Origin of the sequence: Neohoeflea coraliihabitans (genome assembly GCF_019334345.1) — a bacterium.
GTDB classification, from domain to species: Bacteria; Pseudomonadota; Alphaproteobacteria; order Rhizobiales; family Rhizobiaceae; genus Pseudohoeflea; species Pseudohoeflea coraliihabitans.
Map to the genome: position 1 here is coordinate 284816 of NZ_JAHWQX010000004.1, position 56904 is coordinate 341719.

The following is a 56904-nucleotide window of genomic DNA, read 5'->3' on the forward strand; positions in this document are numbered from 1 at the left end:
GTTGGTGGCGATCTCGACGGTGGCAGCGGCAACCGTGGCAAAGCTCAATGGCCGGCGGTCGGCGGGATCCAGCGTTTCCGCCAGCCGCGACATGGTCCACAGCGCAAGGCCAGCCGAAATGACACCGAGGAAGGTGAAGATGAAATGCCACTCGGCAAGCGTCATGATCATCTGGCCGACTGCCGGAGCGAAGATCGGCACGATCATGAAGGTGGTGAAGATGTAGCTCATCACGCGCGCCATGTCGCGGCCGAGAAAACAGTCGCGGATCACCGCCGACGTCGTCACCCGCACCCCGGCCGCGCCGATCGCCTGACCCATGCGTGCCGCCAGCAGCATTTCGAAACTCGGCGCAAAACTGGCGGCCAGGGAGGCACCGGCGTAAAACAGCAGGCTGCCGACCATCAGCGCCTTGCGGCCGTAGCGGTCGGCCAGCGGGCCGAACAGCAATTGCACCAGCCCGAACGTGATCGTGAACACAACGATCACCAGCTGCTGATCATTGGCATCCGCCAGACGGTAGTCTGTGCCGATCTCCGGCAGGGCCGGCAGGATGATGTCGATCGAGAAAGCCACGATCGAGGTCAGCATCGCCATGATTGCGATGAACTCACCGAATCCGCTGATCCGGCCCGGATAGGGCGTTGCGGCCGAACCCGGCGCCTGCGCCGCCATTGCAGAGGAGGCAGCGGGGGAAGACCGCCCGGCCGGAGGATGCGCTTTGCTCATTCGATGTCCTTTTGAAACCCGCACCAACACACGGCTGCCGGTGCCCCTGCGAGCACACCGCGGCGACGACCCGTCGGGCGGCATTTACTAGCATCATACATCTAAATTCACAACGCCGTTCGGCGCCGTCCGGTTGGAGCAATGTACCAAAACGGCCGCGGATTCCGGCAGAACGAAAAAGAGGCGGAAAATCCGCCTCTTATCGGACAAACTTGACTCAGTTTCAGGCGGCGCCCTTCACCGGCACGCCCTTTTCCGAAAGGTGCTGCTGCAACTCATTGGCCTGGAACATTTCCCGAATAATATCGCAACCGCCGACAAATTCGCCTTTGACATACAGCTGCGGAATGGTCGGCCAGTTGGAATAGTCCTTGATGCCCTGGCGCAGATCGTCGTCGGCCAAAACGTTGACGCCCTTATAGGGGACGCCGAGATAGTCAAGGATCTGGACAACCTGGCCGGAGAAGCCGCATTGCGGGAATTGCGGCGTGCCCTTCATGAAGACAACGACATCGTTGGTCTTCACTTCATTGTCGATGAAATCGTTAATCGCGGTCATGAAAAACTCCTGGTCCTCGGACGCGTTTGCGGGGGACGGTTCTGCCCCTAGATAGGGGATCGCCAGGGCGATGTCGAGATGCGGCCCGCCGCGGCAAGCCGGCGCTGATGCGGGCTCGTTGCCGCAGGCAGGCCGTTACTTTTCAGGCACGCTGGTCTGCAGCGCCAGCGCGTGCAGCACGCCGCCCATATTGCCCTGCAGCGCTTCATAGACCATCTGATGCTGCTGCACGCGGGTTTTGCCGCGAAAGCTCTCGGCGATGACTTCGGCGGCGTAGTGGTCGCCATCGCCGGCCAGGTCACGAATATGCACCTCGGCGTCGGGAATACCTTTCCTGATCAGCTTTTCGATGTCGCCCGCATTCATTGGCATATGCCGTCTCCTTACCGTGCCGATGGGAATTGATGTCGACTGTCCGGCATGGTCATGCCGCGTCAGTGGCCTCGCTTCCGACCGTCTCCATGTAGTCAGGGAACCATGATTCATGTGCCGTGCGCAATTGCGCGATCGGCAGGCTGAACACGCCGGCAACCGAAAGCGCCGTGCCGCCGACGCGGCCAAGCTTGCGGAACGGCACCCCGGCGCCTTCGGCATTGGCCATGATGAAGTTGCCCATGTCCGGGGCAACGGTGATCACGTAGCGCGCCTGATCTTCCCCGAACAACAGCGCATGCAGCGGGGATGCGCCGCCGGTCAGGTCGATCTCCATGCCCTTGTCGCTCGCCAGCACCATCTCGCTGAGCGCCAGCGCCAGCCCGCCCGAGGAGATGTCGTGGCAGGCGGTCGCCTGGCCGTTGCGGATGACGGCGCGAATGAAATCGCCGTTGCGCTTTTCATCGATGAGATGCACTTCCGGCGGCGGTCCTTCGGTGATCCCGAGACAGTCGCGCATGTACACCGACTGTCCGAGATGGCTGCCATCGCCCCCGATCAAGAGCACGATATCACCCTCATTGGCGCTGCCGATGCGCGCCATCTGGGCCGAATCGGCGATCAGCCCGACGCCGGCAATGGTCGGGGTCGGCAAGATCGCCTCGCCATGCGTTTCGTTGTAGAGTGAGACATTGCCAGACACGATCGGGAAGCCGAGCGCCCGGCAGGCGGCCCCGATACCCTCGATGGCCTGCACGAACTGCCCCATGATCTCGGGACGCTCCGGATTGCCGAAATTGAGATTGTCGGTGCAGGCCAGCGGATCGGCGCCGGTCGCCGTCAGATTGCGCCAGCATTCGGCCACCGCCTGCTTGCCGCCCTCAAACGCATCCGCCTCGACATAGCGCGGCGTCACGTCGGACGAAAAGGCCAGCGCCTTCGTCGGATGCCCCTCGACGCGCACCACGCCGGCATCGCCGCCGGGCAATTGCAGGGAATTGCCCTGGATCAGCGTGTCGTATTGCTCCCACACCCAGCGCCGCGAGGCATTGTTGGGCGAACCCACCAGCGACAGCATCGCCGCGGCGTAATCCTCCGGCTCGGCCACATCGCTGGCATTCAGCGGCGAGTAGCGACCCGGCTCGCGCCAGGGCCGGTCATATTCCGGCGCCTGATCGCCCAGCTCCTTGATCGGCAGGTCGGCCACTTCCTCGCCCTGGTGGCGAATGCGGAAGCGCAGATCATCCGTGGTCTGCCCGACAATCGCGAAGTCGAGGCCCCATTTGACGAAGATCGCCTTCGCCTCCTCCTCCTGCTCGGGGCGCAGAACCATCAGCATGCGTTCCTGGCTCTCCGAGAGCATCATCTCATAGGCGCTCATATTCTCTTCGCGGACCGGCACCCGGTCGAGATCGAGTTCGATGCCGAGATCGCCCTTGGCGCCCATCTCGACGGCCGAGCAGGTCAGCCCGGCTGCGCCCATGTCCTGAATGGCGATCACCGCGCCGGTCTGCATCAGTTCAAGACAGGCCTCGAGCAGGCATTTCTCGGTAAACGGATCGCCAACCTGTACCGTCGGGCGCTTTTCCTCGATGCTGTCATCGAATTCCGCCGAAGCCATGGTGGCGCCGCCCACCCCGTCACGCCCGGTCTTGGCGCCGAGATAGACCACCGGCAGGCCGACGCCCTCGGCTTTCGACAGAAAGATCGCATCGGTCTTCGCCAGGCCGGCGGCAAAGGCGTTGACCAGGCAATTGCCGTTGTACCGCGCGTCAAATTCCACTTCTCCGCCAACCGTCGGCACACCGAACGAGTTGCCATAGCCGCCGACGCCGGAGACGACGCCATCAACCAGATGCCGCGTTTTCGGGTGGTCAGGCGCGCCGAAACGCAAGGCGTTCATCGCCGCGATCGGCCGTGCCCCCATGGTGAAGACATCGCGCAGGATGCCGCCGACACCGGTCGCCGCGCCCTGATAGGGCTCGATATAGGAGGGATGGTTGTGGCTCTCCATCTTGAAGACGACGCAGTCGCCATCGCCGATATCGACGACACCGGCATTTTCGCCGGGGCCGTGAATGACCTGCGGGCCCTCTGTCGGCAGGGTGCGCAGCCATTTCTTCGAAGACTTGTACGAGCAATGTTCGTTCCACATCGCCGAAAAGATGCCGAGCTCGGTAAAGCTCGGTTCGCGGCCGATCAATTCGAGGATGCGCGCATATTCATCGGGGCTCAGACCGTGAGCGGCAATCAGCTCGTCGGTAATCTGGATCGTGTTGGCAAGTGTCATGAAGTCATCCGGTGGTTCTGGCTGATGGATCTGCGTTGCGGCTGAATCGATCCGCCACAACGACAAGCGCGCCGATGACGACAAACAGGCCGAAAATCGCCAGCATCGACAGGGCGACATGCAGCCAGCCATGGGCCGCATAATCGAGGAAGGGGTAGGGCACTTCGCCCGCCAGCGGCGCGCGTGCAAGAGCGTAGAGCGCATAGATGGCCGGCCAGGCAAGCCAGATCAGAATGTGGCGCACCGACAGCGTGCCATCGCGGCCCGAAAGCAGCCACCAGCAAAGATAAAGAACCGGCGTGACGTAATGCAGCAGAACGTCCGCCAGATGCCACAGACCTTCCGGCTGCCACGTTTGCGCGAGCACCAGAGCGTAGACAATGCCGACCACCGCAATCGCGACCGCCACGCCGCCGCGCACCGGCGCGGTGCGCAGCGGTGCAAGCAACCGCCCGCCAAAATTGAGAGTGGCCGCATGGGTCAGCACAACGCCAATATTGGTCAGGACCGTGAAAAAGGACAGGAAAAACACAATCGAACCGGCAAGGCTGCGTCCCGCATCCAGCGACGCGGGCAGGGTGAGAAACAATTGCAGACCGAGCGCCGCAACGCCCACCACCAGCCCGGCCCAGGGCAGGGATCTGGCTATCCTGGAATTGCTCATGCGCAGCCCTCGCCACCCTTTACCCAGCGTTCGACATCGGCGCGCACGCGGGGTCCCAGACTTGATTCGCTCAATGGCCCGTACAGACTGACATCGCTGCCGGTCGCGGCAATCACCAGCTTCGGCAGAGCCTGAGGCTTGCCGCGCGGTGTGACGAGCAGCCGCGGCGTGCCGGTGGTATCGAGTTCGGGCACGATGCCATAGGGCTTGAACGCAGCGTCCTTCAGCCAGCACTGGTGCGCGCGCGCATTGACGCGCTGCAAGGTGCTGACGGCAAGCGCGTGAGCCCCGGCGGAGGATGGCGTCCTTGAGGCCGGCATGCAGGCTGTCACCAGGAGGCCGGAACTCAACAGGATGATCGCTCGGGCAAGCTTCATCTTTCTCTTTCTGCAAAGAGGCACGGGATGGCGGAAAACTTTGCGCTGCCAATAGCATGAATTCCGCTCGCGTACATGCCATTGTTGCGCTTTCCACGGCGCGCCCGGTTTGACTTCCCCCGACCCCTGCGCGAAAATCCACCCGCCCGTGCACCCCTTCTCCATGATCGTGCGGATCACCATAGATGTCTCATTATCGCGTTTGTATCGTCGGCGCCGGCCCGACAGGGCTGACAACGGTCAAGAATCTGGCCGAGGCCGGCATCACCGACATGGTCTGCCACGAGGCTCAGTCCGAGACCGGCGGCATCTGGGTGTACAGCGACGATCCGGACCGGCCGAGCGTCTACGAAACGGCGCACACGATCAGTTCCCGGAAATTGTCGCAGTTTCCGGACTTTCCGATGCCCGATTCCTATCCGGAATATCCGTCGAACCGGCAGATCCTCGCCTATTTTCGCGCCTATGAGGAGCATTTCGGCCTCAGCCCCTACATAAGGCTCAGCTCCCGCGTCGTCGATGTCGGTCAGCGTCCCGAGGGCGGCTGGCAGATCACCATCGAGGATGCGGCCGGCCGGCACGTTCAAACGAGTGACTATCTCGTGGTCTGTTCAGGTCATCATCGCGAGCCGTTCGTGCCCGATCTGCCGGGAGACTTTACCGGAGAGCAGCTGCATTCCGGCCGCTACAAGAAAGCCGACCGATTCGCCGGCCAGCGCGTGCTGGTCGTGGGAGGCGGCAACTCGGCCTGCGACATCGCCTCGACCCTGAGCCGGGTATGCGACCATGTCAGTCTGAGCATCCGCGGCCCCCAGACGATCATTCCCAAGACGATTGCCGGGCGTCCGGTCGACGTGCAATTTGCCAAGCTGCAAAAGCCCTATCTGCGCTTCATGCGCGATCTTTTGGCGCGCTGGGTCATCGGGCTGGCGGTCGGCCCCTATGAGCGCTACGGTCTGCAACAGCCACGCGGGCGGTTGCTGAACCACCATCCAACCCTCAACACTGAGGTGCTCGATCGCATACGCCACGGCCGGGTGACACCGAGGCCGGCGATCTCGGCCTGTGCCGGGCGCACCGTGCAATTTGCCAACGGCAAGGAAGGCGAATTCGACGCCATCATCTGGGCAACGGGCTACCATCTCGGCTCGGATTTTCTCCACGACGTCAGCCTCGGCGACACCGAAACGGCGCAGGTCCCGCTCTATCTCAAGATGATGGCGCCCGGCAGGCCCGATCTTTTCTTTGTCGGGCTGATCCAGCCGATGGGCTGCATCTGGGTCCTGGCCGATCTGCAGGCCAGGATTGTTGCCAGGCAGATCAAGGGCGAATGGTCACGCCCCGCCGATATGCCGGCGCGCATCGAACGCGCGCTCCGCCGCGACCGCAAACGCTACCGACAGAGCCCGCGCCATGCCGTACAGGTGGATACCCACGAATACAGCCGGGAACTGGCGGCGATCCTGCGTCAACCGCCGGCCTCGGGCGAGGGCGAGACTAGCGCGCCGCGCGTCTGACCTGCTTCAGGATTTCCGACTGGATCACCTTGTTGTGCGTCACTGACCAGTGATTGTCGCCAGCGCCGACAACGTCATCACGCACCCGCATGTCGATATTGCGGACCCGCGAGCGCGGCATTCTCGCCGAGGCCTTCAGCGAAGCCCCCAGTCCGCCGCCGTCGAAGTAGTAGTTTACATAGCGCGCAACATTGTTCGCCACCGGGCCACCGCGCGTCGGATCGACGGTGACGACCAGCTTGACGGGGATATTGTCGCGGCTGAGCTGATGCGCGACCGCAAGGGCAGCATTGCCGCCGAAGGAGTGGCCGACGAGAACGATTGGCTTGCGCGCTCGCCGATTGGCAGCCTTGTATTGCCTGGCGATCCTCGCGCGAACCGCCCCGGCGCTGAGATGGCTGTAGACCCGCGCCTCGATCCCCTTTGTCCGCAGTTCCTTGGCCATCTGGTCAAAGCCTGTTGAAAAGACCCCGAGAAAACCGCGGAAGAAGTAGATCTGCGTGTAGGCGCCGTCGGACGATTTCTTCTCGCTGGCCTGGCCCGGCGCGGGGACGGCGAGGGCGGCAATGAACGCCATGATCGCCAGCATTCCGATCCAGTGGCGCCAGCGCCGCGCATCGATTTTGTTTGCAAAAGTCAGCCGCGGCCCCCGCGCGGCATTCAGGATACGTCCACTCTCACCCACAGGCTTTCTCCGGCTAGGCAGCAGCGAGCCCCAGCGCCGCCTCGAACAATTTGCGGCCATCTTCGCCGCCATGTGCATTTTCAATCAGGTTTTCCGGATGCGGCATCATGCCGAGCACGTTGCCCTCGGCATTGATGATGCCGGCGATATCGTTGATCGAACCATTTGGATTGGTGCCCTCGGCGTAGCGAAACACCACCTGGTCATTGTCTTCGAGCGCCTTCAGCGTGGCCGCGTCCGCGACGTAGTTGCCGTCATGGTGCGCCACCGGGCAGCGGATGATCTGGCCGGCCTCGTAGCCCGAGGTGAACAGCGTCGCCGCGTTGCTGACCTGCAGCTTGACCTCACGGCACACGAATTTCAGCGAGGCGTTGCGCATCAGCGCCCCCGGCAGCAGCCCGCTTTCGACCAGGATCTGGAACCCGTTGCACACGCCGAGAACGCGCACCCCGCGCGCCGCCTTCTCGCGCACTGCCTGCAGCACCGGCATGCGCGCCGCGATCGCGCCGCACCGCAGATAGTCGCCATAGGAAAACCCGCCGGGCACGACGATCAGGTCGACATCCTCGGGGATGGTCGTCTCGGTCTGCCATATGGTGAGCGGCGGCTGGCCCGTGATCTTGGTCAGCGCCGCGATCATGTCGCGATCGCGATTGAGACCGGGGAGCAGGATGACAGCGGCTTGCATGAGCGTCTCGTTAAAAGGTGAGTGCCGGGACGGTGGAGGGTGATCCTCGCGGAAACCGGACCGCGGCTGGTTTGCGCTATAAAAGTGCGATCGAGTAATCCTCGATCACGGTATTGGCCAACAGCTTGTCGCACATCGCCTTCAGTTCGCTCTCGGCAGCCGTCCTGTCGCTGCCCTCCAGTTCGATATCGAACACCTTTCCCTGGCGCACCGAACGCAGGCCATTAAAGCCCAGACCGGACAGCGCTCCGCCGATCGCCTTGCCCTGCGGGTCGAGAACGCCGTTCTTCAGCGTCACCGTGACACGTGCCTTGATCATCGTTGCGTCCGCCATCGCTACTTGACGAGCACCGGCCCGGTCGGGCGCAGCGGTTCGTTCTCGTTCATGATGCCCAGCCGGCGCGCGACCTCCTGATAGGCTTCGACCAGGTTGCCGAGGTCGCGCCGATAGACATCCTTGTCGAGCTTTTCGTTGGTCGTCGTGTCCCACAGCCGGCACGAATCGGGTGAAATCTCGTCGGCAACGATGATGCGCATCATCTCGCCCTCGAACAATCGTCCGCACTCGATCTTGAAGTCGATCAGTTGGATGCCGACCCCGAGAAACAGGCCGGTAAGGAAATCATTGACCCGGATGGCGAGCGCCATGATGTCGTCGATTTCCTGCGGGCTGGCCCAGCCAAAGGCCGTGACGTGCTCTTCCGAGACCATCGGATCGTCGAGCGCATCCGCCTTATAGTAGAATTCGATGATCGAGCGCGGCAGCACGGTGCCTTCCTCGATGCCAAGGCGCTTCGACAGCGAACCGGCGGCGACATTGCGCACCACGACTTCCAGCGGGATGATCTCGACTTCCTTGATCAGCTGCTCGCGCATGTTCACCCGGCGGATGAAGTGCGTCGGAATGCCGATGCGGTTGAGATGCGTGAAGATATACTCGGAGATCCGGTTGTTCAGCACGCCCTTGCCATCGACCACGTCGTGCTTCTTCTTGTTGAAGGCAGTGGCATCGTCCTTGAAGAACTGGATGAGAGTGCCCGGCTCGGGACCTTCATAGAGGATCTTGCCCTTGCCCTCGTAAATGCGGCGGCGACGATTCATTGGGATAATCTCTGGTTCTCTCCGGCCGGCGCAGGCGGATTTCCGGATGGCGCCGGGCAGGATTGGGGGTTTCGGGGGCGTCTTAACCGAATAGCCGCGTTTCCACAACGCTGTTGCACCCTCCGTCCCCCAGAAATACGGGTCCATTCATAAACGGGCGAACGCGCGCCGGCCAGCGCTCATCCAATTGCCGCTGCGAAACCTTGGGCGTGCATTGCACTTTTGCCAAGCTTTTGTTTTATGGCGGGGAACCCCATATGAAGGGAAAGCCCCTTTTCGGGCGATGGTGCAATTCAGACAGGCGGAGAAGGCCATGACCAGCTTGAGTGATCGCGAAAAAGCGTTCGAGAACATGTTCGCGCACGACCAGGAGATGAAGTTCAAGGCCGAAGCGCGCGCCAACAAGCTGCTCGGCCTCTGGGCGGCGGAGAAGATGGGCCTGTCGGCCGATGAGGCCAATTCCTATGCCAAGGAAGTGGTCGCCGCCGATTTTGAAGAAGCCGGGCACGAAGACGTCTTCCGCAAGGTGCGGCGTGATTTCGACGCCAGGAATGTCTCGGTCAGCGACGAGGAATTGCGCACCCAGATGCTCGAGCTTGCCGCCATCGCCATCGAGCAGGTCAAGAGCGAATAGCGGCAACGCCGCCGCTACGGCGCCGCGCACCCGCCGATCTCCCCTGTGAGCGGCGATCGGGCATGTGTGGGCGCGCTGTTTCGCGAAGATGTCGGCTGGCCGCAATGCCGGGGCGATCCTTCCTTCGCATGGGAGATGCGCATGGACCTGTTCGAACGCCTGAAAAGCGAAGAGCCGTTTTTCGTCGCCTGGTCGACCCACCCCTCGCCATTGCTAGCCGCCGCCTTGGGCCGGACGCCGTTTGAAGGCATTGTCCTTGATCTGCAGCACGGCATGCATGACGAGGCGTCGGCCTTTGCGTCCATCGCCGGCATCTCGACTGAAGGCAAGCCGGCACTGCTGCGCATTCCGGTGGGTCGCAACGATCTTGCCAGCCGGGCGCTCGATGCGGGATGTTCCGCCGTCATCGCCCCGATGATCAACTCGCTCGCCGAGGCCGAGGCCTTTGCCGCCGCGATGAAATATCCGCCCCTCGGCGAACGCTCCTTCGGTCCCTCCCAGGCCCTGCGTCTCGACCACGCGCACACGGTCGGCAGCTATTTCAAGGCCGCCAATTCCGAGACCCTGGCGCTGGCCATGATCGAGACCCGCGCCGCCGTTGAAATCTGCGACGACATTCTGGCGCTTGACGGCATCGATGGTGTCTTTGTCGGCCCCGCCGACCTGTCGATCTCCTGGACAGAGGGCGCCAAGGTCGATCCCGATCTGCCGGCCACCCAGCCGGTGCTGGCCGACATTGCCGACAAGGCGCTGGCCGCCGGCAAGATCCCGGCGATCTATGCCACTTCGCCGGAAGCGGCGGTCCGCTATGCCGATCTCGGCTACCGTCTGATTTCGGCGGCATCGGATGAACAGATCCTGCGCACCGGCGCCGCCGCGATCCTCGGGCGCGCCCGCCTCGATTGACGATCAGGTCTCAGCTTTCAACCGCGACAGGAAACGGGCGAACACCATCGTGCCTTCCGGCCAGGGGCCGTGTCCCGATTCGACATCGATATGGCCCGACTGACCGGCATCGATGAACAGCGACCCCCAGGCGTTGGCGATTTCACCGGCATGCTCGAAGCTGCCGAACGGGTCGTTGCGGCTGGCGATGACGATCGAAGGGCAGGGCAGCGGATCTTCCGGATAGGGGCCGAAGGTCATCAGGTGCCGCGGCCGGATGTCGGGATTGTCGACCTCGGGCGGCGCCACCAGAAAGGCGCCGGCCACCGGACGGGCAAAGCGCTGCGCCGCCTGCACGAACGTCGCCACGCCAAGCGAATGCGCCACGATCACCACCGGGCGCCGCGCCGCATCGACGGTCTCGACGAGCTTCGCGGTCCAGTCCTCGCAGACCGGCTTTGACCATTCCGCCTGCTCGACGCGGCGCGCAGTCGAAATCTTGTCCTGCCAGCGGCTTTGCCAGTGGCCCGGGCCGGAATTCTTGTAGCCGGGGACGATAAGGATATCTGCGTCAGCAACTTTCATGCTGCGGATTTGGTCTGCGCGCCGCCGCTTGTCAACAGGGTCGGCTGCAAGCGCTGTCAGACTGCCATGTGCCGCCAGCAAAAGAAAAAGCCGCCACCCCCGCAAGGATGGCGGCCTTGTCCGTGCCACCGGGCACAGGCATGCCTGGATCAACGGCAGTGCTGAGTGGAAGCGTCAGTTGTCGCTTGTGGCAGATGCGTCGGGGAGGGGCGCCGATGCCGCGATGGGATTGAAGCCCTTCACGATCACCGCCGGCGACGCGCTCAGCGGCGCCGAGCCGGTCACGGCGTTGATCCGCTGTTGGTCCAGCCCGGTGCTGCGCGCCAGAAAATAGGTGCCGGCGATGACGATCACCGCCGCCATGCCGACCAGCACGAGCAAGCTGGCGCCGTCATCTTGGTTTTTGTTTGCGAACCGGTTGCGAGATGCAACAAAGCGATCGCCGCCGGTCTGTCTCAAGTCCGTCACACATGGTCTCCCTGGCTGTGATGGGAGCAATCCATGACGAACAATCGGGGCTGAATCGCGGCAGCGATGGTCACATAAAATTAACAAGCCGTCACTCGGGGCGGCGCAGGGTTCAGGAGGGCCGCGGCCGGGTCAGATTCGGCAGTGCCAGGTCAGCCAAACACCCGCGCGAAGATCATCTCGACATGCTTGGTATGATAGCCAAGGTCGAATTTCTCGCGGATCTCGGCCTCGCTCAACGCCGCCGTCACTTCGGCGTCGGCAAGCAGCTCCTCGAGGAAATCCTTGCCTTGTTCCCAGACCTTCATCGCATTGCGCTGAACGAGGCGATAGGCATCCTCGCGCGACACCCCGGCCTGGGTCAGCGCCAGCAGCACCCGCTGCGAATGCACCAGTCCGCGGAACTTGTTGAGATTGGCTTCCATCGTTTCCGGGTAGACCACGAGGTTCTCGATGACGCCGGCCAGCCGGTGCAGCGCGAAGTCAAGCGTCACCGTCGCGTCGGGGCCGATCATCCGCTCGACCGAGGAGTGCGAAATGTCGCGCTCGTGCCACAGCGCCACATTCTCCATCGCCGGCATGGCATAGCTGCGCACCATCCGCGCCAGCCCGGTGAGATTTTCCGTCAGCACCGGATTGCGCTTGTGCGGCATGGCCGACGAGCCCTTCTGCCCGGGTGAGAAATACTCTTCCGCCTCAAGCACTTCGGTGCGCTGCAGATGCCGGATCTCGGTGGCCAGCCGTTCGATCGACGAGGCGATGACGCCGAGGGTTGCGAAATACATCGCATGCCGGTCGCGCGGGATGACCTGCGTCGAAACCGGCTCGGCTTGCAGGCCCATCGCCTCGGCCACATGCGCTTCCACCTGCGGGTCGATATTGGCGAAGGTGCCGATCGCCCCCGAAATGGCGCAGGTGGCAATCTCGGCGCGCGCCGCAACGAGGCGCGCCCGGCAGCGGTCGAACTCCGCATAGGCGTAGGCCAGTTTGACGCCGAAGGTCGTCGGCTCGGCGTGGATGCCGTGGCTGCGCCCGATGGTGATCGTCTCCCGGTGTTCGAAAGCCCGCTTTTTCAAGGCGGCGAGCAAACGGTCGAGGCCAGACAGCAGAAGATCGGTGGCGCGCGTCAGCTGCACCGAAAAACACGTATCGAGCACATCCGAAGAGGTCATCCCCTGGTGCACGAAGCGCGCCTCGTCGCCGACGATTTCCGCCAGATGCGTGAGAAAGGCGATGACATCATGCTTGGTGACACGCTCGATCTCGTCAATGCGCGCCACGTCGAAGGTGGCATTGCCGCCCTTGTCCCAGATGGTCTGCGCCGCCTGCTTGGGGATGATGCCGAGCTCGGCCAGGGCATCGCACGCATGCGCCTCGATTTCGAACCAGATGCGAAACCGGGTTTCGGGGGACCAGATGGCGACCATTTCCGGCCGCGAATAACGAGGGATCATGACACCATCCACTGTCTGTCTGCGAAAGCATGGGAGGAAGCCCGGGTCCTAGCCCATTCTGCCGCAAAAGGGAAACCGGCGGGCCGGCTCAATCGGTGGATAACCGTCTCCGGATGCCAGTTTCGCGGCGCCCGGCTGCACCCGGCCGCCAGCTCAGCCAAAGGGCCGCCGCCATGAGAAACAGCGCACCGAACGGCAGATACAGCCGCAGCCCCATCACCGCAAACTGGTAGAGCGCGGCGACGAATGTGAAAATGAACTGGATCAGCCACAGCCGGCCAAATGCTGCGCCATGCCATTGCGCGTAAAACAGCCGGTAGTGCAGCGCGAAAACGCAAGCGGTCACGACAATGGTCGCCACTGTCAGAAACAACAGGCTGGCGGCAAGCCGCGGCTCAAAGCCGCGCGCCAAGCTCGTAAGGCGGATCAGATATAGCGCCACCGGCCAGGCTAGAAAAGCGCCGGAAAAATACAGCAGCGACAGCGACCAGAAATGATCGGTCACCCCCGCCGTGCGCAGCCACAGGCTCGCCTGCGCCGAGACCATCATGGCCAGCCCCCAGCCGAGGCTGCCAATGAGCGCCACGCGCCAGCCGCGCAGAGCGGCCCGCAGGCGGCTTCGCAGCTTGGCGTGCCCTACGGCGGCGGGGGAGGAGCGCTGCGCCAAGATCTAGTCGAGCCGCGCGGTGACAACGAGATAGCGGCCGTCCGGTCCCTCGAAACCGTGGGTGCGCATCAAGACGATAACCGCGTGGGTTCGTGTGCCGTCACGGTTGGCATGCGTCATGGCCCCTGCCAGCGCGTAGGCCAGCGGACATTTGCGGCTTGTCGGCACCCGCGCATCGGCATGCAGGGTGTCGTTGACCGGGCGCCCGTCCCGTTCCGTCATTACCAGCCGGAAGCCCTTCACCGTGTCGACGACACCGGTGCACAGCGCCGGGCCGTCCAGCACCAGTTCGCTCAACCGCACCGTGTTGGCATAGGCGTCTGGGGAAAAGGCGCTGACGCCCCAGCTGTCATAGCGCAGCCGATGCGGTGAGCTGCCGCGCTCATTGGCTGGCGCGAATTCCGCCAGGATGCCGGGTTCGAGATCGCGCAGATATGTCTCTTCGATGCCGGCGGCCTGCTCCGCCGCGGCGTCGCGCGCCTCTTGCACGCTCGCCCCGTCCTGCCTCAGCCGGACCCGCACCGGGGTTCCGGACACGAACCGATCCTCGCGCGTGTCGATATAGTAGCGCTCCGCATAGGCAAAACCCGAACCGTCTTCGATGCCGAACTGCTCGAAGGCGAAAATCGTGCCATCGGCGGAGAATCCGATCGGACGGAATTCGGCCAGGTCACCGGCCCTCACTTGCATGTTCTGGGCCGCAAGTGCCGGCAGGGTGACCAACACCAATGCACCCAGCAAACGAAGACATCTCATTAAGGGCATCGGGAAAACCTCATAGCTGCATCAGGAGCGTGCGCATCATTTGATTCTCGACCCCGCTTCAGGCGCTGTCGCGCCAGGCGGGCAACAGATCGCCCGGTGCCGCCGTTGCCTCGTAGATCGCCCGCGCGATGGCGCGCGACATCGTGGCCGCGGCCAGGGCCATCAGATCGATCATGACATCGCCTTCCGGCACGATCCCGCTGCCGCCGGTGGCAAGGCCGAACACCAGATCGCCGTCAAGCGGGGTGTGGCTCGGCCATATGGCGCGGGCATAGCCGGCATGCGCGGAAATGGCCAGTCGCTTGGCGCCAGCCTTGTCGAGCCGCGCGTCCGTGGCAATCACACCGATTGTCGTGTGGCCGCCCTCGCGCAGCATGTCGCGAAATTTCAGGCGCAGGTCCGAGGCGTCGTTCGGGTAGGGGTTAGGCAGTCCAAGCCCCCCGTATTCTCCGGCGATTTCGAACGGCGCTGCCCAGAAATGCCGCGTTGTGCCGATCGTCACCGCGCCGACCGGATTGGCCGCCACCAGGGCGCCGATCGTAATGCCGCTGTCGGTGACCACGGACGCTGATCCAAGCCCGCCCTTGCAGGTGGCCGTCAAGGCTCCGGCGCCGGCGCCGACCGATCCGAGGTCAAAATCTGCAGCTGCCGCCGCCGCTGCCGCATGCCCCATCTCGCGATAGGGCGGATAGCGTCCCCAATCCTTGTCGCCGCCATTGATCAGATCAAACAGGATCGCCGCCGGCACGATCGGGATTACATGCGGGCCGAGGGTGAATCCCTTGCCGCTCTCCTTCAGAAAGGCCTGCACGCCCGAGGCCGCATCGAGCCCGAAGGCCGAGCCGCCGCTCAGGGCCAGGCCATGGATTTCCTGAACCGAATTATGCGCCTCGAGAAGGTCGGTTTCGCGTGTTCCCGGCGCGCCGCCAAGCACCTGGCAGCCGGCTGTGACCGGCGCATCGCAGATCAGGGCCGTCACGCCCGATTTCAGGGTTGCATCCGCAACATTGCCGACCCGCAGCCCGGCGACATCGGTGATCAGATTGCGCGGACCCGGTTTCATTGCGCCACCATCATCGCTCATCGCCGCGTTGCAGCACCGCGGCCGGCGTTGTTGCTTCGAATCCGTCGCTGCGCCAGACGGCCAGGGCGAAACCCGGACTGCGCCGATCGCCGCCCGGGGTAAAGCGCACCGGTCCCATCGCCGTTTGAAACCGGCGTCCGGTCAGACGTTCGGCGAGCGGAAGCGGCGCCGCTGCATCCGCCCCTGCCTCCTCTGGCAAGGCGAGGGCCGCGCAAATCTCGGCGGCGGCATAGGCAATCAGCCGCAGCCCGTCGAGCGCGAGGCCGGCCTCATCGAAAAGCCGCACCGCTTCGAGCGTTGCCGTACCGGGCAGGGCGGCTGAAGCGATGATCGCCAGCGTGCCTTCGGGGAGCGGAATTTCGCCGTGCGGCGCGTTGAGCGCATCGCCGCCCATCACCTGCAGATCAAGCCCTTCTTCAGAGGCGTCGCGCGCGATCACCGCCACATCCCGGCGATCGCCGCCGACAAACACCGCTGTCACGCCGGCGGCCTTCAGGCGCCGGGCGAGGCTCGGCTGACGATCCTGGCCGGGCCGGAAATTGTCATTGAAATGCGGCTTCAGCCCGCGCTCGGACAACCCGACGCGAATCGCCTCGACCAGTTCGCGGCCGAGAATGGTGCCGTCTTCGATCAAGGCGAATGGCCGGTCGGCCCACAGCGCCACGATCGTCTCGGTGGCGACCTCCGCCTCGCGGCTGGCCGGCGGCGCAAGGCGGAAGAACTGCCAGTCATGCCGGCGTGCCTCTTCGCCGATAATATCGGCGCGCACCGAAAGGGTCAGGGTCGGGATGCCGGCCTCGGACAGGATCGGAAGGGCGGCAGCCAGGCTTTCGGCGCACAGGTACCCGACGACGATATCGACGCCCGCCTCGATGAATGAATTGGCCGAATCGGCGCCGCTCTCCTCATCGCAGCCATCCTCGCCGACCACGACATCGGCGAACGAGGTGTCATGCGCTTCCTGAAAGAGGGTAAAGGCCTCCTCGACATGCGCACCGAGCGGCGCGAAGGCGCCCTCAACGGGCACAGCCAGCCCGATCGCGAGGGGGCGGGCCGCCGCAGGCAAGCCCGGGGCGGACAGCCAGAGGGCGAGCGCAACGCAGAAAAGGGATGTCAGCTTCATGGCGGCGACACTAGCTTCTGGTTTGACCGCATCCAAGGAAAAATCTAGAGACGGGGCGGCGCTGCTTGCGCCGCAATAGCGCACCCGGTGCCGGTGCTCTCCACCGCGCTGGGCGCATAGGCGTCAATTGCCGCAAATTTGCCGGCGGTCAGCAGCATGGCGGCCCGCTTGTTCTGACCATCGGCGAAACATCATTCACTGCGTCCTGCCACGAGGCTCTTTTGACCCCATCCCCCATCGATCCGGACCGCTACCGCGACGCCATGTCCCGCTATGCCGGTCACGTGCAGATCCTGACCGCAACGCATGCGGGAACGACGCGCGGCGTCACCATCACCGCAGCCTGCTCGGTCTCCGACAATCCGGGCACCGTGCTGGCCTGTGTCGCCAGGGAGAATCCGCTCAACGCGCCGTTCGTGCAAGCCGGCGCTTTCGCGCTGAACACCCTTGCCGCCCGGCATCAGCCGCTCGCCGACGTCTTTTCCGGCCTCGCCGGAATCGACGCCGACCAGCGTTTTGCGCATGGCGACTGGGACACGATGGTGACCGGCGCGCCCTGCCTCGTTGATGCCCCGGCGGTCTATGACTGCCGCCTGATCGAGGCGAGGGAAGTGGCTACGCATCTGGTTCTGATCGGGCGCGTCGAAGGCCTGCGGCTCGGCGAGCCCGGTCGCGCGCTTCTTTACTTGGATCGCGCCTACCACCAAATATAGCATCTCCGCCGCGCCGGCTGCACGGTCGACGCAAGTTGAGATCCGACGTCGGGTCGCGCAAGCAAGGACATGAGCATGAGCAGCGATTCACCGGACCATGCGTCCCCCCGTGCCACCGCATCGAACCTGCCGCCCAGCATTGACGCTGTCTCGGAGATGCTGGCGCGCCACGATTACGTCGCCGGACGCGCTCTGGCGACGGTCCTGTTTCTCAGCCTGCGCATGGGACGTCCGCTGTTCCTTGAAGGTGAGGCCGGGGTGGGCAAGACCGAGATTGCCAAGGTGCTGGCAGCCGCGCTCGACCGACCGCTGATCCGTCTGCAATGCTACGAGGGGCTCGATCTCGCCTCGGCGGTCTATGAGTGGAATTATCCAGCCCAGATGCTCGAGATCCGCCTCGCCGAGGCCACCGGGGAGGGCGATCGCTCGGCCATTGAGAGCAACATTTTCGACACCCGTCATCTGATTCGCCGGCCGGTTCTGCAGGCGCTCGAGGGCGTTCCGGGGCGCGCGCCGGTGTTCCTGATCGACGAACTCGACCGCGCCGACGAGGCCTTCGAAGCGTTCTTGCTGGAGATCCTTTCCGACTTCCAGGTAACCATTCCCGAACTCGGCACCATCAAGGCCGCCGAGCCGCCGATCGTCATCATAACCACCAACCGCACGCGCGAGATCCACGACGCGCTCAAGCGCCGCTGCCTGTACCATTGGGTCGACTATCCGGATGCCGACACCGAGCTGGAGATCGTGCGCCGCAAGGTGCCCGGCTGCAATGCCGCCCTGTCGCAACAGGTGGTCGCCTATGTGCAGCGCCTGCGCGACATGGATCTGTTCAAGAACCCCGGTGTCGCCGAGACCATCGACTGGGCCACGGCCCTGACCGAGCTCGACCGTCTGGCGCTTGATCCGCAGACGGTCTCCGACACCCTCGGCACGCTGCTCAAATACCAGGATGACATCGCGCGCATCGAGGGCAGCGCCGGGCGGCAGATGCTCGAGGAGTTGAAGGCCGACCTGTCCCAGAGCGGCGCATGAGCGCGGCCTCCGGCACAGCCGCCCGCGTCGATGATCCCGGGCGATTCGCCGATAATGTCACGCATTTTGCGCGCACCCTGCGCAAGGCCGGCATGCGCGTCGGTCCGGCCAGCGCCCGCGATGCGGTTGCCGCCCTGTGTCTCGCCGGTATCGGCGATCGTGATGATTTCTACTGGATGCTGCATGCGATCTTCGTGCAGCGCCGCGAGGACCACGCGGTCTTCGACCAGGCTTTTCGTCTGTTCTGGCGCAACCGCGATCTGGTCGAAAAGATGATCGCCATGTTCTCGCCGGTGGCGCCCGACACGCGCCCGAAAGAGCGTCCCAAAGCCGGCGAAACCCGCGTCAACGATGCCTTGTTCGCCGATCAGGACAGCCGCCGCGAAATGCGCGAGAAACCACAGATCGAGGTTGATGCCCGGCTGACCGCCTCCGGCGATGAAGTGTTGCGCAGCCGCGATTTCGCGCAGATGAGCGCTGCCGAACTGGCCGCCGCGCGCCAGGCCATCGCCCGCCTGCATCTGCCGTTCGATCAGGTGGCAAGCCGGCGCTTCAGCCCATCGCCGCATCCCGGCCGCGTCGATCCGCGGGCCACGATGCGCGCCGCATTGCGCACCGGCGGCGATCTCATCGTGCCGCGCTATCACAAGCGGCGAACGGTGCAGCCGCCGCTGGTCGTTCTCGCAGATATTTCCGGCTCGATGAGCCAGTATACGCGCATTTTCCTGCACTTCATGCATCTGCTCGCCGAGCGTCGCCGCCGCGTCCACACCTTCCTGTTCGGCACCCGCCTGACCAATGTCACGCGGCAGATGCGGTTTCGCGACCCCGACGAGGCCGTCGACGAATGTGTCGGAACGGTCTCCGACTGGTCGGGCGGCACCCGCATCGGCGAAGCAATCAGCGAGTTCAACCGTCACTGGTCGCGCCGAGTGCTGGGGCAGGGGGCGACGGTGATTCTCGTCACTGACGGACTTGAGCGCGAGGCGGTCGAGGAGCTTGACGCGGCCATGGACCGCCTGCAGCGCTCCTGCCGGCGGCTGATCTGGCTCAACCCGCTCCTGCGCTTCGAGGGGTTCGAGGCGCGCGCCCGCGGTGTCCGCACGATCATGCGTCATGTCGATGAAATCCGCGCCATCCACAGCCTTGATGCGATGAGTGATCTTGTCGCAGCCCTGGGGGATGATCGGCATGGACAATGGGATCCCCGCCTGATTCCCGCCTGAGCCCGCATGATACGGGCCCGATACTGGCCTGCCCTTGCCAAGCCACTAGCCGGATTGCCATATGGGAGAGGTAGCCGGGAGCACATCATGACCGCACAAAGTCCTGTTGAACCAACCGATCCCCTCGCCAGTGATCCTCTTGCTGGTGATCCCCTTGCCGCTGATCCCTTGGCCGGTGATCCCCTTGCCGGTGATCCCTTGGCCATTGCCGAGAGCTGGATGCGCGATGGCCGTGAAGTCGCGCTGGCCACCGTCATCGAAACCTGGGGCTCGGCACCGCGCCCGGTCGGCAGTCATCTGGTGATCGATGCCGACGGCAATTTTCATGGTTCGGTCTCCGGCGGCTGCGTCGAAGGGGCGGTGATCGCCGAGGCCGGCGACGTCATTGCCTCCGGCACAGCGCAAATGCTGGAATTCGGCGTTGCCGACGAGACAGCCTGGCAGGTCGGCCTGTCCTGCGGTGGTCGCATCCGTGTACGCGTCGAACGGCTCGGCTGATGGATCCGCATCTTCTCAAAAAGCTCAATCAGGCCCGGCGGCAGCGCCGTGCCGCGGCGTTGATCACCGATCTTGGCGACGGGCGGGACCGCCTCGTGTCGCCGGGTGACCCGGTCGCCGGTCCGCTCGGCGAAGCGATCGCCAAGGCCTTCCGCTCCGGCAAGTCGACCCTCGCTTCCGCCGAGGGCCGCGAGTTCTTCATCAATGTGCATCTGCCGCCGCCGCGCCTGGTCATCATCGGCGCCGTTCACATCAGCCAGGTGCTGGCGCCGCTGGCCGCCATGGCCGGCTTTGACGTGCGCATCATCGATCCACGCACCGCTTTTGCCACGCCGGAGCGCTTCGCCGGCCTCGATTTGACTGCGGAATGGCCGGAAGAGGCGCTCGCCGCCCGGCCGCTCGATGCCTTCACGGCCCTGGTCGCCGTCACCCATGATCCCAAGATCGATGATCAGCCATTGATCGCAGCTCTGCGGTCCAATTGTTTTTACATCGGCGCGCTCGGCTCGCGCAAAACCCATGCCCGCCGCGTTGAACGGCTCACCGAAGCGGGGATCAGCGAGACCGAGCTCGGGCGCATCGCCGCGCCCATCGGCCTGCCGATCGGTGCCGCGACACCCTCCGAGATCGCCGTGGCGATCATGGCGCAGATCATCGAGGCGCTGCGCAAGCGCCCGCTTGCCGATGAGCAAGGCGAGGCAAAAGCGCAGTCTGACGGCGCGAGCCCCGGCCTGCGCTTCGGCCCGGTGCCGCTCGATGCGGCCGAGGGCGCCATTCTGGCGCATTCGCTGCAGGCGGGAAAAACGCGTCTGAAGAAGGGCTTGCGGCTCGAAGCGGACTCACTTTCGCAACTGCGCGCCGAGGGTATAGAGACGGTGATTGCCGCGCGTCCGGGGCCCGGCGACATCGCCGAGAACGAGGCTGCCGAGACGATCGCCGCCGCATTCTCCGATGCCGGACTTCGGATTGGCGAAGCCGCCACCGGTAGGGTCAATCTGTTTGCCGCCCATGATGGATTGCTGCGCATCGATGCGGCGCTCGTGGATCAACTCAACGCCATTGATCCGGCGATCACCTTTGCCTGTCTGCCCGATCACTGCACCGTGCGCAGCGGCGATCTCCTGGCCACCGTCAAGATCATCCCGCTTGCCGTATCGAGTCGATCCCTTGATGCAGCGCGGGCAATTGCCACGCATCCGGATTTCGCGGCGGTACGGCCATTCCGCCCGCATGATGTGGGCATGATCGCCACCCGGCTGCCGACGCTGAAGGACACGGTGATCGCCAAGACGAAAGCGCGCACCGAGGAGCGTCTGCGCGCCTATGGCTCGCATCTTTCGGACCACCGCACGATCGCGCATGACGAAGAGATCCTTGCAGAAACCCTGCGCGACATGGCCGGCGCGCACGACATGCTGCTGATTTTCGGCGCCTCGGCCGTGGTCGATCGCGACGATGTCATCCCGGCGGCCATTCGCCGTGCCGGCGGCCATGTCGAGCGCGTCGGCATGCCGGTCGATCCGGGCAATCTGCTGGTTTTGGGCACGATCGACGACATTCCGGTCATAGGCGCGCCCGGTTGCGCCCGCTCGCCGAAGGAAAACGGTTTCGACTGGCTGCTGGCGCGTCTGCATGCCGGCGAGACACCGCGCAGCGCCGATATTGCGCGCATGGGCGTCGGTGGTCTGCTCACCGAGATCCCGAGCCGGCCACAGCCGCGCGCCGAAGCTTCGCCCGGGCCGGCGACATCGCGGGCAGATCTGGCCGGTCAGCCTTCGGTCGCCGTGCTGCTGCTCGCCGCCGGCAGCGCCCGCCGCATGGGCGAGTCCGCCGGGCACAAGCTTCTTGCCCGCTTTGACGGTGAACCACTGGTGCGGCGCAGCGCCCGCAACGCCCTCGCCAGCCGGGCCGAACAGGTCATCATTGTCACCGGCCACCGCCAGGACGAGATCGTCGCCGCGTTAGATGGCCTCGATGTGACTTTTGCCGGCAACCCCGATCATGCCGAGGGCATCGCCTCGTCGCTCAAGGCCGGTGCCGGCGCGATTGACGGTGATCCGGCCGGAGTGATGATTGTCCTCGCCGACATGCCCGCCGTCACCGCCGCCCATCTCGATCGGCTGATCGACGCCTTCGTCGCAGAGGGTGGGCAAAGCATCATCCGCGCCAGCGATGCGGACAGGCGCGGCAACCCGGTGATCCTGCCCGCACGCATGGCTGCCGAATTCAGGAATTTGCAGGGCGATGTCGGGGCGCGCGCCTTGATCGAGACCTCCGGCTATCCGGTGGTCGACATCGATATCGGCGCGGCGGCGCGGCTCGATGTCGATACGCCCGAGGCCGTAAAGGCCGCCGGCGGCGTGCTCGAGAGCGGCGGCGACTGATTAGCGCCCATCCAGACGCAAAAAAGCCGCGACCTGACGGCGCGGCTCTGTCTGCCCGGATGCGGCGTGGGATGCTTAGCTCTTGGCGCCGATCATCATGAATGCCGGGATCTCGTCGCCGAAGCCGACGGGAGCGTTGCTGTCCTGATCGCGGTTCTTGCGGCCGCGACGGCGGTCGTCATTGGCAGGCCGCTGACGCTCGCGCCTCGATCCCCGGTCTTGCTGAGCAGAGACCTCGGCATCGCTGCTGCGGCCCGGCTGGCCGCCGGGGCAGGGGTCTTCATTGCTGTCCGAAGTCATCGTGTCGGCGGTCTCGTAGCTCACCGTCTCGTGCTCCTGCGGCTTGGAATGCACCGGCTCCGGCTTGCGCGCCTTGCGGCGGCCGCGATCGGGGTTCGGCACCTCTTCACCCTGCGGTGTCGGCACTTCATTGCTGTCCGAGGCCAGCTCCGCCGGCGTCTCGTAGCTCACATCCTCATGCGCACGGGCTTTCGAGCGTCCGCCGGACGACCGGCGCGGCTTGCGTCCCTTGCCGCTCTCCTCGCCCGTTTCCGATGCCGGCTCGGACCGCTCGGCCTTGGCCGTGTCAGGGGCATTGTCCTCGGCGGATTTGCGACCGCGACCGCGGCCGCGGCGCGGTGTCGCCGCCTCGCTGTCATCGCTGCCGGCAGCCGGAGTCTCGCCGTCCAGCCATTCGATCTCGCGGTTGATCAGCTTTTCGATCGCCTCGACATATTTGCCGTCACGCCGACCGACCAGCGTGAACGCCGCTCCCGAGCGACCGGCACGCCCGGTCCTGCCGATGCGGTGGACATAGTCTTCCGCATGGATCGGCACATCGAAGTTGAAGACATGGCTGACCGCCGGAATGTCGAGCCCGCGTGCCGCCACATCCGAGGCGACCAGCAGGGTGATCTCATCGTCCTTGAACTGCTGCAGCGTTGCCATGCGCGAGCGTTGATCCATGTCGCCATGCAGGGCGCCGACCGAAAAGCCGTGCCGCTGCAGCGACCGGCTGAGATCGGCGACGTCGCGCTTGCGGTTGCAGAAGATGATCGCGTTGGTCAGCTCGTCCTGGGCCCGGATGAGATCGCGCAGCGTGGCGCGCTTTTCAAAATCCTTGCCGCTGCACGAGACGAGATGCTGCGAGATGTTCGAGACGGTCGAGGAGGGCGGGGCCACTTCGACGCGCACCGGATTTTGCAGGAACTGGTCGGCCAGCTTCTGGATTTCCGGCGGCATGGTTGCCGAGAAGAACAGGGTCTGGCGCGTAAACGGGATCATCTTGACGATGCGCTCGATGTCGGGGATGAACCCCATATCGAGCATCCGGTCTGCCTCATCGATGACGAGGAGATCGACGCCGTTCATCAAAAGCCGGCCGCGCTCGACATGGTCGAGGAGCCGGCCCGGCGTCGCGATCAAGACGTCAGCGCCGCGTTCCAGCTTGCGGTTCTGCTCCTCGAACGATACGCCGCCAATCAAAAGGGCGACGGTCAGCCGGTGGTTCTTGCCGTATTTCTCGAAGTTCTCGGCCACCTGAGCCGCCAGTTCGCGCGTTGGCTCGAGGATCAGCGTGCGCGGCATCCGCGCCCGGGCGCGCCCCTGTTCCAGCAGCGTCAGCATCGGCAAGACAAAGCCGGCGGTCTTGCCGGTTCCGGTCTGCGCGATGCCGAGCACGTCGCGGCGTTGCAGCGCCGGCGGGATCGCTCCCGTCTGGATGGGTGTGGGAACCGTGTATCCGGCATCGGATACGGCGGACTGGACTTTTTGGCTCAGGCCAAGATCAGCAAATGTGGTCAATGAGAAACTTTTTCCGTTTCGGCGTGAAAGAATATGTTCGGCGTCGTGTGAGGAGATTGTCTGCACGTTCGAGGCACGTGTGGCACTTCGCTCCGGCTTTTTGCAGCCGGAATATGTGGTCCGGCAAGCAACTTTGCCAGACACCTACGCCGAATTAGGGCTTCTTGCCGGGAGAGTCAAGGAAAACCGGGCGTTAGCGCGATGCGCAGCCTGCATTGCCGCCACTTGTCGTCGCCCGCGGCAGATAGGGCGATGCAAAGGGCGAAGCAACAGCCGCGCACGCTATGCCGCAGGGGTCAGCCGTCGCTGAGCAGCGGCCTGAGTTTCTTGGCGACGCTGAGGAACCGGCTCGGGTCGAGCGCACGCCCGTTGCGGCGGATCTCGTAGTGCAGATGCGGCCCGGTCGAACGGCCGGTGGAGCCCGATTTGCCGATCGTATCGCCGGTCGAAACCCGTTGGCCGGGCGAGACCAGTATCCGCGAGAGATGCGCATAGCGGCTCGTCAATCCGTTGCCGTGATCGATCTCCACCAGCTTGCCATAGCCGCCACTGCGGCCCGCGCGTATGACGGTCCCGGCTCCGGTCGCCAGGATCGGCGTGCCGGTGCGGACCCGGAAGTCGACGCCGGAATGCAGCGCCATGCGTTTGAGGAACGGATCCTGCCGCTTGCCATAGCGGCTGGTGATCGCGGCGCCGGGAGCCGGCAGCGAGATCGGCGCCATCAACGCGCTGCGCCGCACGGCCTCCAACTGGCTCAGCGCGGCGTCGAGCCCTTCCAGCGTCTCGTCGAAATTGGTTTCGGCACCGGCACCGATATATGGACCGCCCACAGCCGTATCTGCGACATCGGCGCCCGGCAGGCCAAGGCTCTCCACCATGCTGTTGATCTTGAACGCCGTCTCGTAGGCGCTGGCGGCCAGCGTCTGAATGCGCTCGACCTGATCGCGTTCGATGGATTTGAGCGACAGCGAGACCTTCGAGAAGATCCGGTCGGCGCGATCCGCAACGCTGTCGAGGGGTTGCGCATAGGCCATGCGCGAGGAAGAAGCCATGTTGATGGGCGCAGCCGGGTCCGGCACCACGGTCACTGCGGCAAGCCGCGCGGTCGGCGCGGTGCGATCGGCGGCTTCGGCGCGCCGTTCCGGGCGCCGCGTCGGAACCGGCACCGGCCCCTTCAGGCCGCTGGCGCCGCTGACGCGATCGAGCAGGGGGCTGATCTGACCGTGCCGTGAGGTCAGAGCCTCCTGGCGCAGCATCAGTTCTGCGACCTTGTCCTCCATAAGTTGCTGGTCGATCAGCTGCCGGCTGGTGACGCGGTCGACCTGCGAGCGCAGCGCCGCAATGCGATCCTCATAGGCATGCTGCATGCGCGCCTGCCGCGCCATCGCCGCACCGATCAGATCGTCGCGCAACACGAGATAGGACGTCGCTGCCAGATAGCCGAAGGCGGCCATGCCGAGGAACGACAGCGCCAGGCCTGCGACCCAGGGGCGCACCGTCACGTGCCGCACCTTCTCGCCGCTGGCGAAAATGATCGTGTGGCTGTGCTTGCGCCTGCCGAATACCCGTTGCTGCGACACCACTGTCCTCGCTTGTCCCACCTGGTCGGACGACTGGGTTACAAAGCGCAATTACACCCGGTTAAGGTTAACAAAGATTTTCCGGCGTGCGGAAATACCACCTCACCACCGGTGCGGCGCGTCTCAGGACGCGCTCTGCGGCGCCAGTGCGCGGTAGAAGGAGGGGGTGAGACCGGCCGCAGCGCGCGCCAGATCGTTGAAGGGCGGCTTGGTGCCGCCGCGAAAATTGGCCCTGACCAGATCCTGGAACGTGGCGGCCGGATCGCGTTTCTCGCGCACACAGAGAAAGCGGAACCACTTGGCACCGATCGCCACATGTTTCTTTTCGTCCTCATAGATAATGTCCAGAACGGCGGCGCTGGCGTCGTCACCGGCGGCACGCATCGCCCGCCGCATCGATGGTGTGACGTCAAGACCGCGCGCTTCCAGGATCAGTGGCACCACGGCCAGCCGCGCCAGCATCGAGTTGCGCGTATCATGCGCCGCCTGCCAAAGACCGTCATGTGCTGGCAAGTCGCCGTAATCACCGCCGAGCGCCTGCAAACGGCCGCGCACCAGGCGAAAATGCTTGGCTTCCTCGAACGCCACCTGCATCCAGCCATCAAAGAACGAGCGCGGCATCTCGTGAGTGGCAAACCGCCCGGCGATGTCGAGCGCCAGGTCGACGGCATTCAGTTCGATATGCGCAATGGCATGCAACAAGGCCAGCCGGCCCTGCTGCGAGACCAGTGACCGCCGCCGCACCTGGGTGGGCGGGACAAGCTCGGGCCTGTCCGGACGTCCGGGGCGATCGGGCATCGGACGGTCGCCGGGCGTGCGCAGCGACAATGTGCGCTGGCTCCAGCGCCGGTACAGGGCCTGGGTGCGTTCCGCCTTCTGCTCGGGATCGCGCGTCGCAATGGCCGCCGCCGCTCCGTCCCGCAACGAGCGCATGTCGTACCGCTCCATTGACGAGGCATCGCGGGCGGATTCTGGATTCGAAGCCGCCGTCACAGGGTTTTCGCTGCGGCCAGCACCTCGGCGGCATGATCCTTGACCTTCACCTTCGGCCAGATCTTCTGGATGGTTCCGTCTGCGTCGATCAGCAGCGTGGTGCGCTCGACGCCCATATATTTGCGTCCATACATGCTTTTTTCCTTCCACACTCCATAGGCTTCGAGCGTGGATTTTTCCTCATCCGAGGCGAGAATGACCCCCAGATTATGCTTGGCGATGAACTTGTCGTGCTTTTTCACCGGATCTGGCGACATGCCGATAACCACCGTGTTGGCGGCGGCAAAGTCGGGAGCCAGCGCCGTGAAATCGATCGCTTCCGCCGTGCAGCCGCTGGTGTCATCCTTCGGATAGAAGAAAAGAACCACTTTCTGCCCCGCAAAAGCGGCCAGCGACACGCTTCCGCCACCATCTCGCGGCAGATTGAAGTCTGGGGCCGTCTGTCCGATTTCGATTGCACTCATGGTGAGCTCCCGGGTGTCTGGTTCAAATTGCTTGTGATCGCGTCGTCAGACGCGGCCGGCGAGGTTTCCCTCCGGCACCAGCCGTATAATATCGTGCGGCGCGGGGGGAAAGCCGATTCGGACCAGCTTCGCCCATGCATGTTGCTCCCCATGGCAGCTTGAAGCTTTTGATTTTCCCGGGATGACCGCAAGCCGGATGCCGAACACGCCGCCGCCAGAGATCAGGTTTCGCAAGCGCGACATCGTCGCGCTGCACGACTATCCATCGGCCTATGCCGAGGACCCGATCATCGTCAACGCCCATCACGGGCGGGTGTTCCGCTATTGGCGCGGCCATCTCAAGCTGCTTGCGGCGCTGATTGTCGCGCTGATTGCCCTTTTGGCACTGGGCCTGTGGGCGATCGACAGCGGCGCCGCTGACGGCTTCATCGAAACCCGCGCCCAGCGTGCCCTCGAACGTGCGCTCGGCGAAAACTATGTCGCCGAACTGGGCATGGCGGGAATCCGCATCTCGCCGCGCAGTGGCGTCGCATTTGAGGCGCGCGACGTTGTCGTCACCCCGCTGGCGGCGGATCGGCGTGCTTACAGCGCCGAGACCGTCCACCTCGCTCTTGATCCCATGGCGCTGCTCAAGGGCCAGTTGCAGGTCAGCTCGGTTGACGTGGCGGGCCTCGAGATGGGCGCCGGCGGCGCTGGTTTCGGTCTCTCCGATCTGGCGCATTTCCGCGTCGACAGTCTTGACGAGCGCATCGCCGAGGCCTTCGCGGCGCTTGATCGTCTGGCCGGCGATCTGCGGGATCAGGGGACCCGGACCATCACCCTGTCGCGGGTGGCGCTTGCCGATGCCGATGGCACGCCACTGGTCGCCGTCGATACGGCGCGCATGAGCCGCGATGCGGATGGCACCTTCAGCATCGACGCCGAATTGTCGCAGGGCGGAAAGAGCTTTTCGGTGACGATTGATGCCAGCGATCCCGATGGCTCCGAGACGTTGAGCGCCTTCGAGGCGCAAATCACCGGACTGCCAATCGACTATCTTTCCGGCGCCATCGCCGAACGGTTGCGCGGCGTCACCACGACACTCGACGTCGATCTGCAGGCCGGGCGCGGCGGGGCAGGGGCGCCGCCGCAGCTTGATGTCACGCTGCAGGCAGCGCCGGGCACCATCACCATGGGCGGCGTCAATGCCACGCTGCGGCAGTTGAGCGTCGCGCTGACCTATCTGCCGGCCCAGAAGAAGATCGAGATCCTGCCCTCGCTGCTGCGCGTCGGCGAGACGCGTTTGCCGTTCAACGGCGCCCTGATCGACATTGACCGCCTGCCCGAGAGCCTGGCGATCAACACCTCCCAGGACGGGTTCGCCTATGATCTTGTCATCGAGGATGGCGTCGCCGCCCCGGCCGATTCCACCGATGCGCCGCTGCGTTTCGATGCCAAGAGCTTTGGCCGCTTCCTGCCCGCCCGCAAGCGTCTGGTGGCCGATGAACTGCTGATCGCCGCCGGCCCCCATTCGCTGCTTGCCTCGCTGTCGCTCGACTTTGTCGAAGGGCAGTCGCCGCGCATCACGCTGGCCGGAAACAGCGCGCGCCTGCCGACCACTGTCGTCAAGCAACTCTGGCCTTTCTGGATGGGCGAGAAGGCGCGCGGCTGGGTGCTGGAAAATCTTTTTGGCGGCTCGATTTCCGACGGCGCCATCCGCCTGGCGATCCCGGCCGGACATTTCCCGCCCGACCGCGAGGCCGGGCCGCTGACCGCCGAGCAGTTTCAGATCGATTTCGCCGTTCAGCGGGCGCGCATGAATGTGGCTGGCGACTTGCCGCCATTGCGTGATGTGCGCGGCCAGTTCACCCTGCGCGGCGAGTCCGTATCCGTCGCCGTGACCTCGGCGCGCACCTATTTCGCCACCGGCCGGACGCTCGACATCGCGGATGGGCGGTTTTCCATCCCGAAGACCACGCAACGACCGTTGATGGCCGAACTGGAGCTTTCGGTGTCCGGTGAAGCCGACGCCGTCGCCGAGCTGATCACCTATCACCCGATCGACGTGCTCGACCGCATCGGCCTTGAGCCCGACCAGCTCAGCGGCATCGTGACCTCGCGTGTCGCCGCCCGTTTCGGCCTGATCCAGGAACAGGATCCACCGCCGCCGGACTGGCAGGTCGGACTGGAGATGCATGATGTCGATATCTCCAAGCCGGTTGACGGGCGGCTGCTGTCGAAGCTGAACGGATCGCTGGCGGTCACGCCGCGCCGTGCCGATCTGCAGGCCGATGCGCTGGTCGATGGTTTCGCACTGCATCTCGATGTCGTCGAGCCGGTCTCCGGGTCTGACGTCAAGCGCCAGCGCATCGTCACCGGCACTCTGGGCAATGAGGCGCGCGCCAAATTGGCGCCGGGTGTCAACACGCTGCTGGCTGGCCCGGTCGGCCTGCGGTTTGAAGAGGTGTCGCCCGGGCTGACGCGCGTAGAGCTCGACCTCACTAAGGCGGAGATGACAGTACCCGGTCTCGGCTGGACGAAGGGGCCGGGGATCGAAGGATCCGCACGTTTCGACTTGCGCACTGGGGATGACGGGCAGAAATTGCAGGATCTCGTCGTTGCCGGCGAGGGTTTTCACATTTCCGGGGCCATCGATCTGGTTGACGGGGCCTTTTCCAGGGCGACGCTCGATTCCGTGCGCCTGTCGGCCAATGACAACTATCGCGCCACCGTGACGCGCCGCAAAGACCATTTCGACGTCAAGGTGTCGGGAGAACGTGCCGACATCCGGCAATTGATTGCCGAAGCCAAGAAGACGGCCAAGGGGCAGCCATCGGGCGGCGAGGCCATCTCCGTGTCCGCCACCGGGACGCTTGATGCCATCGGCGGCTACAACGGCACCTCGATGACCACGGCGCGTTTCGATTACCACGCCAGCGGCGGCCGCACCACGCATCTCGATTTTTCGGCTGTGACGGACAGCGGTCAGGCTGCGGTCATCAAGCTGACGACGGCAGACGGGACCGAGAAGATCGAGATGACCAGTGGCGATGCCGGCAGTTTTGCCCGCTTCACGGATATCTACGGCAACATGGAAGGCGGATTGCTCAATATTCGACTGCAGCGCGCCGGTGACGGTCCGCGCCGCGGCATCCTCGACATCCGCAATTTCGCCGTCGTCGGCGAGAAGAAGCTGGCAGCGCTCATTTCATCACCCGCCGGCCCGGACGGGCGCAGCCTCAACCAGCGCCTGCGGCGCAACATCGACGTCGGCCGCGCCCAGTTCGAATTGGCGCGGGCGCAGATCACCACCGGCGCCGGGACGATGCAGGTCGATGAAGGCCTGGTGCGCGGCCCGGAGATCGGCGCTTCGTTCAACGGCACGATCTATGACGCGGCGGGCCAGATGGACCTTTCGGGCACTTTCATGCCGGCCTATGGCCTCAACCGTCTGTTCGGCGAGTTGCCGATAATCGGCGCCATTCTCGGCAATGGCAATGAGCGCGGGCTGATCGGCATCACCTTCCGGCTGTATGGCGATGCAAGCTCGCCGGAAGTGATGGTCAACCCGCTGTCGGCCATCGCGCCCGGCGTCTTCCGCTCGATCTTCGAATTCCGCTGACGCGGAGCCGCGCTCAGGCCGGTTTGATCAGAACATGCTTCTTGCGCCCGAGCGACAGCTTGATGACGCCCTCGGTGGTCACGGCGTCGCTGCCGACCATCAGCCGCTCGTCGCTCACCGCCTGGTCATTGAGACGCACCGCTCCGCCCTTGACGTGTCGCCGCGCTTCGCCATTCGAGGCGGCAAGCTTGGCCTGCACCATCAGGCTGAGCAGGCCGACACCGGCCGCAAGCGCTTCGCCAGGCACTTCGATCGTCGGCAGATTGTCCGAAAGCGCCCCTTCCTCGAATGTCTTGCGACCGGTCTCGGCAGCCTGTTCGGCGGCCTCGCGGCCATGCAGAAGCGCCGTGGCTTCGGTCGCCAGAACCTTCTTCGCCTCGTTGATCTCGGCGCCCGAGAGTGCCGCAAGGCGCGCCACCTCATCAAGCGGCAGCGTCGTGTAAAGCTTCAGGAAACGCTCCACATCGCCATCTTCGGTGTTGCGCCAGAACTGCCAGAAATCCCAGGGGCTGAACATGTCGCCGTTCAGCCACACCGCGCCCTGCGCCGTCTTGCCCATCTTGGCGCCCGAGGAGGTGGTCAGCAGCGGCGTCGTCAAAGCGTAAAGCTGATGCGTGCCCATGCGCCGGCCAAGATCGACGCCGGTGACGATGTTGCCCCACTGGTCCGAGCCGCCCATCTGCAGATTGACGCCGAAGCGCCGCGCCAGCGAGACATAGTCATAGGACTGGCAGACCATGTAGTTGAACTCGATGAAGCTCATCTCCTGCTCGCGTTCGAGCCGCAGGCGAACCGAATCCATCGACAGCATGCGATTGACGGAAAAATGCTTGCCGACATCGCGCAGCATCTCGATATAGCCGAGTTCGAGAAGCCAGTCGGCATTGTCGACCATCATCGCATCGCTCGGGCCGTCGCCGAAGGTCAGAAGCTTGTTGAACACCGTCTTGATCGACGCCTTGTTGGCCTCGATTTCCTCACGCGTGCGCATGGCGCGCATGGCATCCTTGCCGGATGGGTCGCCCACCATGGTCGTGCCGCCACCCATCAGCGTGATCGGCTTGTTGCCGGTCTGCTGCAGCCAATGGAGCATCATGATCGTCAGAAGGTTGCCGATGTGCAGCGATCGTGCCGTGCAGTCATAGCCGACATAGCCGATCACCTCGTTCTTCGCCGCCAGGGCATCAAGACCGGCGAGATCGGACCCCTGATGGATGAACCCACGCTCATTGAGCACGGTGAGGAAGTCGGACTTGTAGGCGGACATCGGTATTTTCCCGTCAATGAAAGGAGCGGCTGAATGGGCGTGATGGCGCGATCGCCAGCGGACCGCGCTGCCCATAGCACCAACCGCACCGGAGCGACAAGTCGGAGCGGCAAGGCCGGCCCGCCGCTCTATCGAATGGCCGGGGACGGCCCGCGCAACGCCGTGGTAAAGCCGGCAATGGCCTCGACCAACCTCTGCCGGTGCCCGGCCTGCGTGTGTCCGGAGGCCACCCGCGGCGAGAGGTGATGATCGCCGTCGGCCAGCCAGACGATTCTGATGGACTCGCTCAAGGCGTAGCTTTCGACCTCGGTGCGGCTGCCGAACGGATCACGCTCGCCCTGGCAGATCAGCATTGGCGTCTCGAGCTCTTGCAAATGCGCGGTGCGCAACCGGTCCGCGTGCTTGGGCGGGTGGAACGGATAGCCGAGACCGATGACGCCGGCGATTCGCCCCTCGCGCCACAGCGAATCGGCCACCATGCTGGCCACCCGTCCGCCCATCGACTTGCCGCCGATCAGCACCCGGCTCCGTTTTGCGAGATCTTGTGCGGCGAGAGCAGAGACTGCATCGAAAAATTCGCCCTGCAGCCGCTCGGCGCGCGGCGGGGGCCGGCGCGTTCCCGTTTGCCGGCGCGCCGCCATATAGGCGAACTCGAAGCGGACCACGTGCAGGCCGGCGGCGCCGAGACCCTGCGCCAGATCGTTCATCCAGGGCGAATCCATTGCCGCGCCGGCGCCGTGCGCCAGGAGCAGCGTCGTCTCGGCATCGGCCGGGCCATCGTGAAGAAACACCGGCGCCGTGTGGGGAGGCGTGTCGTCCATCGTCGAAGGGTAGGGGTGTCAGCCTCCGGCGGCAAGGCACCGCCTAGACCGGGATTGGGCTTCGGTGCGCCGCCCGGGTTCAGATCACTTTGTCCCTGCGCAGCTGCGCAACCTGACCTGAGGCGGCCGCGGTTACTGCGCCTTGGCAGGCGCTCGCCGCTCAGGGTTTGGGCTGCAGAAATTCGATCTCGATGAAGCTGCAGGCAAAATCATTGCCATTGAGCACGTCGTGCTCGACGCCGGCTTCGCGGAAATACGGAACGCCGGTCTTCAGTTCGACGCGCCGCTCGACACCGCCCGGCTCTTTCAGTTCCAGCGCCCCGTCAAACAGCGGCACCACGACATAGTCATGCTCATGCCGGTGCCAGCCGGTATTGTCGCCCGGCTTCTCGAAATGCCACTCGGTGACCCGCGTCCGCGTGTTCTCGATCTGCACGCTGCCGCGCGCCGTGCCCTCGCTCCCTTCATTGCACATGCTGTTCTCCCTGCCGCCTTGCGCCCGACGTGGTCGCCGATCGCCGATGCCGGCTGATCCTAGAAGCAAGCGCCGGGCGCGCCAAGCGCAATTGCAGCGGCGTGCGGAGGAGGGAAGCCGGGGAAGGGGGAGGGAACGGGAAATGGTGGGCGATGAGAGACTCGAACTCCCTGCTAGGATACCATCTCGGGATTCCATTTTAAGATTCGCTGCTAATCGGTTATGAGCAATCGTTGCAGGTTTGCGGGCATGTGCACGCTATGAAAGTGAGGTTCACTATGAATCTGAATTCGATTTTGCCGGTTGGCACATCGGAAAAAGTCTCAGTTGATCTCCTCATTTTTGATGCGAACAACCCGCGCTTCACGCCTGACAAGATGCCGGCATCGCCGAGCGATGATGATGTTGTTTTACAGTTGGCGCGTAGCGCTGACTTGGCAGAGCTGGTTCAATCGATCTCCACAAGCGGCTACATCAACATTGAGCCGTTGATCGTCATTGAACGAGGTGGCTTCTTCGCAGTCCTCGAAGGAAACAGGCGCCTAGCCGCCGTGAAAGTCCTGAGAAACCCCGAACTCGCCCGGCAGGCAAGGCTTTCATTGCCGCCGATGGACGCCGATAAGCGTCCTACTCTCAATAAACTGCTTTGCTATCGTGTCGCGGCAGAGGCTGATGCCCGCGATCTTATTGGCTTTAAGCATATAAATGGACCTCAGGGTTGGGATGCGTTTGCAAAGGCCAGGTTTGCAGCGCGTTGGTTAGATGACGAGCATGCTAAGCCCGGCGGGATGACCTTGGCCGACATCGCCGGACGTATGGGCGATCAGCACATGACGATTCACCGTATGGTCACAGCAAAATTTGTACTGGATCAGGCAGAGAGCGATGGTGTGTATTCGATAGACGACCGCAAAAAGAAATCGTTTAGTTTCTCTCACCTTTACACAGGTCTAGCCTACGACGAATTCACATCTTATCTCGGGATGGAACGCGCTGATCGCTCGCTCGACCCAGTACGAAATCCCGTTGGGAAGTCGCGGTATGGTGAACTTCGTCACCTGTTGACGTGGCTATATGGGTCTAAAGACCGAGATATCGCACCAGTCATCAAAAGCCAAAACCCCGACCTGAATCGTTTGCGCGAAGTTCTCGGTTCCAAAGTAGGCACAAAGGTTTTGGAGGAGCGCGGTAGCTTGGACGAAGCCGTTGTTGCCGCAACACCGGTGCGCCTTCGTTTCGAAGAGCATCTTATCGCAGCCAATGCTGAACTCCAGCACGCTGTTTCAGCGTTGGAGGGGTTCGATGCTCAGGAACAACCTGAAATGATCCAAATCTCAGAGTCGGCGCTAAAGAAAGCTCGCTTAATTAAGACGCATATCGAAAGTGAGATCACCAACTTAGTGAAGGCACCCGAGCCAAAATGATCATAAAAGCGATCGACCCGCCCACTCTTCAACTAGATGTAGGGCAGTTTGTGGACTGGCTTGAGCTCTCTGCGTTGCTAAATGACTATGGCATAGTCAGAATAGACTCGTTGATAGGATCCCTGAAACAATTATCAGAAGAGCAGGAGGAGGATATCGCGGAGGCGGACAAATTTGTAGAGAAGTTCATAGAGGATATAGAAAACGAAATTGAAATAAGAGAAAACCATCTATCTGATACTTACCCATTCAAGCTCGACGAAAATGCCGAAGAGCTGGCCCTTGCTGATAATTGGCAAGATGCAATATTTTCGTTCTATCTGGTATGCCTAGTTGCGTCGCACGTTACCGGGTCACCAATCTTAAATGCACCTCCTTCCGGAAAGATTCTGAAACGACTTCGGAACCATATCTTCCAGGTGCTTTCGACTTTGGCGATGGCAGGCTTTTCTCACGGGCCCGCAATATCGGTTGGATGGCCGCGTCGAACCGATGAGGTCATCATCGACATTTTGCGTCGAGCAGCCGCCAATGGAGCTGGATTTAGTGTTAGAAATGCGCCAGGTCCGTATACGCCGCCAAATGAGAAGGACGGCGGCATAGACGTCCTGGCTTGGACGTCCGGGGTGACCCCGCCACCGACAAATCTACTTTGGGGTCAATCAGCTAGCGGAAACAACTGGCCAGAAAAGCCGGTGGCTGAGCATGCAAGAATTTTTGAAGTTAATTATCTTCAGGACGTCATGGCTGGTAACCGCGGGTATGCCACGATCATTCCGTTTCGCATTCTCGATGAGCGTTTCTGGAATGCTCAAAATCTTTATCATCGGTCGCTGATTGACCGTTTGCGCTTGCCTCCGTACGCTCGTAGTGGAATGCAACAAGCTGCATCCGGAGTAATGATCGATGAGGCTGATCAGGTCGACGCCGTAGTTCAATGGCTTCGAGAATACCGAGAAGCGGCTCTAGCCTGATGCCGGCTGGATTAAGATTTCGCGCTCCCTTCGCTTGTTCTGCAAGCTGTAAGTGACATTCAGATTGCTGATGTGCTGCGTGCTGTAAATTGATCTGATGAGTGGATGATCGTCGTAAGTCAAAATCCAGTGCTTCAGAAATGATCCTTGGAGGATGTCACTCAACGCAATATGTTTACCTTCATTCATTGCGTTAAGGTAAAGTCGCCCTCCAGCTTTGACATAAGGTGGATCAACGAAAAAGAGTGTACTGTCCACTGGGACGCGTGTCAGGGATCTATGCAAGAACGTCAACCCGTCTTCGTTTGTGAGGATGACGTTTTCTGCCACGGACCCAATCCAAAGAATTCGTTCCGCCAATGCCGGTGCATTAAATCTGGCGTCGATTTTCCAATTTCCGGTTTGGTGATAGCCGCCAATCGGTCCGGCACCGAGGATTATGCCTGAGCGACTTGTCCGATTAAGAAAAAAAGTGGCGTAGCCGACATCGAAGTCGTAGCAGCTTTTTTTATAGTTTTTAACTAAGTCAGACGCCCTGTACCATGTGTCTATATTAAGTGGCGTGCCGAGCAGTCTTTCCACGAAGCGCTCTGTCTCGGTCAAAATAGCCTTCCATGCTGAGTAGATCCTGATATCAGCGTCGTTAAGATGCAAGTGGCTCACGTGGCCGGATTTGAGTAGAACCAAAGCTGCTCCAGCTCCTCCACAGAATGGTTCCGCGTAATGTCTCTCACTGTCGACCGAGGCGGGTAGGCGGCCAGCAAGAAACGTACTCATGAATGCCTTGCCACCAGGGTATCGGAAAGGCGAAACGGCGCGCAACGATGGATCTTTGAGGTTCATTGGTTCGTGATGCAAACTTGCGTCCTTCCGATTGGCAGGTCGTTGCTACCGTTCGTTAACAATTGCAGTATTCAACAATCGTATACTAATCAAAATGATCTGTAAGGATTGGTGGGCGATGAGAGACTCGAACTCCCGACATCCTCGGTGTAAACGAGGCGCTCTACCAGCTGAGCTAATCGCCCGCTCCAGCGGCCATTGCTTAGGGCTTTCGCCGCCCCCTTGCAAGGGAAAATGAGCCCCGGGCGGCGAAGGAGTGCCGCGCTCTTCCCTCTGCCGCCGGCGGCGCCCACAGCGTCCGGGAAAGAACCTGCCAGAGCACCTGCCAGTGAGCCTGCCGGAAGACCTGTCGGAAGACCGGGAAGAGGGCGTTGCGATTTGCGCGCCACCCCTCCCGGAAATTTGTCGCGAGAAGTTGCCCGCGGGCTCAATTCGCTGCTTGACACCCGCCGGTGAACGCCGTAATCAGCCGCTCACGAGACGGCGCCTCGCCGTTTTGTCGAAAATGCGCGGGTGTAGCTCAGTTGGTTAGAGTGCCGGCCTGTCACGCCGGAGGTCGCGGGTTCGAGCCCCGTCACTCGCGCCATTTTCCTTTCTCTCTCAATATCTTCTCAAATTCTGTTCATGGCGGCTTGTCCGCCTTGGGACATGCTGCGCCTCTGCTGCGCCTGTCATGGCGGCCAGTGCTCGGCGCGTTTGTGCACGACTTTTCATGCAGCGGCGAAACGCCGCTCCCGGCTGCAGCCGCTTCGCCGTCGTCGCCCTGTTTTTGCCTTACGCAGGGTCATGAGACGGCTCGTCAAAAAGGTCCGGCCGCTCTATTGTTGATGCTGAAGGCTGTCTCGCGGGCGAAAGGCGGCGCGCGGACTTGCGCCGGCTGGCTGGCTGCGCTAACCACCCCCGGGATAGCTTCTGCCAAAACCTCGGTTCTGGTGGTTTTTGAAGCTGCCCGCGACGCTTGCAACGGCGCCGCGACCGCGCCGCAACGAACATCCGGGACTGGCCGGACGTCCTGCCGGGACGCCGCTGCCGCTCCGACACACGGAAATGGACGCCATGACGGAACTTCTTGGCAACTACGTGCCGATCGCGATCTTCATCGGAATTGCGCTGGTGATCGGTGCGGCCCTGCTCATCGCCCCGTTCGCGATTGCCTTCAAGGCACCCGATTCGGAAAAGATGTCCGCCTATGAATGCGGCTTCAACGCCTTCGACGATGCGCGCATGAAATTCGACGTGCGGTTCTACCTCGTGTCGATCCTGTTCATCATCTTCGATCTCGAAGTCGCTTTCCTGTTTCCCTGGGCGGTGTCATTCGGCGATCTCGGCTGGGTCGGCTTCTGGTCGATGATGGTGTTTCTCGCCGTTCTCACCGTCGGCTTTATCTATGAGTGGAAAAAGGGAGCGCTCGAATGGGAGTGACGGATACGCCGCTCGTCGCGCCGCGGCCGCAGGGCATCATCGACCCGAACACCGGCAAGCCGGTGGGCGCCGACGACCCCTATTTCGGCGACATCAACAACGAACTCGCCGACAAGGGCTTTCTCGTCACCTCGACCGACGAGCTGATCAACTGGGCGCGCACCGGCTCGCTGATGTGGATGACCTTCGGTCTGGCCTGTTGCGCCGTCGAGATGATGCAGATGTCGATGCCGCGCTATGATGGCGAACGCTTCGGCTTCGCCCCGCGCGCCAGTCCGCGCCAGTCCGACGTGATGATCGTCGCCGGCACGCTGACCAACAAGATGGCCCCGGCGCTGCGCAAGGTCTACGACCAGATGCCCGAGCCGCGCTATGTCATCTCGATGGGATCCTGTGCCAATGGCGGCGGCTATTATCACTATTCCTATTCCGTGGTGCGCGGCTGTGACCGCATCGTGCCGGTCGACATCTACGTGCCCGGCTGCCCGCCGACCGCCGAAGCGCTGCTCTACGGCGTGTTGCTTCTGCAGAAGAAGATCCGCCGCACCGGCACCATCGAGCGGTAGGGGAGACGATGATGATCCAGGCGCTGTCCGAACTGTCCGACTATCTGACCGAGACCAAGGGCGATCTCATCGACCGGGCCACCGTCAGTCTCGCCGAGCTGACGCTGCATACCGACGCGGCCCGGCTGGTCGATCTGATGACCTTCCTGCGCGATGACGCGCAATGCCAGTTCGTCTGCTACATCGACGGCTGCGGCGTGGACTGGCCCGGCCGTGCCAGCCGTTTCGATGTCGTTCACCATCTGCTGTCGCCGCGTCAGAACATGCGTGTGCGCATTAAGGTGCCGGTCGCCGATGGCGAGACGGTTCCCTCGGTCACCGGCGTCTTTCCGGGTGCCGACTGGTTCGAGCGCGAAGCCTATGATTTTTATGGCATCCTGTTCACCGGTCACCCGGACCTGCGCCGCATCCTCACCGATTACGGCTTCGAGGGGCATCCGCTGCGCAAGGATTTCCCGCTCACCGGCTATGTCGAGGTGCGCTACGATGACGAGGCCAAGCGCGTGGTCTACGAGCCGGTCGAACTCAAGCAGGAATTTCGCGACTTCGATTTTCTGTCCCCTTGGGAAGGCACCGACTACGTGCTGCCCGGTGATGAAAAGAAGAGCGGTTGAACCCGATGATGATGGGAAGCATGTCCCTCTGGCACTGGCTGATCGCGGCGCTGTGGATCGCGCTGTTCGTCATTCCCCTGTGGCGCGTTCTTCCCCGCGCCGGGCTGACGAAATGGCTGGCCCTGATCGGCATCGTCCCGTTCGGGGCGGTCGCCATGTGGTGGATACTCGCCTTCAAGCAATGGCCGGGCGATGAACGGAAAAGTGTAAGCCATGACTGAACACAATGTCCGCAATTTCAACATCAATTTCGGCCCGCAGCATCCCGCCGCGCACGGCGTTCTGCGCCTGGTGCTCGAGCTTGATGGCGAGATCGTCGAGCGCGTCGATCCGCATATCGGTCTTTTGCATCGCGGCACCGAAAAGCTGATCGAAAGCAAGACCTATCTGCAGGCGCTGCCCTATTTCGACCGCCTCGACTATGTCGCGCCGATGAACCAGGAGCATGCCTATTCGCTTGCCGTCGAAAAGCTCGCCGGCCTGAAGGTTCCCAAGCGCGGCCAGCTGATCCGCGTCCTTTATTCCGAGATCGGCCGCATTCTCTCGCACCTGCTCAACGTCACCACCCAGGCGATGGACGTCGGCGCGCTGACCCCGCCCTTGTGGGGGTTCGAGGAGCGCGAGAAGCTGATGGTGTTCTACGAGCGTGCCTCCGGCTCGCGCATGCACGCGGCCTATATCCGTCCCGGTGGCGTGCATCAGGATCTGCCCGAACAGCTCGTCGCCGACATCGGTGCCTGGTGCGATCCGTTCCTCAAGGTCTGCGATGACATCGATCAGCTGCTGACCGACAACCGCATCTTCAAGCAGCGCAATGTCGATATCGGCGTCGTCACGCTTGAAGAGGCCTTCGCCTGGGGGTTCTCCGGCGTCATGGTGCGCGGATCGGGGGCCGCCTGGGACCTGCGCCGCTCGCAGCCCTATGAGTGCTATTCCGAGATGGATTTCGACATTCCGATCGGCAAGAACGGCGATTGCTATGACCGCTATCTGATCCGCATGCAGGAAATGCGCGAATCGGTGAAGATCATGAAGCAATGCGTCGAGCAGCTGATGGGGGCGGAGCGCATCGGTCCGGTGTCGATCGACGACGGCAAGGTCGTGCCGCCCAAGCGCGGCGAGATGAAGCGCTCGATGGAAGCCCTGATCCACCATTTCAAGCTCTACACCGAGGGCTATCACGTGCCCGAAGGCGAGGTGTACACGGCCGTCGAGGCGCCAAAGGGCGAATTCGGCGTCTACCTGATTTCCGATGGCACCAACAAGCCGTATCGCTGCAAGATCCGCGCGCCGGGATTTGCGCATCTGCAGGCGATGGACTTCATGTGCCGCGGCCATCAGCTGGCCGACGTCTCCGCCGTTCTCGGCTCGATCGATATCGTTTTCGGCGAGGTCGACCGATGAGCGCACTGATCGGCGCCCTGCGGATGATCCTTGCGGCCGGGGCGCTGGCGCTGGCGGCTGCGGGAGCCGCCACGGCGCAGACATCGGCGGGCAGTGGCCAGTCCAACGCCGGTTCAGTCGGCGATCTGGTTGCCGATGGCTACGAGATCAGGGCGGCCGTGCCGAACGGCTCCAAATATGTTGTGTTCCTGCAGAAAGAAGACAAGGCTTATGCCTGCGAGTTCATCACGCTGAGCCAGTCGCGCTGCGGCGAGATCAAGTAGGATCGATCGTCGCGTCGATCGATCAGGTCAAGAGTTAAGAAGAGAAGCACATGTCCGTCCGCCGTCTCGCAGATGAAACAGTCCAGCCTGAAAGCTTCGCCTTCAACCGCAATTTCGCGGCTGAGGCCAAGGTCTGGATCAAAAAATATCCGAAGGATCGCCGGCAGTCGGCGGTGATCCCGCTGCTGATGCTTGCGCAGGAGCAGGAGGGTTGGGTGACGCGCGCCTCGATCGAGCATGTCGCCGACATGCTGGCCATGCCCTATATCCGCGCCCTCGAGGTGGCGACCTTCTACACCCAGTTCCAGCTCAAGCCGGTCGGCACCCGCGCCCATGTCCAGGTCTGCGGCACGACGCCCTGCATGCTGCGCGGCTCGGAAGAGCTGATCGAACTGTGCAAGACGAAGATCCATCCCGAACCGCTGCATCCGAACGCAGACGGAACTTTGTCCTGGGAGGAGGTCGAATGCCAGGGCGCCTGCGTCAACGCGCCGATGGTGATGATCTTCAAGGACGCCTATGAGGATCTGACGGTCGAGCGTCTTGCCGAAATCATTGACGCCTTCGAGGCCGGGCGCGGCGATGAGATCAAGCCCGGGCCGCAGATCGACCGCATCTTCTCGGCGCCGGTCGGGGGACCGACGACGCTTACCAGCGATCCGACGCGCAGCCATCCGGCTGCGGAACAGCCCGGTTCTCAGGGCGACTCGCCAGAGGGAAGCCCGGAAGCCACGCAGATCGGCAAGCCCGATGCCGCACCGAAATATGGAAGCGCCGAGACGCTGACCAGCTCGCGGCCGATCGCACCCAGCCGCAAGCGCGCCCTGAACAAGACGGCCGAAAGTCCGGCAGCAGATCCCGATGGGGGCAGCACCTCCAAATCGGCGAGGAAAGTCGGTGTGAAATCCGCCGACAAGGCCTCAGCCCAGGGGCGCACTGGCGCTAGTGCGCCGGATAAGGGAGAAGCCGCCAGTGCGCCGGACAAGGGTGAAGCCGCCAGCACTAAGGGCAGGAAAAAGCCGAAGGGCGCCGCTACCGGAGAAAACGCTGGCGCTTCCGCCGAAAAGAAGGCCGGTGCTCCGGTCGACACCGGCGAAACTGCCTGGACCGAGCGCGCCGCCGCCAAGAAATCCCGCCGTGCCGCCGAGGCGGCCCAGGCCGAAAACTCACCGGCAGCAGCGGAGACCCGGCCCGCCAAGGGCAAACGCCAGGCGGCTGCGGAAGATAGCGCGCCGGCGACCGGGGGTTCGGCCAAGCCGGCGCTTGACGATGCGGCCCGGCCGGCTGGAATGGATCGACCGGCCGAGCCCGACGATCTGAAACTGATTTCCGGTGTCGGTCCCAAGATCGAGCAGACGCTCAATTCGCTCGGGATCTACACCTTCGCGCAGATCGCCGCCTGGGATCAGGCCGAGCGCGAATGGGTCGATGGCTATCTGCGTTTCCGGGGCCGGATCGAGCGCGATGACTGGATCAGGCAGGCGACGGCCCTCGCCAAGGGTGGGCGCGACGAATATGTCCGCGTCTTCGGCAAGGAACCAAGGTAAGGTGGAGTGACGCAGATGCTTGAAGACAAGGACCGGATCTTTACCAATATCTACGGCCGCCACGATCTGTCGCTGCAGGGCGCCCGCTCGCGCGGGCACTGGGATGGCACCGACACGCTGATCGGCAAGGGCCGGGAGTGGATCATCTCGGAAATGAAGGCCTCGGGGCTGCGTGGTCGCGGCGGCGCCGGTTTCCCGACCGGTCTGAAATGGTCGTTCATGCCGAAGGAAAGCGATGGCCGGCCGCACTATCTCGTCGTCAACGCCGACGAATCCGAGCCCGGCACCTGCAAGGACCGCGAGATCCTGCGCCATGATCCGCACACGCTGATCGAGGGCTGTGTCATCGCCGGCTTCGCCATGGGGGCGCATGTCGCCTACATCTATGTGCGCGGCGAGTTCATGCGCGAGCGCGAAGCGCTGCAGCGCGCCATCGACGAGTGCTACGATGCGGGTCTGCTCGGCAGGAACAATTCCTGCGGATGGGACATGGAGATCTATGTCCACCACGGCGCCGGCGCCTATATCTGCGGCGAGGAAACGGCATTGCTCGAAAGCCTCGAGGGCAAGAAGGGCCAGCCGCGCCTGAAGCCGCCGTTCCCGGCCAATGTCGGCCTCTATGGCTGCCCGACGACCGTCAACAACGTCGAATCGATCGCCGTTGCGCCGACCATTCTGCGCCGCGGCGCCTCCTGGTTCTCCTCCTTCGGACGCGAGAACAACAAGGGCACCAAGCTGTTCTGCGTCTCCGGTCACGTCAATGCGCCGGCGACCTTCGAGGAGGCCATGTCGGTGCCGTTCCGCGAACTGATCGATCGCCATTGCGGCGGCATCCGTGGAGGCTGGGACAATCTTCTGGCGGTGATTCCGGGCGGCTCGTCGGTGCCGGTCGTCCCGGCCGAACAGATCATCGACACGCCGATGGACTTCGACAGCCTGCGCGATCTCAAATCCGGCCTCGGCACGGCGGCGGTGATTGTCATGGACCGCTCGACCGACATCGTCAAAGCCATCTGGCGCCTGTCCGCCTTCTACAAGCATGAAAGCTGCGGCCAGTGCACGCCGTGCCGCGAGGGCACCGGCTGGATGATGCGGGTGATGGAGCGGATGGTCAAAGGCAACGCGCAAAAGCGCGAGATCGACATGTTGTTCGATGTCACCAAGCAGATCGAGGGACACACCATCTGCGCGCTTGGCGACGCTGCAGCCTGGCCCATTCAGGGCCTGATCCGGCATTTCCGTCCGGAAATCGAATCGCGCATCGATGCCTATACGCGCAATGCGGTGCAGAGCCGCAATGCGGCACTCGAAGCGGCAGAGTAGCAGGGGCACAGGAAGAGAGGCGAACAGCATGAGCCAGCCGAGAAAACCTGAACTGCGGCCCGACGCCCCGCCATTGCCACTGCTCGTGCAGTCGGCGGGCGTCTTCGCGGCGGCCACCGGCCTGTCGATCGCCGTCGCCGGCCAGATGGCTGGCGCCATGTTCGGCCTGATGCAAGGCGTGATGAGCGCCGCCGGCGCTGCCGCGCAGCAACCCGGAAATGTGCCGCGGCAGCCGGAACCGACGGCTGCCAAGCCGGTCGCCCCGGAACCGACGGCTGCCAAGCCGGCCGCCCCAAAACCGACGGCTGCCAAGCCGGTCGCCAAAGCGAAGAGCGCCGCGGCTGCGGGCAAGCGCCGCAGCACCGTGGCGCGCCTGAAATCTGACGCCGATGCCGCCGCGCAGGCGGTTCGCGAGTCCGCTCCGGCTGCCGAGGCCAGCGCGGAGACGGCGGTCGCGGCGACAGCATTGCAGCCGGAAGACTATCGCCGTCCGCGCGACATCGAACGGCCCGCCGCGCCCGATGACCTGAAGGCGATCTCCGGCATTGGACCGAAACTTGAACAGGTGCTCAACGGCCTGGGTGTGTGGACCTACGCACAGATTGCCGACTGGACACCGAGCGAAATTGCCTGGGTCGATGACTACCTGCAGTTCAAGGGCCGCATCGGACGGGACGACTGGATCAGCCAGGCGGCAAACCTCGCCGGGGTGACCAACGGGAAATAGCAGCATGCGGCGACCGTTCGCGGCCGCCGGGTGGATGCGGATCGAAGAATTCGGGTGGGAAGCAGGCCCGCCGCTACCGCATGTCCTTGCCGCGTCAGGTGGTGACGCTTACAAGGGCGCCGGAGACCGCGGTCTGCACAATGCCGCCAGGCAGGATTGGGCAATCAGGCGCCGCCTTACAGCGGCACCAAGGTGCCACGGAAGAAAGTGTATTTGCGATGGCGAACATCAAAGTCGACGGAAAAGAGATCGAGATTCCCGATCATTACACGCTTCTCCAGGCGTGTGAGGAAGCCGGTGCCGAGGTGCCGCGCTTCTGTTTTCACGAACGGCTGTCGATTGCCGGCAATTGCCGCATGTGCCTCGTCGAGGTGAAAGGCGGGCCGCCGAAGCCGGCTGCCTCCTGCGCCATGAATGTGCGCGACCTGCGTCCCGGGCCGGAAGGCCAGCTTCCCGAAGTGTTCACCAACACGCCGATGGTCAAGAAGGCCCGCGAAGGCGTGATGGAATTTCTGCTGATCAACCACCCGCTGGACTGCCCGATCTGCGATCAGGGCGGCGAATGCGATCTGCAGGACCAGGCCATGGCCTTTGGCATGGACAGTTCGCGCTTTGCGGAAAACAAGCGCGCCGTCGAGGACAAATATATCGGTCCGCTGGTCAAGACGATCATGAACAGGTGCATTCACTGCACCCGCTGCGTGCGGTTCACCACCGAAGTCGCCGGCATTTCCGAGCTGGGGCTGATCGGCCGCGGCGAGGACGCCGAGATCACCACCTATCTCGAACACGCCATGTCCTCCGAACTGCAGGGCAATGTCATCGACTTGTGCCCGGTCGGGGCACTGACCTCGCGCCCCTATGCCTTCCAGGCGCGGCCGTGGGAACTCGGCAAGACCGAATCGATCGATGTCATGGATGCCTGCGGCTCAGCAATTCGGGTCGACACGCGCGGCCGCGAAGTCATGCGCATCATGCCGCGCATCAACGAGGCGATCAACGAAGAGTGGATCTCCGACAAGACGCGCTTTGTCTGGGACGGGCTGCGCACCCAGCGGCTTGACCGGCCCTATGTCCGGGTCGACGGCCGCCTGCGCCCGGCGACCTGGCCGGAGGCCTTTGCCACCATCGCCGCGGCGGTCGGCAAGACCTCCGCCGATCGCATCGGTGCCATTGCCGGTGACCTCGCCACCGTCGAGGAAATGTACGCCCTCAAGACCCTGATGACGTCGCTTGGCTCGACCAACATCGACTGCCGCCAGGACGCCGCCGCCATCGATCCGTCAAAAGGCCGGGCCAGCTACCTGTTCAATCCGACCATCGAGGGCATCGAGGACGCGGACGCGATACTCATCATCGGCGCCAATCCACGCTACGAGGCCAGCGTGCTCAACGCCCGCATCCGCAAGCGCTGGCGCATGGGCGATCTGCCGATCGGGGTGATCGGCGAGAATGTCGATCTGCGCTACGCCTATGAGCATCTCGGCACCGGTCCGGAAACGCTGAAGGAACTGGCCGACGGATCGATCAAGTTCCTCTCCAAGCTCAAGCGTGCCAAGCGGCCGATGATCATTGTCGGGCAGGGCGCCCTGGCGCGCAAGGATGGCGCTGCCGTCCTCGCCCATGCGGCGCGCCTTGCCGACACGGTCAAGGCCACGGCCGGCGGCTGGAACGGTTTTGCCGTGCTGCACACCGCCGCCTCGCGTGTCGGCGGGCTGGATCTCGGCTTTGTGCCGCGCAAGGGCGGTCTTGATGCCGCGGCAATGCTCACCGATCTGGATGTGCTGTTCCTGCTCGGGGCCGACGAACTGCCCTTCGACCGCAAGACAGCTGGCTTCACGGTCTATATCGGTTCGCATGGCGACAATGGGGCGCACCACGCCGACGTCATCCTGCCCGGAGCGACCTACACCGAAAAGTCCGGGACCTACGTCAACACCGAAGGCCGCGTGCAGATGGCCAACCGCGCCGGTTTCGCGCCGGGTGAGGCCAAGGAAGACTGGGCCATCCTGCGCGCATTGTCGGATGCGCTCGGCGCCCGCCTGCCATTCGACTCGCTGCCGCAACTGCGCGCCGCGCTCTATGCCGATCACCCGCACTTTGCCGAGATCGACGAGATTGCCGCCGCCGATGCCGGTGTTATCGCCACGCTGGGGGCAAAACCCGGTCGAATTGGCAAATCGCCGTTTGCGTCTCCGGTCAAAGACTTTTATTTGACCAATCCAATCGCCCGCGCATCAGCCGTGATGGCCGAATGTTCGGCCTTGGCGAAAAACGCCGCACCGATTGCGGCGGAATAGGGCAGGAAAGGGATCATGGAAGGCTTTTTGACAACCTATGTCTGGCCAGGGCTGATCATGGTGGCGCAATCATTGCTGCTGCTGGTCTCGCTCCTGATTTTCATCGCCTACATCCTGTATGCCGACCGCAAGGTCTGGGCGGCGGTGCAGATGCGTCGCGGTCCGAACGTCGTCGGCCCCTGGGGATTGTTCCAGTCCTTTGCCGATCTGCTCAAATTCGTCTTCAAGGAACCGGTCATCCCGGCCGGCGCCGACAAGACGGTGTTCCTTCTGGCGCCGCTGGTCGCAGTGACGCTGGCGCTCGCCACCTGGGCGGTCGTGCCCGTCAGCGCCGGCTGGGTGATCGCCGACATCAATGTCGGAATTCTCTACATCTTCGCCATTTCCTCGCTCGAGGTGTACGGCATCATCATGGGCGGCTGGGCCTCCAACTCGAAATATCCCTTCCTCGGTGCCCTGCGCTCGGCGGCACAGATGGTTTCCTATGAAGTCTCGATCGGCTTTGTCATCGTTGCCGTTCTGCTCGGGGTCGGCTCGCTCAACCTGACCGACATCGTCATGGCCCAGCATGACGGCATCGGCACACGCCTCGGTCTGCCGCCGTCGCTGCTGGACTGGCACTGGCTGTCGCTCTTCCCGCTGTTCATCATCTTCTTCATCTCGGCGCTGGCCGAGACCAACCGGCCACCCTTCGACCTGCCGGAAGCCGAATCCGAACTGGTTGCCGGCTTCATGGTCGAGTATGGCTCGACCCCCTACATGATGTTCATGCTCGGCGAATATGCCGCCATCACCCTGATGTGCGCCCTGACGACGATCATGTTTCTCGGCGGCTGGCTGCCACCTGTCGACATCGCCATCCTCAACTGGGTTCCGGGCATCTTCTGGTTCGTTCTCAAGGCGGCGCTGGTCTTCTTCATGTTCGCCATGGTCAAGGCCTTCGTGCCGCGCTACCGCTACGATCAGCTGATGCGGCTTGGCTGGAAGGTCTTTCTGCCGCTGTCCCTTCTCATGCTCGTCATCGTCGCCTTCTTCCTGAAACTGACGGGGACAGCGCCGTGATGCCTGCCGACACCCGTTTCCGGCGTCCCTCCGGCCGCCTGAAAGGAGCTTGACAATGGGTCTGGCCCAAACCGCCAAATCGCTCTTTCTGCTTGAATTCGTCAGCGCCTTCTTCCTGTCGATGCGTTACTTCTTCGCACCGAAATCGACGCTGAACTATCCGCATGAGAAGGGCCCGATCAGCCCGCGCTTTCGCGGTGAGCATGCGCTGCGCCGCTATCCGAACGGCGAGGAGCGCTGCATTGCCTGCAAGCTGTGCGAAGCCATCTGCCCGGCCCAGGCGATCACCATCGAAGCCGGGCCGCGCCGCAACGACGGCACCCGCCGCACGGTGCGCTATGACATCGACATGGTCAAATGCATCTATTGCGGCTTCTGCCAGGAAGCCTGCCCGGTCGATGCCATCGTCGAGGGGCCGAATTTCGAGTTCGCCACGGAAACCCGGGAAGAACTCTACTATGACAAGGACCGGCTGCTCGCCAATGGCGACCGCTGGGAACGGGAGATCGCGCGCAACCTCGTGCTCGACTCGCCCTACCGCTAACGGGCGGTGCAACAACCGGCCGGGACACCGATTTGACGGGGTCCGGGCCTGACAAAACAGCCGCCGGTGGCAAGGATTTGCGCCGGGGGCCTTCGCGGGAGGGCAGTCGCCTTGTCCCGGGGGAAGACGAAAAGGCACGGATCATGGGTCTTCAGGCTCTATTCTTCTACATCTTCGCCTTCGTGGCAGTGGCCTCGGCCTTCATGGTGATTGCGGCGCGCAATCCCGTGCATTCGGTGCTGTTTCTGATCCTGACCTTCTTCAACGCTGCCGGCCTGTTTCTGCTCACCGGCGCCGAATTCCTGGCGATGATCCTCCTGGTGGTCTATGTCGGCGCCGTTGCGGTTCTCTTCCTGTTTGTCGTCATGATGCTCGACATCGACTTCGCCGAATTGCGCGCCGGTGTTCTCGAATACGCCCCGGTCGGCGCGCTGATCGGCGTCATTCTCGTCGCCGAGCTGATCGTCGTATTGGCCGGCAACGCCTTCACCAGCAATGCCGCCGGGACCGGCGCCAGCCCGATTCCGCTGCCCTCCGAACGCACCAACACGGCCGCTCTCGGCGATGTGCTGTACACCAACTACATCTATTTCTTCCAGATCGCCGGACTGATCCTGTTCGTCGCCATGATCGGCGCCATCGTGTTGACGCTCAGGCACCGCACCGACATCAAACGCCAGGATATTTCCCGCCAGGTGGCACGCACGCCGGAGGCCTCGGTCGAGGTCGTCAAGGTCAAGCCCGGCCAGGGCATCTGAGGGAAGGGGACACAGACATGGAAATCGGACTTTCCCATTATCTCACGGTCTCGGCGATCCTGTTCACGCTTGGCGTGTTCGGCATCTTCCTGAACCGCAAGAATGTTATCGTCATCCTGATGTCGATCGAGCTGATCCTGCTCGCCGTCAACATCAACATGGTGGCCTTCTCGATGCACCTCAATGATCTGGTTGGCCAGGTTTTTGCGCTGTTCATTCTCACCGTTGCCGCGGCTGAAGCGGCGATCGGACTGGCGATCCTCGTCGTCTTCTACCGCAACCGCGGATCGATCGCTGTCGAAGACGTCAACATGATGAAGGGCTGAGGCCGGATATGTATCACCTGATCGTCTTCCTCCCGCTCATCGGCGCGATCATTGCCGGCCTGTTCGGCCGCTCGATCGGCGCCAAGGCGTCGGAATATGTCACCTCGCTGTTCCTCGTCGTGGCGGCCGTTTTGTCCTGGGTCGCCTTCTTTACCGTCGCCCTCGGCGAGGGTGAGACAGTGCGCGTGCCGGTTCTGCAATGGGTGCAATCGGGCAATCTCGACGTCGACTGGGCCCTGCGCATCGATACATTGACCGCGGTGATGCTGGTCGTCGTCAACACCGTCTCATCGCTGGTGCACATCTATTCCATCGGCTACATGCACAACGATCCGCACCGGCCGCGCTTCTTCGCCTATCTGTCGCTCTTCACCTTCATGATGCTGATGCTGGTGACCTCCGACAATCTGTTGCAGATGTTCTTCGGCTGGGAAGGCGTCGGGCTCGCCTCCTATCTGCTGATCGGCTTCTGGTTCAAGAAGCCATCCGCCAACGCCGCCGCGATGAAGGCGTTCATCGTCAACCGCGTCGGCGACTTCGGCTTCATTCTCGGCATCTTCGGCATTTTCGTCCTGTTCGGCGCCATCAATTTCGATCCGATCTTCGCCAATGCGGCTGACATCGCCCAGGGCGGCGGCCCGGCGGTGATCGATCTGTTCGGCATGGAACTCAATAGCGGCGACGCCCTGACCTGGGTCTGCCTGCTGCTGTTTCTCGGCGCCATGGGCAAGTCGGCCCAGTTCCTGCTGCACACCTGGCTGCCCGACGCCATGGAAGGCCCGACGCCGGTTTCGGCGCTCATTCATGCCGCCACCATGGTCACCGCCGGCGTCTTTCTGGTCGCCCGCATGTCGCCGATTTTCGAATTGTCGCCTGACGCTCTGGTCGTCGTCACCATCGTCGGCGCCATCACTGCCTTTTTCGCCGCCACCGTCGGTCTGGTGCAGAACGACATCAAGCGCGTCATCGCCTATTCCACCTGCTCGCAGCTCGGCTACATGTTCGTGGCACTCGGCATCGGCGCCTATGGTGCGGCGATCTTCCACCTGTTCACCCACGCCTTCTTCAAGGCGCTGTTGTTCCTTGGCGCCGGCTCGGTGATCCACTCGGTCTCCGACGAGCAGGACATGCGCCGCATGGGCGGGCTGCGCAAGCACATTCCGATGACCTACTGGATGATGATCATCGGCACCCTGGCGCTGACCGGTGTCGGCATTCCCTTCACCATCATCGGCACTGCTGGCTTCTTCTCGAAGGACTTCATCATCGAGGCGGCCTTCGCAGCGCAAAGCCCGGTTTCGGCCATGGCCTTCACGCTGCTGGTGATCGCCGCTCTGTTCACCAGCTTCTATTCCTGGCGCCTGATCTTCATGACCTTCCATGGCAAGCCGCGCGCCTCCGCCGACGTCATGCACCATGTCCATGAATCCCCGCCGGTGATGCTCGTGCCGCTCTACATCCTGGCCGCCGGCGCCCTGTTGGCCGGTATCCTGTTCAAGGAATTCTTCTTCGGCCATGACTACGGGCCGTTCTGGCGCGAGGCTCTGTTCACCCTGCCGGAAAACCAGATCCTCGAGGACTTTCACCACGTTCCCGGTCTCGTCGCCCTGGCGCCGTTCTTTGCCATGCTGATCGGGCTGGCGACCGCCTGGTACTTCTACATCCGCTCGCCGGAGACACCGAAGCGTCTCGCCCGCGAGCACAACGGTCTGTATAAATTCCTGCTCAACAAGTGGTATTTCGACGAGCTTTACGACTTCCTGTTTGTCCGTCCGGCCATGCGGCTTGGCGCCTTCCTGTGGAAGAAGGGGGACCAGGCGACCATCGACGGCCTCGGTCCTGATGGCATTGCCGCGCGAGTCAACGATATCACCGGGCGGCTCGTGCGCCTGCAGACCGGCTACCTCTACCACTATGCATTCGTCATGCTGATCGGTGTTGCGGCACTGATCACCTGGATGATGCTCGGGAGTGCATTTCGATGATCGACTGGCCCATTCTCACCGTCGTCACCTTCATCCCGCTGGTGACGGTGCTGTTCATCCTGCCGATTCGGGATGACACGGAAACGGGGCGCCGCAACATCCGCAATGTGGCGCTGCTCGGCACCGTCTTCACCTTCATCCTGTCGCTGTTCGTGCTGGCCGGCTTCGATCCCGCCGATCCCGGCTTCCAGATGGTCGAGAACCTGCCCCTGGCGGGCGCCGCCTTCACCTATGCGATGGGTGTCGACGGCATTTCGGTTCTGTTCGTCATCCTGACAACCTTCCTCATGCCGCTGTGCATCCTGGCCAGCTGGCGCTCGGTGGACACCCGCGTGCGCGACTACATGGTCGCATTCCTGATCCTCGAAACGATGATGATCGGCGTCTTCTGTGCCCTCGACATCGTCCTGTTCTACGTCTTCTTCGAGGCCGGGCTGATCCCGATGTTCATCATCATCGGTGTCTGGGGCGGCAAGCGCCGCGTCTATGCCTCCTTCAAGTTCTTCCTCTACACGCTGCTCGGCTCGGTCCTGATGCTGCTGGCCATCATGGCGATGTTCTGGGATGCCGGCACGACCAATATCGCGGAACTGCTGACCCACGATTTCCCCGCCTCGATGCAGACATGGCTGTGGCTGGCCTTCTTCGCCTCCTTTGCCGTGAAGATGCCGATGTGGCCGGTGCACACCTGGCTACCCGACGCCCACGTCGAGGCGCCGACGGCGGGATCGGTGATTCTTGCCGGCATTCTCTTGAAGCTCGGCGGCTATGGCTTCCTGCGCTTTTCGCTGCCGATGTTTCCGCTCGCCTCGGCCGATTTCGCGCCCTTCATCTTCACCCTCTCGGTCGTCGCCATCATCTACACCTCGCTGGTCGCCCTGATGCAGGACGACATGAAGAAGCTGATTGCCTATTCCTCGGTCGCGCACATGGGCTACGTCACCATGGGCATCTTCGCCGCCAACATGCAGGGCATCCAGGGCGCCATTTTCCAGATGATCAGCCATGGCCTCGTCTCGGGGGCGCTGTTCCTCTGTGTCGGCGTCGTCTATGACCGTCTGCACACCCGCGAGATCGCCGCCTATGGCGGGCTGGCCAACACGATGCCGAAATATGCCACCGCCTTCCTTGTCTTCACCATGGCCAATGTCGGCCTGCCGGGGACCTCGGGCTTTGTCGGCGAGTTTCTCACCCTGGTCGGCGCCTTCCGCGCCAACACCTGGGTCGCTTTTTTTGCCGCCATCGGCGTCATCCTTTCGGCCGCCTATGCCCTCTGGCTCTACCGCCGGGTGATCTTCGGTGCGCTCGAGAAGGAGAGCCTGAAGGCGATGCTCGATCTGTCGGGCCGGGAAAAGATCCTGCTCTACCCGCTGATCGCCCTTGTCATCCTCTTCGGCGTCTATCCGGCACCGATCCTTGATGCGACGGCCGCCTCGGTGGAGGCCCTCATCTTCAACTATACCGCTTCGCTTGATGCGGCTCGGACGGTTGCCGGTACGGCAGCGCAGACCGTGGCCGACTCCGTGGCGCAGACCACGCGCTAAATGCGACAGGAACGACGCACATGACCGCAGAACTCCTCTATTCAAGCCTGCAGCTGTCCATCCCCGAGCTGATGCTCGCGGCGGGCGCCATGGTGCTCCTGATGGTCGGGGTGTTTTCCGGCGAGCGCTCGGTGACATTGGTCAACGGCCTCGCCGTCGCCCTGTTGATCATGGCCGGGCTCTGGCTCGTCCTGTTCACCGGCGACGGAGCCGCCTATGGCGGCGCTTTCCTGTCCGACCCGTTCGCCCGCTTCATGAAGGTCGTGGCGCTGATCGGCTCGATCACCGCCATGGTGATGACCGTCGGCCATGCCAAGTCCGAGCGGATCGACCGCTTCGAGTTCCCGGTCCTCATCGTTCTTGCCACGCTCGGCATCATGCTGATGATCGCCGCCAATGATCTGATCGCCCTTTATCTCGGTCTCGAACTGCAATCGCTGGCGCTGTATGTCGTCGCCGCCATCAATCGCGATTCCGTGCGTTCGACGGAAGCAGGCCTGAAATATTTCGTTCTCGGCGCCTTGTCCTCCGGCATGCTGCTTTACGGCGCGTCGCTGGTCTACGGCTACACCGGCTTCACAGGCTTCGATGAAATCGCCGCCGTGCTGTCGGACGGCGAACGCCCGCTTGGCCTGGTCTTCGGCCTCGTCTTCCTGCTGACCGGCATCGCCTTCAAGATCTCCGCCGTGCCCTTTCACATGTGGACCCCGGACGTCTATGAGGGCGCTCCGACACCGGTCACCGCCTTTTTCGCGGCGGCCCCGAAGATCGCCGCCATGGCCCTGTTCATCCGCGTCACCCATGCCGCCTTCGCGCCGATCGCCATCGACTGGCAGCAGATCGTCGTCTTCCTGGCCATCGCCTCGATGGTCCTCGGCTCGTTCGCGGCCATCGGACAGACCAACATCAAGCGCCTGATGGCCTATTCCTCGATCGGTCACATGGGCTATGCGCTGGTCGGGCTTGCCGCCGGCACCCAGGCGGGCGTGCGCGGTGTCATCATCTACATGCTGGTCTACATGGTCATGACGCTCGGCACCTTCGCCTGCATTCTCGCCATGCGGCGCAAGGAGGAAGGCAATGTCGAGCAGATCGACGAACTCGCCGGCCTGTCGAGCACCAATCCCTTCATGGCGACGGTGATGACCATCTTCATGTTTTCGCTGGCCGGCATTCCGCCGCTCGGCGGCTTCTTTGCCAAATACGTCGTCTTTGCCGCCGCGATCGAGGCCGAGCTCTACTGGCTGGCGGTGATCGGCGTGCTCGCTTCGGTGGTCGGCGCCTACTATTACCTGCGCATCGTCAAGATCATCTGGTTCGACACCCCGGCACCGCAGTTCGCACCGGTCGCCGGTGAGCTGAAACTGGTCTTCGGCGTCTCCGGCCTGTTCATCCTCGGCTACATGCTGGTTGCCAGCCCGCTCGGGCTTGCAGCCAATGTCGCCGCGGCATCCTTCTTTTAACGCGTGTGACGACACCAGCGCTCACAAAGACGGCGTTTCGCCACCTGCCGCTCGGTGATGTCGGCTCGACCAACACCGAGGCCCTGAAGCGGGCGCGGGCCGGAGAGGCCTCCGGCCTGTGGATTACCGCCGATCGCCAGCTCGACGGCCGCGGCCGGCGCGGCCGGCCCTGGACCTCGGAAAGCGGCAATCTCTACGCCTCGTTGCTCTTGATCGATCCTGCGCCGATAACACAGCTCGGCTCGTTGCCGCTGGTCGTTGCCATCGCCGTGCATAATGCGATCGCCATGCTCTTGCCCCCCGATGCCGGCCAGTTGGCCATCAAGTGGCCGAACGACATTCTCATCAATGGCGCCAAGACCTGCGGCATACTGCTTGAGAGCGAAGTCTTGCCGGACGGCTCGCGCGCCGTCGTCGCCGGTTGTGGTGTCAACATCGCCCACCATCCGGCCCGCACCGACTATGCATCAACGCGGCTGAACGACCATGCGATGTCGGCGTCGCCGCAGGAATTTTTCGCGCGGCTGTTCGTCACGATGGAAGAGACGCTGAACGATTGGGACAGCGGGCGCGGCCTTTCGCGCATCCGCGCCGCCTGGCTCGAACGCGCCGCCGGAGTCGGCCAGCCGATCACCGTGCGTTTGCCAGACAGCGAGATTAGTGGTCTCTTTAAGGACATTGATGCCGATGGTCGTCTGATCTTGGCGCTCCCGGACGGCGGCACGAGGACCTTCGCCGCGGGCGATGTCTTTTTTCCCGCGGCAGCTTCGCGCCCCGACAATCCCGCTGAAGCGGCGACAGATATGCCCGTCAGACAGGAAACCCCATGACAAACAAGCACGATCTCGTTTTCGTCCCCCTCGGCGGTGTCGGTGAAATCGGCATGAACCTGGCGCTTTACGGCTATGGCGCGCCCGGCAAGCGCGACTGGATCATGGTCGATTGCGGCGTCACCTTTCCCGGCCCGGACCTGCCAGGCGCCGACCTTGTCCTGCCGGACATTTCCTATGCGCAGAGTCTTGGCAAGAGCCTCAAGGCCATCGTCATCACGCATGCGCATGAGGATCACTACGGCGCCCTGGCGCAGCTCTGGCCGATGCTCAAGGTGCCGGTGCATGCCTCGGCCTTCACCTCCGGCATGCTCGAGGCCAAGCGCGCCTATGAGCGCACCCGTGCCGAAGTGCCGGTCAATCTGTTTGCCGCCGGCGACAAGATCAAGATCGGGCCCTTCGAGATTGAGCCCGTCGAGGTCAACCATTCGATCCCCGAGCCGTTCTCTCTGCTCATCAAGACACCGCTTGGCAATCTGGTGCACACCGGCGACTGGAAGATCGACGCCGACCCGTCGCTCGGCCCGCTCACCGACGAGGCGCGCTTCCGCGCCATTGGCGATGCCGGCGTGCTGGCCTTGATGTGCGATTCCACCAATGCCATGCGCGAGGGGGTCTCACCGTCGGAAACCGAGGTTGCCGCAGGCCTGCGCGGCGTCATCGAGGCCGCCGAGGGCAGGGTGGCGATCACCACCTTTTCCTCCAATGTCGGGCGCATCCGTTCGATCATGGAGGCGGCACGCGATGCCGGCCGCGAGGTGCTGCTGCTGGGCAGTTCCCTGAAGCGCGTCGTCAATGTCGCCGATAGCCTCGGCATGATGGAAGGCCTTCCGGCCATCCTCGAAGAAGACGAATATGGCTTCATTCCGCGCGACAAGGTCGTCGTGATCCTGACCGGCAGCCAGGGCGAAAACCGCGCTGCCCTGGCCAAGATCTCGCGCGACGAGATGCGGCATGTGGCCCTGACCAGCGGCGATACGGTGGTCTTTTCCTCGCGCACCATCCCCGGCAACGAAAAGGAAGTGCTCGAGATCAAGAACGCCCTGATCGACGGCGGTGTCTCGGTCATTTCCGATGGCGATGCGCTGGTGCACGTCTCCGGCCATCCGCGCCGCAACGAACTCGTGCAGATGTATGACTGGATCCGCCCGGAAATCCTCGTGCCGGTGCATGGCGAGGCGGCACATCTGACCGCCCAGGCCGCGCTCGGCGCAGCGCACGGCATTCCGCAGGTCCCGCGCGTGCGCAACGGCGACATGTTGCGCCTGGCCCCCGGGCCGGCCGAGGTCATCGGCGAGGTGCCGCATGGCCGCATCTACAAGGATGGTCATCTGGTCGGCGAGTTCGACGAACTGGGCATCGGCGAGCGCCGCAAGCTGTCCTATGTCGGTCATGTCGCGGTCAGTGTCCTCCTGGACAGCCGCAACGACATCAGCCGCGATCCCGAGGTTGTCGCCATCGGCCTGCCGGAAAATGAC

General features: G+C 63.3%; 54 protein-coding genes, 2 tRNA genes and 2 pseudogenes (2 of these 58 only partly in view). 32 read left to right on the plus strand and 26 right to left on the minus strand.

Annotated elements, in window-relative coordinates:
* The 6 genes from KY465_RS16215 to KY465_RS16240 form a co-directional block, all read right to left on the minus strand.
* Positions 1–729, minus strand: partial view of a multidrug effflux MFS transporter gene (locus KY465_RS16215; protein WP_219203136.1) — the 5' portion only. The gene continues 573 nt to the left of window position 1, outside the view; the window shows 729 of its 1302 coding nt (coding positions 1–729); its start codon is at positions 727–729; its stop codon lies beyond the left edge, outside the window.
* A 223-nt stretch (positions 730–952) separates the two neighbouring features.
* Entirely contained in the window at positions 953–1288 is a 336-nt protein-coding gene (grxD, locus tag KY465_RS16220; RefSeq protein ID WP_219203137.1) for a Grx4 family monothiol glutaredoxin, read from the minus strand.
* 135 nt (positions 1289–1423) lie between these two features.
* The gene (locus KY465_RS16225) at positions 1424–1660 is read right to left on the minus strand and encodes a BolA/IbaG family iron-sulfur metabolism protein (RefSeq protein WP_219203138.1); all 237 of its coding nucleotides are present in this window, start codon (positions 1658–1660) and stop codon (positions 1424–1426) included.
* A 52-nt stretch (positions 1661–1712) separates the two neighbouring features.
* Positions 1713–3950: a phosphoribosylformylglycinamidine synthase subunit PurL gene (purL, locus tag KY465_RS16230; protein WP_219203139.1), complete on the minus strand. Its 2238-nt coding sequence runs from the start codon at positions 3948–3950 to the stop codon at positions 1713–1715.
* A 4-nt stretch (positions 3951–3954) separates the two neighbouring features.
* A complete protein-coding gene (locus KY465_RS16235) occupies positions 3955–4614 on the minus strand; it encodes a Pr6Pr family membrane protein (RefSeq protein WP_219203140.1) in 660 nt (219 codons plus the stop codon).
* Entirely contained in the window at positions 4611–5174 is a 564-nt protein-coding gene (locus tag KY465_RS16240; RefSeq protein ID WP_219203141.1) for a hypothetical protein, read from the minus strand. Before KY465_RS16240 ends, KY465_RS16235 begins: the two co-directional genes overlap by 4 nt.
* Before the next feature lie 2 nt (positions 5175–5176).
* Here KY465_RS16240 and KY465_RS16245 point away from each other — a divergent pair, with 2 nt between their 5' ends.
* The gene (locus KY465_RS16245; RefSeq protein ID WP_219203142.1) at positions 5177–6508 is read left to right on the plus strand and encodes a flavin-containing monooxygenase; all 1332 of its coding nucleotides are present in this window, start codon (positions 5177–5179) and stop codon (positions 6506–6508) included.
* On the opposite strand, the gene KY465_RS16250 is transcribed toward KY465_RS16245, so the two are convergent.
* The 4 genes from KY465_RS16250 to purC all read right to left on the minus strand — a co-directional run bounded on the left by KY465_RS16250 (position 6489) and on the right by purC (position 8982).
* Complete coding sequence (locus KY465_RS16250) at positions 6489–7193, minus strand: alpha/beta fold hydrolase (protein WP_219203143.1); 705 nt, start codon at positions 7191–7193, stop codon at positions 6489–6491. The two genes, KY465_RS16245 and KY465_RS16250, sit on opposite strands and share 20 nt — an antisense overlap.
* 13 nt (positions 7194–7206) lie before the next feature.
* Complete coding sequence (gene purQ, locus KY465_RS16255) at positions 7207–7881, minus strand: phosphoribosylformylglycinamidine synthase subunit PurQ (protein WP_219203144.1); 675 nt, start codon at positions 7879–7881, stop codon at positions 7207–7209.
* 76 nt (positions 7882–7957) lie between these two features.
* Complete coding sequence (gene purS / locus KY465_RS16260; RefSeq protein WP_219203145.1) at positions 7958–8200, minus strand: phosphoribosylformylglycinamidine synthase subunit PurS; 243 nt, start codon at positions 8198–8200, stop codon at positions 7958–7960.
* Positions 8201–8217: 17 nt separating this feature from the next.
* Positions 8218–8982 carry a phosphoribosylaminoimidazolesuccinocarboxamide synthase gene (gene purC / locus KY465_RS16265; protein ID WP_219203146.1) on the minus strand — a complete coding sequence of 255 codons (765 nt, stop codon included), beginning with the start codon at positions 8980–8982 and terminating at the stop codon, positions 8218–8220.
* 313 nt (positions 8983–9295) lie between these two features.
* Between purC and KY465_RS16270 the strand changes: the two genes are divergently transcribed.
* Entirely contained in the window at positions 9296–9616 is a 321-nt protein-coding gene (locus KY465_RS16270; protein ID WP_219203147.1) for a DUF1476 domain-containing protein, read from the plus strand.
* Between the two features lie 141 nt (positions 9617–9757).
* Entirely contained in the window at positions 9758–10522 is a 765-nt protein-coding gene (locus KY465_RS16275; RefSeq protein WP_428983032.1) for an HpcH/HpaI aldolase family protein, read from the plus strand.
* Positions 10523–10525: 3 nt separating this feature from the next.
* Here the strand turns inward: KY465_RS16275 and KY465_RS16280 are convergent, their stop codons facing one another.
* The 7 genes from KY465_RS16280 to KY465_RS16310 form a co-directional block, all read right to left on the minus strand.
* Positions 10526–11086, minus strand: coding sequence for an RBBP9/YdeN family alpha/beta hydrolase (locus tag KY465_RS16280; protein ID WP_219203148.1), 561 nt, complete (start codon positions 11084–11086; stop codon positions 10526–10528).
* A 174-nt stretch (positions 11087–11260) separates the two neighbouring features.
* Complete coding sequence (locus KY465_RS16285) at positions 11261–11545, minus strand: hypothetical protein (protein ID WP_219203149.1); 285 nt, start codon at positions 11543–11545, stop codon at positions 11261–11263.
* 161 nt (positions 11546–11706) lie between these two features.
* The gene (gene purB, locus KY465_RS16290) at positions 11707–13008 is read right to left on the minus strand and encodes an adenylosuccinate lyase (RefSeq protein ID WP_219203150.1); all 1302 of its coding nucleotides are present in this window, start codon (positions 13006–13008) and stop codon (positions 11707–11709) included.
* Positions 13009–13096: 88 nt separating this feature from the next.
* Positions 13097–13675 carry a hypothetical protein gene (locus KY465_RS16295; RefSeq protein WP_219203151.1) on the minus strand — a complete coding sequence of 193 codons (579 nt, stop codon included), beginning with the start codon at positions 13673–13675 and terminating at the stop codon, positions 13097–13099.
* A 3-nt stretch (positions 13676–13678) separates the two neighbouring features.
* Complete coding sequence (locus tag KY465_RS16300) at positions 13679–14359, minus strand: DUF2259 domain-containing protein (protein ID WP_219203152.1); 681 nt, start codon at positions 14357–14359, stop codon at positions 13679–13681.
* 139 nt (positions 14360–14498) lie between these two features.
* Positions 14499–15503: a P1 family peptidase gene (locus KY465_RS16305; protein ID WP_219203153.1), complete on the minus strand. Its 1005-nt coding sequence runs from the start codon at positions 15501–15503 to the stop codon at positions 14499–14501.
* A gap of 10 nt (positions 15504–15513) precedes the next feature.
* A complete protein-coding gene (locus tag KY465_RS16310) occupies positions 15514–16647 on the minus strand; it encodes an ABC transporter substrate-binding protein (protein WP_219203154.1) in 1134 nt (377 codons plus the stop codon).
* Between the two features lie 221 nt (positions 16648–16868).
* Here KY465_RS16310 and KY465_RS16315 point away from each other — a divergent pair, with 221 nt between their 5' ends.
* The 6 genes and pseudogenes from KY465_RS16315 to KY465_RS16335 all read left to right on the plus strand — a co-directional run bounded on the left by KY465_RS16315 (position 16869) and on the right by KY465_RS16335 (position 22503).
* On the plus strand, positions 16869–17360 hold the full coding sequence (locus KY465_RS16315; RefSeq protein WP_346432657.1) for a flavin reductase family protein: 492 nt from the start codon (positions 16869–16871) through the stop codon (positions 17358–17360).
* 75 nt (positions 17361–17435) lie between these two features.
* Positions 17436–18395, plus strand: a complete 960-nt coding sequence (locus KY465_RS16320) for an AAA family ATPase (protein WP_219203155.1) — start codon at positions 17436–17438, stop codon at positions 18393–18395.
* The gene (locus KY465_RS16325) at positions 18392–19621 is read left to right on the plus strand and encodes a vWA domain-containing protein (RefSeq protein ID WP_219203156.1); all 1230 of its coding nucleotides are present in this window, start codon (positions 18392–18394) and stop codon (positions 19619–19621) included. The genes KY465_RS16320 and KY465_RS16325 overlap by 4 nt, the downstream gene beginning before the upstream one ends.
* A 219-nt stretch (positions 19622–19840) precedes the next feature.
* The gene (locus tag KY465_RS16330) at positions 19841–20119 is read left to right on the plus strand and encodes an XdhC family protein (protein ID WP_255561787.1); all 279 of its coding nucleotides are present in this window, start codon (positions 19841–19843) and stop codon (positions 20117–20119) included.
* Positions 20119–20760 (plus strand): annotated as a pseudogene (locus tag KY465_RS18730) (XdhC family protein); the annotation flags it as partial. The gene KY465_RS16330 and the pseudogene KY465_RS18730, both read left to right, overlap by 1 nt.
* Before the next feature lie 90 nt (positions 20761–20850).
* A complete protein-coding gene (locus tag KY465_RS16335) occupies positions 20851–22503 on the plus strand; it encodes an NTP transferase domain-containing protein (protein WP_255561788.1) in 1653 nt (550 codons plus the stop codon).
* 680 nt (positions 22504–23183) lie between these two features.
* On the opposite strand, the pseudogene KY465_RS18870 reads toward KY465_RS16335, so the two are convergent.
* The 4 genes and pseudogenes from KY465_RS18870 to KY465_RS16355 all read right to left on the minus strand — a co-directional run.
* Positions 23184–24306: pseudogene (locus tag KY465_RS18870) on the minus strand (DEAD/DEAH box helicase); the annotation flags it as partial.
* Between the two features lie 296 nt (positions 24307–24602).
* Entirely contained in the window at positions 24603–25886 is a 1284-nt protein-coding gene (locus tag KY465_RS16345) for a peptidoglycan DD-metalloendopeptidase family protein (RefSeq protein ID WP_219203159.1), read from the minus strand.
* 123 nt (positions 25887–26009) lie between these two features.
* On the minus strand, positions 26010–26819 hold the full coding sequence (locus KY465_RS16350) for a ferritin-like domain-containing protein (protein WP_255561757.1): 810 nt from the start codon (positions 26817–26819) through the stop codon (positions 26010–26012).
* A 56-nt stretch (positions 26820–26875) separates the two neighbouring features.
* Positions 26876–27343, minus strand: a complete 468-nt coding sequence (locus KY465_RS16355; protein ID WP_219203160.1) for a peroxiredoxin — start codon at positions 27341–27343, stop codon at positions 26876–26878.
* Between the two features lie 181 nt (positions 27344–27524).
* Between KY465_RS16355 and KY465_RS16360 the strand changes: the two genes are divergently transcribed.
* Positions 27525–30944, plus strand: coding sequence for a YhdP family protein (locus KY465_RS16360; protein WP_219203161.1), 3420 nt, complete (start codon positions 27525–27527; stop codon positions 30942–30944).
* A gap of 13 nt (positions 30945–30957) precedes the next feature.
* Here KY465_RS16360 and tyrS read toward each other — a convergent pair whose 3' ends face one another.
* The 3 genes from tyrS to KY465_RS16375 all read right to left on the minus strand — a co-directional run bounded on the left by tyrS (position 30958) and on the right by KY465_RS16375 (position 33507).
* Positions 30958–32211: a tyrosine--tRNA ligase gene (gene tyrS / locus KY465_RS16365; protein ID WP_219203162.1), complete on the minus strand. Its 1254-nt coding sequence runs from the start codon at positions 32209–32211 to the stop codon at positions 30958–30960.
* A 128-nt stretch (positions 32212–32339) separates the two neighbouring features.
* A complete protein-coding gene (locus tag KY465_RS16370; RefSeq protein ID WP_219203163.1) occupies positions 32340–33032 on the minus strand; it encodes an alpha/beta family hydrolase in 693 nt (230 codons plus the stop codon).
* 160 nt (positions 33033–33192) lie between these two features.
* Positions 33193–33507 (minus strand): cupin domain-containing protein, encoded by a 315-nt coding sequence (locus tag KY465_RS16375; protein ID WP_219203164.1) that lies wholly within the window; start codon positions 33505–33507, stop codon positions 33193–33195.
* A 278-nt stretch (positions 33508–33785) separates the two neighbouring features.
* Between KY465_RS16375 and KY465_RS16380 the strand changes: the two genes are divergently transcribed.
* Complete coding sequence (locus tag KY465_RS16380; RefSeq protein WP_219203165.1) at positions 33786–34931, plus strand: ParB N-terminal domain-containing protein; 1146 nt, start codon at positions 33786–33788, stop codon at positions 34929–34931.
* Positions 34928–35905, plus strand: a complete 978-nt coding sequence (locus KY465_RS16385) for a hypothetical protein (RefSeq protein WP_219203166.1) — start codon at positions 34928–34930, stop codon at positions 35903–35905. The genes KY465_RS16380 and KY465_RS16385 overlap by 4 nt, the downstream gene beginning before the upstream one ends.
* Here the strand turns inward: KY465_RS16385 and KY465_RS16390 are convergent.
* Together KY465_RS16390 and KY465_RS16395 are read right to left on the minus strand one after the other, a co-directional pair.
* Complete coding sequence (locus KY465_RS16390; RefSeq protein ID WP_219203167.1) at positions 35897–36748, minus strand: DNA adenine methylase; 852 nt, start codon at positions 36746–36748, stop codon at positions 35897–35899. The two genes, KY465_RS16385 and KY465_RS16390, sit on opposite strands and share 9 nt — an antisense overlap.
* Before the next feature lie 109 nt (positions 36749–36857).
* Positions 36858–36933 (minus strand) — tRNA-Val (locus tag KY465_RS16395).
* Positions 36934–37257: 324 nt separating this feature from the next.
* On the opposite strand from KY465_RS16395, the gene KY465_RS16400 reads away from it, so the two are divergent.
* The 20 genes from KY465_RS16400 to KY465_RS16495 form a co-directional block, all read left to right on the plus strand.
* Positions 37258–37334, plus strand: a tRNA-Asp gene (locus tag KY465_RS16400).
* A 470-nt stretch (positions 37335–37804) separates the two neighbouring features.
* Positions 37805–38170 (plus strand): NADH-quinone oxidoreductase subunit A, encoded by a 366-nt coding sequence (locus tag KY465_RS16405; RefSeq protein ID WP_219203168.1) that lies wholly within the window; start codon positions 37805–37807, stop codon positions 38168–38170.
* Positions 38161–38736 (plus strand): NuoB/complex I 20 kDa subunit family protein, encoded by a 576-nt coding sequence (locus tag KY465_RS16410; protein ID WP_219203169.1) that lies wholly within the window; start codon positions 38161–38163, stop codon positions 38734–38736. Before KY465_RS16405 ends, KY465_RS16410 begins: the two co-directional genes overlap by 10 nt.
* Before the next feature lie 11 nt (positions 38737–38747).
* Positions 38748–39350: an NADH-quinone oxidoreductase subunit C gene (locus KY465_RS16415; protein WP_219203325.1), complete on the plus strand. Its 603-nt coding sequence runs from the start codon at positions 38748–38750 to the stop codon at positions 39348–39350.
* Positions 39351–39370: 20 nt separating this feature from the next.
* Positions 39371–39571 (plus strand): hypothetical protein, encoded by a 201-nt coding sequence (locus tag KY465_RS16420; RefSeq protein ID WP_219203170.1) that lies wholly within the window; start codon positions 39371–39373, stop codon positions 39569–39571.
* Complete coding sequence (locus KY465_RS16425) at positions 39564–40754, plus strand: NADH-quinone oxidoreductase subunit D (RefSeq protein ID WP_219203171.1); 1191 nt, start codon at positions 39564–39566, stop codon at positions 40752–40754. The genes KY465_RS16420 and KY465_RS16425 overlap by 8 nt, the downstream gene beginning before the upstream one ends.
* The gene (locus KY465_RS16430; protein ID WP_428983033.1) at positions 40751–41017 is read left to right on the plus strand and encodes a hypothetical protein; all 267 of its coding nucleotides are present in this window, start codon (positions 40751–40753) and stop codon (positions 41015–41017) included. Before KY465_RS16425 ends, KY465_RS16430 begins: the two co-directional genes overlap by 4 nt.
* Positions 41018–41067: 50 nt before the next feature.
* A complete protein-coding gene (gene nuoE, locus KY465_RS18735; RefSeq protein WP_255561758.1) occupies positions 41068–42564 on the plus strand; it encodes an NADH-quinone oxidoreductase subunit NuoE in 1497 nt (498 codons plus the stop codon).
* A 15-nt stretch (positions 42565–42579) separates the two neighbouring features.
* On the plus strand, positions 42580–43887 hold the full coding sequence (nuoF, locus tag KY465_RS16440) for an NADH-quinone oxidoreductase subunit NuoF (RefSeq protein WP_219203172.1): 1308 nt from the start codon (positions 42580–42582) through the stop codon (positions 43885–43887).
* Between the two features lie 28 nt (positions 43888–43915).
* Positions 43916–44614 carry an NADH-quinone oxidoreductase subunit E gene (locus KY465_RS18740; protein ID WP_255561759.1) on the plus strand — a complete coding sequence of 233 codons (699 nt, stop codon included), beginning with the start codon at positions 43916–43918 and terminating at the stop codon, positions 44612–44614.
* A 218-nt stretch (positions 44615–44832) separates the two neighbouring features.
* Positions 44833–46914, plus strand: coding sequence for an NADH-quinone oxidoreductase subunit NuoG (gene nuoG / locus KY465_RS16450; protein WP_219203173.1), 2082 nt, complete (start codon positions 44833–44835; stop codon positions 46912–46914).
* A 15-nt stretch (positions 46915–46929) separates the two neighbouring features.
* The gene (nuoH, locus tag KY465_RS16455; RefSeq protein WP_219203174.1) at positions 46930–47976 is read left to right on the plus strand and encodes an NADH-quinone oxidoreductase subunit NuoH; all 1047 of its coding nucleotides are present in this window, start codon (positions 46930–46932) and stop codon (positions 47974–47976) included.
* Between the two features lie 55 nt (positions 47977–48031).
* A complete protein-coding gene (nuoI, locus tag KY465_RS16460; RefSeq protein ID WP_219203175.1) occupies positions 48032–48520 on the plus strand; it encodes an NADH-quinone oxidoreductase subunit NuoI in 489 nt (162 codons plus the stop codon).
* 143 nt (positions 48521–48663) lie between these two features.
* Positions 48664–49278 (plus strand): NADH-quinone oxidoreductase subunit J, encoded by a 615-nt coding sequence (locus KY465_RS16465; protein WP_219203176.1) that lies wholly within the window; start codon positions 48664–48666, stop codon positions 49276–49278.
* A gap of 17 nt (positions 49279–49295) precedes the next feature.
* Complete coding sequence (gene nuoK / locus KY465_RS16470) at positions 49296–49604, plus strand: NADH-quinone oxidoreductase subunit NuoK (RefSeq protein ID WP_219203177.1); 309 nt, start codon at positions 49296–49298, stop codon at positions 49602–49604.
* A gap of 8 nt (positions 49605–49612) precedes the next feature.
* Positions 49613–51589, plus strand: coding sequence for an NADH-quinone oxidoreductase subunit L (gene nuoL / locus KY465_RS16475; protein ID WP_219203178.1), 1977 nt, complete (start codon positions 49613–49615; stop codon positions 51587–51589).
* Positions 51586–53133, plus strand: coding sequence for an NADH-quinone oxidoreductase subunit M (locus KY465_RS16480; RefSeq protein ID WP_219203179.1), 1548 nt, complete (start codon positions 51586–51588; stop codon positions 53131–53133). The genes nuoL and KY465_RS16480 overlap by 4 nt, the downstream gene beginning before the upstream one ends.
* 20 nt (positions 53134–53153) lie before the next feature.
* Positions 53154–54596, plus strand: a complete 1443-nt coding sequence (gene nuoN, locus KY465_RS16485; RefSeq protein ID WP_219203180.1) for an NADH-quinone oxidoreductase subunit NuoN — start codon at positions 53154–53156, stop codon at positions 54594–54596.
* Positions 54597–54601: 5 nt separating this feature from the next.
* Positions 54602–55426, plus strand: coding sequence for a biotin--[acetyl-CoA-carboxylase] ligase (locus tag KY465_RS16490; RefSeq protein ID WP_346432658.1), 825 nt, complete (start codon positions 54602–54604; stop codon positions 55424–55426).
* On the plus strand, positions 55423–56904 hold the 5' portion of the coding sequence (locus KY465_RS16495) for a ribonuclease J (RefSeq protein WP_219203181.1). It continues 186 nt past the right edge of the window; 1482 of the gene's 1668 nt are visible here — the first part of the coding sequence; its start codon is at positions 55423–55425; its stop codon lies off the right edge, out of view. The genes KY465_RS16490 and KY465_RS16495 overlap by 4 nt, the downstream gene beginning before the upstream one ends.

Coding starts and splice junctions, on each gene's coding strand:
- nuoH (WP_219203174.1), top strand. CDS start 46,930: ATGGAAGGCTTTTTGACAACCTATGTCTGGCCAGGGCTGATCATGGTG.
- tyrS (WP_219203162.1), bottom strand. CDS start 32,211: ATGTCCGCCTACAAGTCCGACTTCCTCACCGTGCTCAATGAGCGTGGG.
- nuoG (WP_219203173.1), top strand. CDS start 44,833: ATGGCGAACATCAAAGTCGACGGAAAAGAGATCGAGATTCCCGATCAT.
- KY465_RS16410 (WP_219203169.1), top strand. CDS start 38,161: ATGGGAGTGACGGATACGCCGCTCGTCGCGCCGCGGCCGCAGGGCATC.
- KY465_RS16240 (WP_219203141.1), bottom strand. CDS start 5,174: ATGGTGATCCGCACGATCATGGAGAAGGGGTGCACGGGCGGGTGGATT.
- KY465_RS16310 (WP_219203154.1), bottom strand. CDS start 16,647: ATGAAGCTGACATCCCTTTTCTGCGTTGCGCTCGCCCTCTGGCTGTCC.
- KY465_RS16330 (WP_255561787.1), top strand. CDS start 19,841: ATGCGCGATGGCCGTGAAGTCGCGCTGGCCACCGTCATCGAAACCTGG.
- KY465_RS16425 (WP_219203171.1), top strand. CDS start 39,564: ATGACTGAACACAATGTCCGCAATTTCAACATCAATTTCGGCCCGCAG.
- KY465_RS16480 (WP_219203179.1), top strand. CDS start 51,586: ATGATCGACTGGCCCATTCTCACCGTCGTCACCTTCATCCCGCTGGTG.
- KY465_RS16380 (WP_219203165.1), top strand. CDS start 33,786: ATGAATCTGAATTCGATTTTGCCGGTTGGCACATCGGAAAAAGTCTCA.
- nuoI (WP_219203175.1), top strand. CDS start 48,032: ATGGGTCTGGCCCAAACCGCCAAATCGCTCTTTCTGCTTGAATTCGTC.
- nuoF (WP_219203172.1), top strand. CDS start 42,580: ATGCTTGAAGACAAGGACCGGATCTTTACCAATATCTACGGCCGCCAC.
- KY465_RS16350 (WP_255561757.1), bottom strand. CDS start 26,819: ATGCGCTCGTTGCGGGACGGAGCGGCGGCGGCCATTGCGACGCGCGAT.
- nuoK (WP_219203177.1), top strand. CDS start 49,296: ATGGAAATCGGACTTTCCCATTATCTCACGGTCTCGGCGATCCTGTTC.
- KY465_RS16465 (WP_219203176.1), top strand. CDS start 48,664: ATGGGTCTTCAGGCTCTATTCTTCTACATCTTCGCCTTCGTGGCAGTG.
- KY465_RS16360 (WP_219203161.1), top strand. CDS start 27,525: ATGACCGCAAGCCGGATGCCGAACACGCCGCCGCCAGAGATCAGGTTT.
- nuoN (WP_219203180.1), top strand. CDS start 53,154: ATGACCGCAGAACTCCTCTATTCAAGCCTGCAGCTGTCCATCCCCGAG.
- KY465_RS16270 (WP_219203147.1), top strand. CDS start 9,296: ATGACCAGCTTGAGTGATCGCGAAAAAGCGTTCGAGAACATGTTCGCG.
- KY465_RS16280 (WP_219203148.1), bottom strand. CDS start 11,086: ATGAAAGTTGCTGACGCAGATATCCTTATCGTCCCCGGCTACAAGAAT.
- KY465_RS16225 (WP_219203138.1), bottom strand. CDS start 1,660: ATGCCAATGAATGCGGGCGACATCGAAAAGCTGATCAGGAAAGGTATT.
- nuoE (WP_255561758.1), top strand. CDS start 41,068: ATGTCCGTCCGCCGTCTCGCAGATGAAACAGTCCAGCCTGAAAGCTTC.
- purQ (WP_219203144.1), bottom strand. CDS start 7,881: ATGCAAGCCGCTGTCATCCTGCTCCCCGGTCTCAATCGCGATCGCGAC.
- KY465_RS16325 (WP_219203156.1), top strand. CDS start 18,392: ATGAGCGCGGCCTCCGGCACAGCCGCCCGCGTCGATGATCCCGGGCGA.
- purS (WP_219203145.1), bottom strand. CDS start 8,200: ATGATCAAGGCACGTGTCACGGTGACGCTGAAGAACGGCGTTCTCGAC.
- KY465_RS16235 (WP_219203140.1), bottom strand. CDS start 4,614: ATGAGCAATTCCAGGATAGCCAGATCCCTGCCCTGGGCCGGGCTGGTG.
- KY465_RS16245 (WP_219203142.1), top strand. CDS start 5,177: ATGTCTCATTATCGCGTTTGTATCGTCGGCGCCGGCCCGACAGGGCTG.
- KY465_RS16355 (WP_219203160.1), bottom strand. CDS start 27,343: ATGAGTGCAATCGAAATCGGACAGACGGCCCCAGACTTCAATCTGCCG.
- nuoL (WP_219203178.1), top strand. CDS start 49,613: ATGTATCACCTGATCGTCTTCCTCCCGCTCATCGGCGCGATCATTGCC.
- KY465_RS16305 (WP_219203153.1), bottom strand. CDS start 15,503: ATGAAACCGGGTCCGCGCAATCTGATCACCGATGTCGCCGGGCTGCGG.
- KY465_RS16405 (WP_219203168.1), top strand. CDS start 37,805: ATGACGGAACTTCTTGGCAACTACGTGCCGATCGCGATCTTCATCGGA.
- KY465_RS16385 (WP_219203166.1), top strand. CDS start 34,928: ATGATCATAAAAGCGATCGACCCGCCCACTCTTCAACTAGATGTAGGG.
- KY465_RS16275 (WP_428983032.1), top strand. CDS start 9,758: ATGGACCTGTTCGAACGCCTGAAAAGCGAAGAGCCGTTTTTCGTCGCC.
- KY465_RS18740 (WP_255561759.1), top strand. CDS start 43,916: ATGAGCCAGCCGAGAAAACCTGAACTGCGGCCCGACGCCCCGCCATTG.
- KY465_RS16415 (WP_219203325.1), top strand. CDS start 38,748: ATGATCCAGGCGCTGTCCGAACTGTCCGACTATCTGACCGAGACCAAG.
- purC (WP_219203146.1), bottom strand. CDS start 8,982: ATGAATCGTCGCCGCCGCATTTACGAGGGCAAGGGCAAGATCCTCTAT.
- purB (WP_219203150.1), bottom strand. CDS start 13,008: ATGATCCCTCGTTATTCGCGGCCGGAAATGGTCGCCATCTGGTCCCCC.
- KY465_RS16320 (WP_219203155.1), top strand. CDS start 17,436: ATGAGCAGCGATTCACCGGACCATGCGTCCCCCCGTGCCACCGCATCG.
- KY465_RS16430 (WP_428983033.1), top strand. CDS start 40,751: ATGAGCGCACTGATCGGCGCCCTGCGGATGATCCTTGCGGCCGGGGCG.
- grxD (WP_219203137.1), bottom strand. CDS start 1,288: ATGACCGCGATTAACGATTTCATCGACAATGAAGTGAAGACCAACGAT.
- KY465_RS16370 (WP_219203163.1), bottom strand. CDS start 33,032: ATGGACGACACGCCTCCCCACACGGCGCCGGTGTTTCTTCACGATGGC.
- KY465_RS16420 (WP_219203170.1), top strand. CDS start 39,371: ATGTCCCTCTGGCACTGGCTGATCGCGGCGCTGTGGATCGCGCTGTTC.
- KY465_RS16390 (WP_219203167.1), bottom strand. CDS start 36,748: ATGAACCTCAAAGATCCATCGTTGCGCGCCGTTTCGCCTTTCCGATAC.
- KY465_RS16375 (WP_219203164.1), bottom strand. CDS start 33,507: ATGTGCAATGAAGGGAGCGAGGGCACGGCGCGCGGCAGCGTGCAGATC.
- purL (WP_219203139.1), bottom strand. CDS start 3,950: ATGACACTTGCCAACACGATCCAGATTACCGACGAGCTGATTGCCGCT.